The following is a 57671-nucleotide window of genomic DNA, read 5'->3' as shown; positions in this document are numbered from 1 at the left end:
GCAAATACTGAATAAAAATAATACTCCCCAAGAGTAAAGAAATTCGAAATACTTGGATACTTTTTTTAAGTGCGAGGCGTGAAATACTGCTATTCTAAATGTAATTGCAGAGTGATGAGACGCCTTTTTTTCAGAACCAACTAAAACTCCTTTTGGTAATAGATGTTCATTTATAAGTTCTGTTAATTCCTTTATGGTAATATTGCCATCGTGGTTCTCCTGTACCATTTTACATATATCTTCTATGGATGTAGTTCCATCCATATAATTAAATAAGTTCCTGAGTGATTCAGTGACTTTTAACTGTAATCCATTATTAAATTTTATTAAATAACGCGGTCCCTCCTCCCAAACATCCATATTATAAACTTTATATGGAATTAGCTTGGGGGAGGAATTTTGTGAGACTGTCAAATTAAACACATCCTTTAAGAGAAAGTAACCCCACAATGGCGAAGGTATTTGTGGAGTTAAATCTTTTTATTTAATTAGTTCTAAAAAGGCAGTTTCATTTTTCTTAATATAAGTCGATATGGTTTGATGTGAATAATTACAGTAAGGTTTATTAATGGCACCATTTCGCATTAAATTAGCATAAGCACATCCTCCACCACAAAATAGAGAGATACTACAACTACTACACTGTTCTGAATCAGTGATATCTTGATCCCAAATAGCATGCTTAGTAGCATCTAAATTGTATTTAGGAAAAAAGGAACCTACTGCAGTTTCTGGCTTACCTACGGCCTCTGGACAAGCGTATATTAATCCTTCTGCCCCAAATGCATAGAAACGATGTTCTCGCGCACTACATTCTTTAAAATAAGGTAAGCTATGCATGACAGGAGAGCAGGAATCAAGTTCGCTTACCTTCTCCCAGTCAAAAGTGCGTATGGCTTGACGGATTCTAGAAGTACGAATGTTAAGGTCTGTACCCAGTTTTGCGTTAAATTTATCCATGAATTCTTCTAAATCTCCAAAAATATTATAAATTTCAGCTAGTAATTCATGCTCTGGAAGATGATTTGGTAGATTATCTCCGTAATGATCGGTAACAGGAGATACCTGCCAGCCAAAATTAGGATAAGTATTCCAATGTTGATTTTCTATAAAGGTAGCTAATTCCTTTACATATGCAAGATTATCTTTATTCACATTTGTGCGTAATCCTACTGCGAAACCACGCTCTAATGCCAGTGAAATATTAGCGGCAATTCGATCGAATGTTCCTGTACCACCAGCTGTAATACGTCGTTGATCATGAATATGTTTCGGTCCATCAATGGAAATTTGGAAATAATCCCAATTCTCTTTGTAAGGCTCTAGAAAATCTAAAAATTCATGTAAGAATGTCCCATTTGTGATGGCGTACATACGAAATCCATATTCTTCTACTCCACGTTTAACAACCTGTTCGACTGTCTTACGAGTTGTTGGAAGTAATGGTTCACCACCATATAGCATCATGCGGTGGGTTGCATTCTTAAATCGACCGCGCTCATTCTCCATAGATAAAATGTTATTAACTGCTTGGAACATTTTATCTATTTCATCAGGCGTTAAAGCATGTGAAATTTTATGTATTTCATGACCTTGATAACAATAAGGACATCTAAGATTACACATATATGTTGTGCATACGTTGAATGTAACACCGGAATTACTATGGGCTAAAGATTGAGTCATCCGATCGCGAATAATAGTAAGTTTATTTAATTCTTCATCACGGTCCTTAAAAAGATAACCACGTTTTGTTAAAAACGAGAGAAGTTCTTCTAATTCAGGATAAAGAGTTAATTTTTTATTACGTTTAATATCATCTAACACTTTCTTTATGTCTGTGTTAATTATATCGAGTGCGCCACTTAGTGAATTGATTAGAACATAATTCCCATCAGATAATTTATATGTTGAATTATAGGTACTTGCTATCATAGCTTAGTTCCTCTCCTTATATCAAAATCTCTTTTTTTATGCTATTTAAATATTCGAAAACCTGTTTATCCGTTTGTGGACAGTTTGGTTGATTCAAATTCCCATGAACTATAAGGGCTTCAGCAGCACATCCTCCTCCACATATAGGAGATGAGGCACAGGATTTACATTGTGGAATGGTAAGAGAATTGAATTGTTTCCACTTTTCCCATTTCCAGTCTTGACGAGAAAATTTAGGGAAATAATCTCCAATTTTGAATTCAGATCGACCGACTAAATCAGGACAAGCATATATATGGTTGTCAGGTCCGAACACTACCCGTTTACCTTCAGCTGATTCACAATAGACTATATTAGGAACAACCATTTCAATTTTATTTTTTAATTCCGAATCTAACTGCATAATAGGTTTAAAGAAACGAAACATATCAGCCCCGACGTTAAGGGATTTCTGTTTTTCTAATTTTTCAAAGTTAGGAATATCTCTTTGTAGTTTTTTTACAATTTCATAACCTTTCATTAGGTCTTCTCCTAAGCCCTTACATGTATGATCTGTGACTGGTGAAAAAGAAATTGAAAAATTCTCATTTTCAAATAACTTGTTTTTTTGGTAATAGTCTACAAGGAGTGGGACATAATCAATATTCGTTTGGTCTATATTGACTCTTACAATGGTACGAATACCATGATTAAGTGAATCACAAATACCTTTTTGAATTTGATCAAATGTACCTTGACCTCCTGTCATTATACGTCGTTGATCATGAATATTCTTTGGTCCATCAACTGTAACCATAATATTCATTCGATCACGATAGTTTTGGAAAATCTCTACAAAAGAGGAAAGGTGATAGCCATTTGTATTGCAGCCAATTTTGAAGTTACGATTAACAGCCTCTTCACAAATTTGTTTGACTATATTTTTTGTAAATGGAAGAAGTGGTTCGCCCCCAAAAAGGTTAATCATCCCAATTTCGTAACCACTTTCTCTATGAAATATGTCTATAGCATGCATAATTGCTTGAAGTTGTTCTTCGGTTAAGGTTGTTATTTTTTCATGAAGGCTATGGCTTTCAAAACAATATGGGCAACGAAAATTACATGTATATGTAGGACAAATAACATACTGCATTTCATTTCCGGCATCTACAATGTTTTTTGCTTGCCATAATCTATGCTCTTGGTCTTTAGCATTCTTAAATATGTATCCTCTATCAATTAAGATGTTAGTAGCATGCTTCTCTTCTTCAGATAAACATTCATAATCCGTATATATTAATTTATCAATTAAATCAATTAAGTCATGAGAGAAAAAATCCACTGCACCAGTTAAAGTATTAATCATTAGAACTTCTTCTTTTAACGGATAGCGTAAATGATACTTGTTGATAATCATCAAATCACCCTTGTATACATATTTTCTGTTCTTGCTATGCAAGAACAGAAAATATTGAATTTAGTACCCAAAATTATTAAATAATATAAGTATTAAATACGTTTATTATTGTAAGTATAGATTAGACTTGGAAGCAGCAATTAAAGCAGCAATTATCACAACAAATTGAACAGTTAAAACATGCCATTTCATCTCGATTTTCAAGTGTTTCCATTTGGTCAGCTAATTTTGTCCAAAGCTGATCGTTTTCATTAACCGAACGAATTTTAAAAGACTTATTTTCCATTTTCAAATCCCCCTCTTTTATAATTTCTATGTTTTCATATAAAATAAAATGAAAATGAGTTCTGATATAAAATAAATTGATATCCATTGAAAATTATTTTGCTATACCAGAAGTTTTCCATTATTTGGAGCCGGCTCAATAATTATAATAAATGGAATCATATGTAAATATCAACTCTAAAAATTCGAATATTTCGTGACAGACTTTCTAAATATTTTAATATAGAAATGATGTTATAACCCTTATGTTAACAGTATTGAGGAACGACATTACATACGTTTTTGGGTATTAATTTATGTTGTAATTTAGGATTGTCTAATAGATACACTCTCATATTTTTTACATTTATACCAATTCATTGGTTGATATTATTCTCTTAAAGGCTTTTTGGCTCAGGAAATTGATATGGTGATTTTATAAATGAACAAATTTCTTTTCCTATTCATTCTTTTTTCTGTAGTTTATTAAAAAAAAGACATTGAACCAATTGGTTCAATGTCTTTTCGCCTCTTACATATTTGTACATTCAAAATACAATTTTTCCGGTTTTCCATACATGTTAATTTCATCTCGATATACAACAGCCAATTGTTGAGGCATCTCAATGTTTTCCATATAAGATAATGAATCAGCTGCCTCTATTTTTTCTTTAATTTCATTAGGAATAACTGTGTAAGATAAACTCCGCATCTTACTGCCTAACTTAGTATCGGTAGCAGTTTCATAATAAATTTCGGTAATTAAGACCTCATTATCATCTGGATTATACATATATCCTCGGTTAACTGTAATCATATTATAGTGCTCCTCTCATTTTTCGTTTTCTAATTCTTTGTGCTTTTAGCATTGCAACGAGTACCTTATTTCTATATAAATTCCCTAATTCACAATTTGGATATTCCTTTATTTGCATACTTTACCATAAAATATAATTAAATATCTTTTTTTGTTTTGAATTCAAAAAATCTTAAGAATACTAAAAAGTTAGGCTATGAATTCATTCTTTATTGTACTATTCCTACAAGAGTATAAGAACTGCCAGTAATTTTTATCTCATTACAGGTATCCTGTAGTAATTTTAATGTTTCATATCGATTATGAAGGACTTTAGTTTGTTCGGTTGAACTTAATTTTTGATAGTTTAGCTATTCCACACAATCGCAATCATGTACGTTTCCTTTAAATAAAACTTACTGCTTCATAAGAAATACGAGCACATATTACTCTCACATTCTTTTTCTTATGCCGTACTTTGTAAAGTTCCATATGATCCCTCCTCTAATTTAAACAAAAAAGCACAATATATGTGCTCTTCTCACTTAGCATATTATTAGCCCACAAGGTCTATTTACAAGTGATTCCTAACTTAAAGACAACATAAAAAGGGCTTCTTTAAGTCGATTGAAAATGTGCATAGCAAAATAAGCTATATACATTAATCGGCTCAAAGAAGCCCTTTCACAATTGAAACAAGAACATAACTTGCTTCTACAACTCAACCACAACTCGTAAGGTGTGGGAATAAACAGAATCAATTAAACAATAAATATACGTTTATATTAAACTATTTTTATATTGTATTCAATTGTTTTAATTGAACGAATATAAGAAGAGGTTTTATATGCAGTTGTTATATGTATTAAATAATAATGTCCCTATTTCCCCTGCTACAAATCCCCTCTTATTTTCGGTTCTTGGTATTACAGATTTTTCGAACGGGAAAGCCCACTATGGTACGATTTTCATAATAGACAAGTAAAAGCCTCTAAAACAATCTTGTTCTCTGTAAACAGAATACATATGAGGTTGGAGTAACAAATTCTTCTACTCCGTAAAATGTATTGAGTCGTCAAGCACAAGACGCTAAAACACATTTGAGAATTCACAATCTGACTCGTTTGGTAATAGAACGAGTGCCGTATCTGCTATATGCACTGGATACGGAGTGGTGATGGCACACCGCAATTTTGCACATCAGCGATACTAGAAATAGACTTCGCCTTTGGTAGCAAGAATCCCACTGACGTTAGTCAGCATATGGCTTTAGCCGTGGGAGTATCAATTCATGTACTGCATTTCAAAATATAGTTTTTCTGGTTTTTGATTTTGGTCTAAATAAAAAAGTATTTCTCTAATAGTTCCTTTTTCAACTTCAATATTTTCCATATAGGACTTACTTTCATTTTCTTTAACCTTTTGAAAAATAGAAGTAGGTAGCTTTACTGCACAAAATACCCCCATCTTACTTCCTAGCTTTTTATCTGAAGCCGCATCGTAGAAAATTTCATTTACAATTACTTCATTATCATCCGGATCGTACATGTACCCTCTTTGTATGCGTAGCAATGTATTACTCCTTTCTTGTATATTTTATTTCAATAATAACAACATTTATATATGTCGTTGTTATTAAAATCGGCATCAATTAATATTATTTCGTAAAACCCGTACTTTGTATAGAGGTAGACACAGGATAATTAGTTTCCTTAAATTATTTTTGAATATTTCGTGCTTTTTATATAACAAACAAGCCACCCTTTAAAAGAAAGCAATAGCTTGTAAGAGTGGCTTAGTTTATTGTGAATAGCTTTGTGTTTAATTGCTTAATCTTTCCCTCTGCAAGAGGCTGATAAAAAGCATGTTGTAATCCTTCTAAATGTAATGTTTCTCCTATACATAACAATACTTTACCAGGAATTAAATCGAGTAGTAGATTATTATTAATTTGTTTTGCTTGTTTTTCAGTAGAAACATAAATAACTAGGATTGTGGGGTTATTCCCTAAACCTTTCATGATGACATCCTTACCTGATTCTACGAAATCTTTCCATCTAGCGATAATTTGTCTTAAACGATCCTTTTTATCTGTTAATAAGGTGGAGTATATAACAAAATTAAATTCTTGATTTACTCCGCCCTGCGCAGCAAAACTTAAAGGAGGGGTAAAAACCCCTTTACTAATAGATGGATGCATAATATGCCCTATAAAGGAAGGAGCATAACGCAGGTGGCAAAGTAGGTCTATATCATGCCAATAGCGCAGATGAACATATTTCCCGTGATTATCAAGACGATCTGGAGCAAAGAAGAACATATTGCCTTTCCAGTATTTTAAGAGCTTATAACCATTATCGGATAACGTATATGTTTCTTCAAAGATCTCCATATCAAAACTCTCAACTTGCCATTTTTCAATTAGACGATAGTAAAGTAATCCTTGAAGTGCATCATTTATTTTCTTACGTGAATATTTGTTCTTGAATAAATATAATAAATGATTGAATCGAACAGATGTATGAACACCAATAAAAGTGAGTATGGCATACTGCTCTTCTGTCAAACGCTGCTTAAACTTAACTAATTCCTCATAAGAATGGAATACAAAGGATTTATCCAGGTCATGTATTCGATATATTTGAAGTCCCTGTACATCCTCATTTGACAAATGAGGAATAGATGGTACATACGTAGACAATTGTTTTTCTATTGTACGCATAGTCATCCATTAAAATTGGTAAATTGACGAATTAGATTTTTTACTTTGTCCTTGTGGGTAATTTAGGATACGCACAGTTCCTCTTCTATTTTTGGCATCAATATTAAGCAGCTCGCATGTAACAATGGTTTGGTTTATTGCATCTTCCGCAGTTGGATTGGCAAGATTACGACTCTTTAGTCCTTTAAATTGAATACCTGGCGCAACTTCTACGAAAATACCAGCAATTGCATCTATCCCTACTATTTTACCTACAAAGCGGTCATGACGTTTTTTTAGTTCTAATAGTTTGTCCATTGGATTTGTTTCTAATTTCTTTTTATTTCCTCTAAATTCATAACGACCATTCTTTTCTACTACTTTATCAATGATAAGTTCTATAACATCCCCAATCACAATATCCTCCGGACGTACAAATGAGTGTGACCATTGGGAGTACCTCACTCCTACTATTATACCTTGAACTTCAACTAGAACAGTTTGTGCAGATGGTATATGCCCAGAAACGGTTCCTGTGTACACCTTATTTCCTTCTTGCGCTGTTACTTCTTCATATAATCTTTTTTGAAGTGCTAATTCCCCTGCTGTGATAGATACAACAGCAAAGTTGCCTTCCTCCGTTTTCTGGAAGTGTTCAATGATTAAAGGCTTTGTTCTACCAACTAGCCATTGAGGATTTTTAGGAACATTTATACCTGCTTCTGTAATGGGGCAATATGCTGTTGTATGAGTACCAATTTGCATTGTTAGTACTTGTATACGCCCAGACTTTCCGTTTTTAGTCGGGAATAGCTTTTCGGATACGACTGTAATCAAGCCTTTTCCTACAGTACGCTCACGTTTCATACGGGCTAATTCCTCTAGTTCATAATCACGTACTCGCTCAAATTGATTAAAGTTTGTTTCTAACATTGTGTCACTTTGTGGGTTCTCTGTTTCAAAAGTCATTCCAAGTTCTTCTACAGTTTGAGTGGTTGTCTTATCTTCTGCCATTATATTTTCCTCCTAGAACGTAAAAAAGGACACACCTGTACCGTTGGGATGGTACGTAAGGTGTGTCCTTCACGTAAATTATGTTTTATTTATATAGTCGTTAATACAAATATAGCGGTATTTCTATTCAAATGCAAGAATAATTTTAAAATCATAAGTTTGCTATAGGTTAAATCAATATCTAGAATGCAGCCTTATTAGGGGTACCGCTAGTATTTTGGAAAAAAACACGCTAAGAGTATGCATAATTTTATACAATTTTTCGAGTAATTCAGTAACAAACGAGAACCCTAAAACCGCGACAAGATAGGAATGTATAAAAAATTGAATAGATCCATAGAACAAAAAAAGCGGACTCCCTGTGAGAATAAGGGTCCGTTATTTTTCTTTTTACCGATAATAGGACGTTATGTCAACTTCATATGTATACAATATACAATTTTTTCTCATAGGAATCACCATATCAAAAAAAGAAAAATATACGTTTAAACACATTTTAGATACAAAATAACCGATTCCTTATACACGCTAAGGAACCGATTATTTATTTCCCTACTTTTTTAGGGAGTTTTTTCTTGTAATGGTCTTAAATGATTAATTTAAGGTTATAAACTTAAATCATAAATAAAAGATAGAGTAAAAACTATATAAGAAATAAATGTAACAAAAACAAGACAACATAGAAACGGAGCATTAGATACATATTGTTCTATTCTTTTTTTTATTTTAATTCGTTTCATTTATCAAATGTGAAGTATCAATTTTAAATTGACCTTTCCAAGATCCATTTACTGTTCCAATTCTAGTTATATTTACATCTAAAGTAAGGGGCTGTTTAAACTCGTCTCTTCCTTCATTAACTATAACAAATGTAGAAACACCTTCTGGTCTATCGTTATCACGGATACCTATATCATTTAATTTTTTACCTGCTGCCATAAGTTCAAAAGGAAGATGATCATCTGAATCATGGATAAATGATAGTCTTCCGTAATTTATAATCTCAGGGTTTTCCTCTTGTTGCCCATTAATTTTACCATCACTTGCGAGCTTTAATCCTGATGTATCAAATTCAAATGGTACTAAACTTCCATCAGCTTTTTCCATTCTATAATGAACTGATATACGTAAATCTGATATATATAATTCTTTGAGATGTACAGTAATACCTTGATCTGTAATTTTTTCATCAATAGGAATATATTTACCATTCTTCATCATATCTTGTACGACACCATTTTCATCTGTTATTCCCTCATTGACAACTTCATCATTTGTAACTGCATTAGAAAAATATGAGGCAACATTTGTAGCCGCCACTTGTACTTGTGGAATCATTGCTGTTGTGAAAAGCGCTGCGCCAGCTACTGCTGTATAAATGAAACGTTTTGATTTTTTACTCATGTTTGTAAATAGTCCTTTCTTTTGTTGTTTTTTATGATTTATATGAGAAACATTGTCTAGCTTGGAACGACTTTCAAATGTTTTCCATGCTTGTTCTACATCAATTTTAATTTCTTGTGGTGAATTTGCAGATTCTTCATCTAGCATTATGTTTTCCCAGTTGTTTAATTTACTGATTTCTACTAATAAATTTTGGCATGCTTCACATGTATCTAGGTGCTTCGTGAATTCTTTTCTTGTATCATAAGAAAGTTCCCCATCAATATATGTTTGAATAAATCCGATATCATAACATTTCATTTGTTATGCCTCCTCTATTTGTTTATAAATCTTGCAAAATTTCATTTTGGCTCTGACTAATAATGTTCCAATAGAAGATATTTCTGTTTGAAGTATTTCTGCAATTTCTTTATATTGAAAACCAGAGAATTTCATGAGTAAAAGAGTTCGTTCTCGATTATTCATTTTATTTAGTATCGTTTGGACCTTTTTAATTTCTTCTTTTCTTATCCAATCATCGTCTAATGATGGAATATTTTGTACTTCATGGTATTGTATTTCTTTATCAATCTTCGCTTGATGCCTTTTTTCAGATCGCAAATGATTATAAGCTACATAAGTAGAAGATTTAATCAACCATCCAGGTATGTTTTCAATTACTTTCCAATCACTACGATATAATTGTAAAAAAACTTCTTGTGCTAACTCTTCAGCAATAGATTGATCTTTAACAATCCATATAATCTGTTTCACAGCATAAGCATAGTACTGCTTAAATAGATCTTCGAAGGTCATATCAGAAGCATAACTTTCCCCATTTCCTATAGTTAACATGTTAGTTTAAACCTCACTTTCAATTTGATGCCTGTATTATAGAGAAACCAGAAAAACGGATTTTGTGACAGTTTTTCTGATTTTTTTTTATTATTTACTAAAAAAGCATTCATCTAATTAAAAGATAAATGCCAAAAGGGATATGAAAACATAAAACTATAACTCTTGCAGTAGTTTTCTATTGATGTACAAGAAAACAGTTAACTTATTACTAAATTGTGTCTAAAACGTACAATTCTTTTTTATTTCCGATAACGAATTTTATGTAAATAAGCTGTCTAAATAGACAGCTTATTTTTTTGTTGCTTAGCTTTTTTTCCGAAATGCTGGCTAGACCAATACTAGGTTTAATTTAAGGTTTACAAACTATTAATAAAAGAAATTATTCAATTCCTTACTCATTACGTTTGATGTTTTGTGCTTTTGTTTCTCATTTTTATTAAGCAGCGACTGTGTAGTATTATTCTTATTTTTTTGCTGAGATTTTAACTGCTCTTGGCGTTCTTTGTAACTCATGGGGTTATATTCGGGTTGCTTCTCATCATTTTTCGAATGAGTTTCTCTATTTTTTTCTAAGTTTTCTTGAACCGTAATACTAATAGATTCGTAAACTTTTGCTACATCTTCATCTAGCTTGTTTTCTTCGGTATGATTAAGCATTTCTTCAACTGGAACCGTGTTGATTTCTACATGAGTTTCTTCTGCCGCTGTTATAGTAACGGGAGGTCCCTCAGATGGGAATTCTTCAAACAGTGTTTCGGTCTCATCAGGAATCATGGAATGAATAATGGTGTCTTCATTCCAATCTTGCTCTAACATAGTAATAGATAATTCTTTGTTTAGTTTTGCTACCTCCATGTTTATTTCATAGCATTCGTCCACAGGAGGTAATTCTATATCTATGGTTTCTTTAATATCTTCTTTCACGACCGGTTCTTTTATTTCAGAGCTTATACTTTCTAGATGTGTTTCTTCTGTTATAACAGGCAGTTCACCATTTCGTTGTAGGGCATCTATTAATCTTGATGCACGTGTATAACTAATTTTAAACGTATCTTGTAGTACAGAGATAGAGATACTTCCCGATTCCTTCACAAAACTTAAAACATCGTCGTATAGAATATCTTTAAAGGAGCTAGTTTCCTCTTGTTCGATTCCCTCGCCTTCAATTGGAATTGCTACTTCCGGTGAAATAGTATTGTCAGATGAATGAGTAGTATTAACACTTGTTTCTTTTGATGTACTGCTATTATTTGAAATTAATACTTTACGAGGACCATCCCCTGTGTAAGAACTTACAACTAGATTTTGTTCTAACTTCTCAATATATTGCATAGATTTCATATAGCTAATCTTGAATTTTCTTTGCAGAAAAGATGGCGAGACTTGTTGTGATTCGATAATAAATTCCTTAATATCTTCATACAACTTATTTTCAATTTCATTATCGACATTTCCCTGCTGGCTCATTGCTATGGAATCATTAGGTAAGGTTTCATTTTGAGACTTATGTTCCTTATAATCCTCTGATGATACAATGTATTGATGCTTCCCGTTTGTTTCTATGGAGCTATTATGTTCAATCTCAACTTCTCGGATAGGCGGTAACGGTTGTGTTTTCCTCTTATTTTCTGCATCTACATGCTTCATAGGATTTGCTTTTGCAATAGATTCATTAATAAGGCGCAGACGTTCATTTTCCCAATATTGGCCTGTTTCTATATCTACTTGAATGATTGCTTGGGCAAATTCTTCTTTTGGTACAAAGTTACTTGTAATTTGTTGTACAGGTTGCACATGATTGTCTTGTACAATACGGGCAGCACAGATGAATGCACCTTGTGCCATGATATCTCCTGGTGACATAATAACTTCTTTTGTTTTCTGATAGGTTGATCCTAATCGACTAACAGGATTCTCTTGCATAGGAGAAATACCTTGTTCGGATTCCGCCTCTTTAAATTCCTCTTTTTCACCAAACATGTCAGAGAAGATTTTTGCATCATATGGCGTTACGTCTCCAAATATCATTTTGTTACGGAATGAGCCCAGTAAGGTAAACATGTATTGCTCTGTGAAGTCGAGAGCTAATTGAGATAGTGTTTGGCTAGCAATTGTTAGAATTACTTTATATTTACGAGATTGTGCAGGGAATTCTTTAAATGGCCGCACCACATAATCCGGAAACTCATCGACAATAATGTGATGGTAAGGTGAGATATTTGGCGCTCTACGGAATACTGCATTCTGCATACTTAACAATATAAATTTTCCTAATACGTTTGAAAGGTCTGCTAACTCCCCTTTCGCTGTATTAACAAGTAAAATGCCCCCCTGCTCTAAATGAACATCGAAATCAAAATCGGATGTTCCAAATAAAACGCGTCGTATTAAAACGTTAGAAGCCAAATCTTTTAAGATATTACGTAAACCTTTAACATATTCTTCTTCTCTGTCATAATGCATTGGTTGTCCGCGATATTTCCCTGATTTATAAACTGCTGGTTCTCCTTGGAAGCCTGTTTTTTCACGAATGGTATTATCAAACCATTCATCAATACCTTTTATAATTTTATATTCATTTTTTTGGTCACGTGAAGCATCCCCGCTTTGAACAAAATCATATAACTTCTCTACTTGTACCTTTAAAAGTTTATGCATACGATGGACACGTTCTACATCATCATACATCTCAATTAAGTCGTCGAAGGTAACATCTTTTTGTGGGTTGTGTAGTTTTAGTAAATAGATATGTTGTTTAAGGTGGTTACGCTGGGCTTGTTCAAAGAACGCATTGTTAGATTCAGACAAACCTTGAATAACCATTGCGAAAACCTCTGCTACTTTATCAACTGGTCCTCGCAGAATGTTTATATTTTTGGTATCAGGATTAGTTGGATCGATATAGTAAACAGAACTTGCAGGGATCTTATGTGCTTGTACCAACTTAAATACTTTTTGACATAAATCATTACTAGGTTCAATAACAGTCACACCATTTAAATATGTTCCTTTTACTTCTTCTGTATCATAATCATTCTTTTTATACGCTGTTTCAAACTTATTTATGAAACGTACCATCCAGTGTAAATCTTGATTTATCATAGGAATAATTAAACTTGATGTTTTACCAGAACCAATCGGACCAATAATAATTCCATTTAGCGTTCTATCTTTTCCCTTAATACGAACCATCTCTTTATGCTCAATATGAGGCCCAATTTCTACATCAGGATATATTTGTTCTTCTTGGCTATTAAACCATTTTTGCAACTTGTGATTTTTATATTCGTATTGTTGTGCCCACTTTAATATCTCCCCTCGGTAACGAACAATATGGCCACTATACCAAAGTGTAAACAAAATCATAAATACTGTGGGTAAAAATACAAAAATCAAAGTGAGTGTGTGAAAATTCCCTGTTAAAACCTGGCCTATTGCCTCATATTCACCAAAATTAATATGTTTTGATTTATCCGTGAGATAAGGAATAACCTTTGCATGGATCGGAGCAGTTGCAAACCATAAAAATTGGATATCAATTGCAATGTGAGAGGTAATTAAAATTAACAAATTTCCATTTTTGACATGTAAAGCAGGAATGCGGCTATAAAACCTAAAGCTAAATTCTCCTAATAGTAAAGAGAAGAACATTAAAATAAGCGGTATATATGTAATTTCTATAGGATAAGAAGGTGGTTCAAATGCATAGTAAAGTAACTTTATGTAGTTTACTAGACCGAATCCAAATGAAAAAATAAATCCACTAATTAAGGTGAGTGTAGTAAATAACGGTAACCGTTGTTTAAGTGTCCCCATAGAAGATCACCTACATCTTACAGGTATATTTGAATTTTATGATGGAATGTGAAGCGATTATTGAATTCAGGTTTAAATTGCTCTTTTGATTTTTCTAAAAAGAATTTCGCCGCATCTTCGGTTTGTTTTAAATATAAATCAATACTACTTCTTTCACATAGTTGGTCATATTCTTCTTGAGAAAGTACTGCAATATTCACCTCTATTTTTTTATTTGTTACTGTTTCAATTATGACATCGTACCAAAAGTAATTTGGCTTTCCAGGAACTTGGATATCTTGTAAAGAAACATTAAACGTTGCACCCTCTTCTGTAATATGTTTAAGTACAAGTTCTGGGTTCTTAAATGCTTCTCTTGCAGAGAGCACTCCCCCATTCGTTGTTGTTGCAAATTGTAAATTCATTATCATTTTCCACCTTTCTCCATACAAAAAAAGACAAGCGACACCCACTGTAAAAACAGCGTGTGTCGCTTGCCTTAATTTCATATGTTCTGATTTGATTGTAGTTTTCATTATATGTTCAAACGTTATTCTAACACTTTAAATAATAAAAATCAATAAAATTATATAGGATTATATAGAAAATAATAGATTAATATAATTCTACAAGTTTACGTCTTTTCGGATGAATGTTATTTGCGGTACGTACCAGGATCGGTTCATCCGCTTCTATAGTGACACTTTCATTTTGTAAGGATAGCAGTAGAACGTTGTGATAAGCGTTCATTAAAAGAATATCTCTAGGTTTTTCACGTTTCGGATAAATAACAACAAGTGGAACGCCTTCGACTCCTTCTTTTCTTGAAAATATGACATCGTCTAGTCTAGCGATCATCCGGTAATCATTTTCATTTCCGAAAATAAAGAAGAAATCTTGGATAACATCTTTATCTCTCTTATACGTTCGTCGAAGGCCTCCATCTATTGGTTCTTTGAACGCTTGAACCCTTTCAACAAATGCGTAACGCCAATCGGCATCTCCTACTGAACGTTGAGATAAAGATAAAAGAATATCTTGTTCAAAGTTATGATTATCATCTTTTCCAAGGATGATATCTGAAATTACATCTCCAGCATTTTTAAGTGAGCAGACGTGTATATGTAGATTGGGTAGATTCATTAACATTTCATGATATTTCCGTATGGAAAATAATAGATTTTTCATACGCACGTATGGTGGTTCAGCATCTTCGGCAAGGAACATAGATTTGTCGTACATAACAAAAACAACGGTTATATTCTCATTCGTTTTTTGTGAAAATTCTATGTACTTACCTACTTTTTCAACTAAGGTAGCATTTGTCTCTTTACACATATCCATCTCGATATAGATATTTTTATCTAGATATGAAATATGTTCATCAGGAATCAAAGGCAACTGGTCATCCTCAATTGTCATATTTTGTTTCTGGTAAAAAGAACGAATATCCATTTTATATAATACTTCATTGGTTTGAGCTTTCTTTGTAGTCGCTAGAAGAGTACGGATAATGACTTCGCGTGAACATACTGTGTGAAAAGAAGTTGCTCGTGAGTACCTTCTTTTGGAACTTTTTTTAGGAATTCTCCCTATCTCCATTAAAAATTCAATTGTTTTTTCTTTTAAGGCAAATAAGGCGCGTTTCGTAATGCTGTCATCCCTTTTATCTATTTTTTTAGTTAGCAAAGCTCCGTATTGTGAGTATCGATCAAGCTTTGTAAATATGCTAGCTTCAGAACATTCTCTTCCCTCAAATGCACTATATAACATTGTGATTTGTCGTGTTGTAAGAGCTCTTTTGTAATATAAAACTGTCAACATAAAAACTTCTGCTTCTTTTAAGTGAAAATGTTTTTTGGTACCTGGACGTTTATATTTATACACTTCTCCGGACAAAGTATACACCTCTTATATTAAATTAGACTTAAAATAAATACCTATCATTTTTAATATACTATTACATCGATATGGTGGTTGTAAAATAAGAAAACATGAATAAGAGGTTTTGCTTTTCAGAGATACCTAATTTTGTACACCAGAGTTGGGATGGTAATTACACTTATAAATCTCTTATAGATTATGGGTGTATGTGGATCTATTAAACCTTTCGTATTGTTAGGCCGGTATACTACTAGACATCTAACAATAGTTATAATGAAATTTCGTTAATAAAATAATGTTATGGCGTCCTAACATTTATTAGATAGGAATAATAACATTTTAATTGATTACAATTATTCAAAAATTATAATGAGACTTTTAATAGCAAAAAGTAGCTTTCCCTATATTTTTTAGAAAGTAAGCTTTTTCTTGGAGTGCTCTCTCTTACGTTTGTTACAGATTCAGTGTGAAAATTTAACTTATTCTTTTATGTGTTCTATCTTATAAAATATTTAGATAAAAAATTAATGAGTATGTCTACATGTGCTTAACAAAAAGGTTCCATTCACATGAAATTAATTAGTTGTTAATTTTATGTGAAGTTCTAATTGCTATCATTATTTCTACTAAATTAATAATACTTTTAGTGTAATGTAAGTATCACTTTGATGTTAATAAGATAAGAACTTATTGTTAATAATTCAATTTACAGAAATGTTCCTTTTTCATAGCGATGATACAAATTTTTAGCATTATACTATTTGAATGTCTTAGTATAAGAGAGTATTTACAGGAATTTTAAGGACTATTGCATTAGTCAGCTTAACCGCTGGCTCTCTTTTTAACATGTTAATTATAATCTGAGATGATTTCTGTTGTTCATATGAAATTAACAGCCTCTTCTAATGGCTTTCTAAGAGTGACTGAAATTGACATGGAATTGTATTCAAATGAGGCACAGAACATATTTTTTCTGTCAACATATACATTCATGTGAACTAACAAGTACTAGGTAAAGAACAGCGCATTAACATAACATTAACAATTATCGTCCTTATAAGAGATAAATCCTTCAAACCAATTAAGTAATAAAAAAACTTAGTGTGAATTGTTATAAGATCTTCATGAAATCTCTTTAGTAAAATATATACACGCGTATGATAGTAGGTGCTTGGATATTGAATATTTTAGATGCGATTTATATAAGTTGTATAAATAAGATTTATATATAAAACCTATTTATACAGCTTATATAAGGTAATATTAATTAATTTTTATAAATAAAATTTGATTTATCGTTGTTATAACAGTGTCTATGTATACGACTTATATATAAAACTTATATATAAGTCGTATACATATTTTTGTAAGTCTCATGTTAATAAAAACGAGTGATTTTTCATGTATTTTTATCAGTTTTTTCTATAGTGATTTATTACAATTGATTAAAATGTAAATCACGTGAAATTTAAGATTGATATAATATGTATACGCATTATATATACGCTGTATATGAAAAGCCTTATAAAACATAGATTCTTTATAGGTTTATTGATACAAGTCTTATATATAAGACCTATATATAAGTTTTATTTATAATGACTTGATATACGACGTGTAATGATGTACTATGTTTCTAGGAATAATTAACCAATGCTTTAAGGGGGGGACAACTTGAACGAGGTTTTAAGTGAAAAATATCAAACAATCAAGTTTGCAGATGAAGTAGTAAACATGTTTGCTGATATACTTGAACAAGATGAAATACTCTACAGTGTATTTCTATACATAGGAAACGTAGTAAATAAACAATTTCAAGAGACAAAGTACATGAGGGGCATATCGATTAATGAAATAGTGGAAAATGTAGTTATTGATAGGAGAGTAAAGAAGAAAAAAGGTAAATCCTATTCATTAGAAGTTGAACGTACAAATATATCTAGACGTTCAGCTGAAATAAGTGTAAGTACACTATCATCAATGTCTTTAATCTATGAAAAGACTATGCACCCATATAAATTTTTAATCTCAACTTATAGAGGGCAACAAGTACTGATTGAGTTAGGGAAAAGAAAAAAGGTAAATAAGGAGAGATAAAATAATGGCAAAAAACTTCTTGAAAAATGAAGTAGCAGTTAAAATGACAATGGTTGGATTTGGTCAAGCTGGTACTAGAATGGTAGATAAATTTGCGGAATATACACATACAGATGGCACAGCAGTATATAATTGCTTAGCACTAAATAGTAATGATGGAGATCTAGCTGAATTAAAAAATGTACCAAAAAGTAATCAAGTTTCACTTAAATTAGGTGGTTTAGGTAAGAACCCTGAGCGTGCGGTAAAGGTTCTTGATTCAAATGAGGAAGCAAAAGAAAAATTAAAAGAATTTATTACTGAACGTGTAAGACCTTCTGATGAACTTGTTCTATTCTTTGCCGGTTTAGGTGGAGGAACAGGAACTTCTACAATCATTAAAGCTATTGAAGAATTTTCGGCTTTTCATAACAAACCAGTAATCAGACAAGAATTACAAAAAGTTGCGAAGCAATATCCAATGTCTGAAATCAAAGCAAATCAAGCAAAGTTTGCGAGAATTGCCTTTGAAAATGCTATTGAGCGCAAAGATTTTATTAAAATGGGGATTGTCGTAACACTTCCCGTTCGAGCAGATGGGCCCGATGTATTACGACAAGTAAATAAATTTTCACAGGAGATTTGGAAATTAGCAAATGATAAATCTAAAGGTGTAGCCTTTGTAGTATTTGCTGATAATCAGCACTTCTACGATGAATTTAAGGAATTAAATGAAAATGAGAAAAAAGGTATCGCCAATTCACGGGATTATGCAAATCAACGCATTAGTGAAATTATTCATGAGCTAAATACCGCTGCAAATGGATCTGGTACATCTGTAATACTCGATTCTCAAGACTTTAAGCGTATTTTACTTGAGAAAACAGGCTGTTTAGTAATTAATAAGGTTTCACGTAATATGAACCAGATAGAAAATAGCCATGCAATTATAGAGATGTTCCAAGAATCATTAAGAGGTAGCTCTTTCCATCCTCCAATTGATTTGATGAAGAAGAATAACGACGGTTCTGTAGAAGCATCAAAAGTACATCATTTTGGTATGCTTGCTATCTTAGATGAGCAAAAAAATATTAATGATTCCTTTATGGATGATGCTAAGGTAGAAGTTTCAAATAATCTACCAATAAACGGTACAGTTTTTAACGGATATTTGGTAAGTAAAAATGATTTCTTAGGAAGTGTATATACGTTCTATAAAACTGATGCATTACCATCAAGACTATCTAAAGGATTAGTTGAAGAATTTAATGAGTTTAAAGAAAGACAAAGCCAGATTCAGTTTACAAAGTCTCAAATTAGTACTATCGAGAGTATTGATGAGGATGAGGATTTAGGTTTTGCATTTGGAGATTTTATCGATATGGGTAGTGACGAAGAAAATGATGGTGGAGCAAATGAAGATGAAGATTTATCAGATTTTCTAGATCCAGATAAGATGTTTGGTACTACAAAATAATAAAAAAGTCTGGACTAAGTTCCAGACTTTTTTTGTTATTCCACAGAATTCATAAGAGATTTTATATAATCAATTATATTATCTTGTATATACTGTTCAATGAAAAGTTGTTTTTTACCCAAATCTTCCTCTTTTTTAAACCATCCTACCTTTCTGGTACGTTCATCTTCAGCTTTACTATTCCACAGGCCTTCTGCTTGTTTTCTTAATTCCTGTCGTGCTCTGTGTTCAATAATAAAGTTATCAAGTCTTTCTTGACGTTGACGTAATTTTAGAGTTTCAGCATCCTCTGGTTGCGGTAATTGTTTAAGTATACTGTCTACCCTCTCTTCATAACGAGACTCAATATGTTTTATTTTTTCCTCTAACTGTTTAGTTACCATTTTTTCAATGATTTCTGCAGTGGCCTGAAGGTTTAATTCAGTAGACACTTCATTTGATTGATTTTCTGGTGATACAGGTCTCAAATCGAATTGATGTGGTAATAGGTCAATAATTGCATCTAAAGACCATTTCTCATCCCTTTTTTGTTTAATAAATAGAGCAATTTCAAGATCTAATGCATTATAGAGTTTTTCATTTGTATTTTGGGTTCTTAACGTTTCGTGGAGCCCTTTTTCTTCTAAAATATTGAACCAATTATAAACGGTATTGTGATGACGTCCAACTAGTTTAGAGAATTCAGTTATTCGCCATGCTTTTTCAAAAATATTATCATCTAATATGTCATCATCGTTAATTTGATGGTCTTGTGATTCGTTTTTTTGTTCAATCATTGTAACAACCTCCTTAAAAATCACCTCATGAACACTCAATTTGGAATTAACATGTGAACTGAGATTAACATGTTAGGTATTACTTCGCTAATATGTATGTAAATCCCTATGTATTCAGTAACTCACATGAAATATAAAATTAACATGTAATTGAATGTTTGTTAACAGAACATTGACTATCGATATAAAATACGCTTGATTTGTTGATGCTATTGTTACCCCAAAGTATATAAATGGCAATGTTCTATCAATGGATACCCCTATTCTTTATGTTAGTAAGATCAATGATAGTTGCCATGAGATTAACAAAACACGTTACTTAATACTAATGATAAGGAAATATAGGTATTTTGTAAATAAGTTATGAGGAGATAATCAATGATAGTGCAGAAAAATAAGCCGACGTAAGCTAGGGAATTTAAATTGTAATGTATAATAGCTAGAAAAAAAGGTAATAATATTACCAAATTAGTAGTTTTTATGAGAGTAAATATAGCTAGGGATTTAAAATAAGAATTAATGTGAATGGACTTTGGGGTCTAATGTTTACTCTATGTCACGATCAATATGATATTTACGAGTATTTTTAATAGTATATGGAATATTTATGATAGATTTATGTCGATGTGTTAGCACCTATGATTTTCAAACAATACGAAGATGTGATTGGCTTAATTTCCAACAGGATAGCTTTTGTCAAAGTTGGAAATTATCCAATTTGAACAGAAATCTAACCCCTACTGACATTAACATGAGATATAAAATTGACATGGAAAGGGGTTTTGGTAGGTAACTATCAATGTCTTGTTAACCGAACTACCATTAGTTATCGCTGTATTAGTGGTATTCCTATTAAAGCGACTTATTTATATGAGGACAAATATAAGAAAAACTTACTCAAAATGACTGGATATGTTTTTTAACACCCTGTAATATCGCTTACTTTAGTGGAGAAACTAACATAAAGTTAATTATTTACTTGATTCCGTTATGGATATCTACACTCCTATTATTAACATGAAATTGATATTTAAATGCATCACTATAATTCATTGTCAATTTCATGTCAACCTAAAGAGGGAATGTTAATACAGTAGTTTTATATAGGTTATTGATAACTTGAACTTTGTACATGATTAGAAGTTTTATATTAATAATTTATTTATTATAAGTTCAAGTTACAGAATTAATAGCTATTAACAATATTCCTAATATAAACTGTTTTTTCAAGGTTGTTAATGAGTATTTATGCTTATTGCATTAAAGGTGTTAACATAAAATTGATATTTTACTCTATACTTTGTGATTACATGTCGATGTCGGTTGATATGTAAATGTCAGTTTAAATGAAAGTGGCGAGGATCTGAATGGATAATCCCTTAAATCTACACTATTATCATTAACATGAGGTTGATAGTAAAGCATCTTACTATATTCTACTGTCAATTTCATGTTAACTAAAAGAATGAAATATTAATACGATAGTTTTATATAGATTATTGATAGATTGAACTTTGTACATGATTAGAGGTTTTATCTCTTGTGGTAATTATATAATTTATTTATTTATTTATTATAATTTCAAGTTACAGAATTAAAAGCTATGAACAATGTTTCTATTAAAAAAGTGCTTTCCTATTGTATTTTATAAATATTTATACTTAATATAGCTGAGATGTTGATATGAAATTAACATTTACCACGGGTTTTGTTTTTACATGTAAATGTCGGTTGAGATATCAATGTGAGTGAGTTTTTCAAAGGAGGATTTTCTTATTCAAATGATATCAATAATAGGGATAATGTAGTTTTGAAAGTTCAAATGGTATATAAACATCCTGGTATTTCGTACAAAAGCTCCAGGTCTCTCGAAGTAATCATTTAAATAAGTGATACGTTAAAAGATTTGAATGACATGTAAAAGTTAGTTTGAATGAAAGTGACAAGGATCTGAATGTATAAGTGCTTGATTTCGTGTGTATAATTAACATGTAAACGATTATTGGTTGAATCTGTTGCAAATACCTGTACCACTATTATTAACATAAAATTGAATTTAAATACTTTACAATATTCTATTGTTAACTTCATGTTAATCAAAAGGATGAAATGTTAATGTGATAGTATATTAATAGATTGAGATTTGTATTTGATTAGAAGTTTTATATTTAGTTAATAAGTAATTAATTTATTAAATGTTTATATTACAGGATTAATAGCTATGAATAATATTACCCTTAAAACGTTTTTTTAATTATTTATGAGTATTTGTACCCATTGCATAAAAACTGTTGATATGAAATTAACATTTCTTTTCGGTTTTTAATTGACATATCAATGTCAGTTGATATGTCAATGTGAGTTCAAGGTGCGAAATTGATTTTTCTTGTTCATATGACATCAATAATAGAGATAATGGAGTTTCGAAAGTTGAATAATATATAAAGATTATAGCGTTGTTTATGAAAGCTCCAGATCTCTTGGAGTAATCTTTTGAATATAGTGGTCTGTTAAGAGAATTTATTGAAATGTAATAGTTTTTCTACATTAAGATGATAAAAATCTAAATGTATATTGCTATTAACAGATGGTTATTTATAATTTTTCTATTAAGAATTGTATCTTATAAGATGTTAAGGATATCTAATATATATACTTATTCTATTAAAATGTTGATATGAAATTAACAATTCTCCTTGGATTTTTCTTTACATATTAATGTCGGTTGATATATGACTGTGAGTGTAATTAAAAAGATGGGCTTTTATTGTTTACATAATATTAATATGAGGGTGATTGTATGTTAAGCAGTTTTAAAAATTTAATCGTAAATAATATTACGAGATTTTTTTATTATAAATGCAGATTTTAAGTAAATAATCTTCTGTACATGGTATTATTCTAAAAATTGTTTGATTAATATAGAAGTTTGTGTGATTAACTGTATTTTTGAGTTTAGATACATGGAAGTATAGAGAAAGAGGAATAGATATATATATATGCACAAGGATGTAATAAAGCTATTGACTTTTAAAAATTATAGCTTTATTCTTATGTGTGAATAACAATTATTCAAGATTAATATACAAATTGATAGATTTAATTTCTAGCTAAACGGACACACCGAAGGCACATAACCTGCCATTGGTGTGTCTTTTTTTGTATATATAACATTTGAGAGGGAGAATCCAGGCTATGAATGAAATTGTAAACTTGAGTAAAAAGAGATTTACAAAGTATTGTGAGGATAATACAACATTTGAGGAAAGTATTAATCGAATGATTAATCATTACTTTTTGCAGTTAGGTAATAGAACTAATATCTTACAAGCAAGAGAATTTAATAACGAAGTTGAAGAACAAAAATTTAAAAATAATGTAAAACGTTTTGAAACTTTATTCCCAGCAGCAGCTAAGAATGCGTTTTTAAAAGGGTATCAACTTTGCCTAGAGTTTATACATCATCCTGAAACACAAATTCCAGACAATTTATATACGGATCCGAACTTTATAAAAGATATTCCTTTTGCCTTAGCAAATGCATCTGAATTTGAATTATACGAAATCATTCGAACAGATGAAACACAGGAGTTTTGTGTGTTTGCCATACGAACATATGAGGGGATTCGTCCGTTACTAGAACAAGTATTTTGTGAAATTGCATTTGCTGGTGCTGAATGTGCTTTTGAACATGAGCGATTGGAAAAAGGTTTTGAATTAGAGAAAGGTGATATTACCTCGTTAACCAAAGCTCCTGTAAATCGTCTTTTTGCTATTACGCCTTCAATAAATGGACTTGTTGTACACGCAGAAGAACATTGTGAGATTTGGAATCTAAATTGGAATAGTAAAGTTACAATTGATGATCCTTTTATTGAGGTTGCAGAGGTTACATTTATTCATCAAACAAAGGACATGATTCAAAAAAATATTGAAGATGGTGTTTTATACTACAGCATTCTTTATCTTGATACACCTTTACATGAGATACAAGATCGATTAGAAATACGAGTAAAACTAAATTCTGATTTTGGGGCTCCACGTCCAATGGAACAAGTTGAAATAGAGTATATTCTGAATGAGATTATTGGGAGGGTTCATCTTCAGGCACAAATTCCAATTGAAAACATGATTTTAATCCAACGTTAGAGTTTGTAGGAGGTTAACTATGGTGAAAAAAATCGTTTTAGCTATTAGCGATACTGTATATACGGCATATTTACGTCAGGATTTTATTGGTGCGGGATTTGAAGTAGCTGATAGTGATGTGATGCATATCAAGTACCTAGATGAAATTCTAGATATGGAACAGCCCAATATTCTATGCATTAATGACAAACGATTAAATATTGATGCGGGACATGAAGAGAAACGTGAACTGATTATCTTACAGAAACTAAGAGATATTCGCTTTAATCGGGATATTCGTATTGTGGTATTTACAGAGCGTGAAAATGATGATGAGTTTTTGGCGAAACTGATTTATCTAGGTATCTATGACATTTTTAACTCTCGTAAAATTGATATTGATAATAAAGTTATCCCGCAACTGATACAGGAATCAGATATAAAAAATGTAGCAGAAATTGTAGGAGCAAGTCAGGCACCGCAACAAACAAAGTTGCCCGAGGTTCCTGTTGATAAGGAAGAAGAGGAAGTATTAAGTGAATTAGAGGAGGGTGACAACAGTGAACATGTCTCTAAATCCAACAAACTATTTAAAAACAAACAAAAGCGCAAGTCTGTCCCAGAGGAGAAGCCAAAAACAACCATTATAAAAAAACAGTATAAATTGGCTTTTGAGCCAGTATATGAAAAACAAATCGGTATTGCCATTCCAAGAAGAACATTGGTTGTGGCCAGTATGAACAGGAAAAGTGGTGCTACTTTTGTTTCACATCTTTTAGCTGCTTACTTAAATGAACTACAGATTGATGTGAATTATATAGAGAATCTATATGATGATGGCTATACCTATTCGTTACTAAAGGGATATACAGAAGCACCAGAAAACTATCGAAGTGAATTTATGTTGCAGCGATATAAGGAGATGCTGCAGAAGGAATCTGATATATTATCAATTCCAAAATGGAAGCAAGGAAGAATAAATTATATCGTAAAGAATCCTATTGTAGACCAAGAGTTAAAAAATGAAACGGAACAGGACTTTGACCATTTTATTAAGGTTTTATTGGGTAACCAAGAAGCACCCATATCTATTGTTGATGCGGGGTATGATTGGGATAAAGATTTATACCATGAAATATGCGAAATGACAGATTATATCTTCTTTGTAGCGGAACCAGATCTGCATCAATTGCTAAAGATAGCGCACCCTCTTACACAAAAAGAGAGAAAGCTCGTTTCTTACTTAGCTTTAGAGAAAACAAGAATCATTGGGAATAAGTTTTCTCCTGCACTTTTAAAGCATGAAGTAGTAGAAGAATGTTTTGGAGATAAGTTACTAACCGCTCTGCCACTATATAAGATTGAAGATGTGTTTGAATCTCAATTGAATAGCAGTACGTTACTATCTAGTCGGAACTATTATAAAGAGTTAGAAGGCATATTGAAGGAAATAGCTGAGTTACTGTTACCAAATGAATTATTGAAACAAAAGAAAAGCACAATATTAAGTGGATTTCGATTCCGGAGGACTGAAAGTTAAGAGGAGATGAAATAAGGTGCAAAAATTGATTATAGGTGCCGCCTCATTATTATTATTTGTTGGCTGTCTATTCATAATGACAGATATAAGTATTGGAGATATAACACACTCAGATAATAAGTCTGCATTAGCACGAGCGGGAAGTACAGCAATGGACAAAGCTGTAAAAGTTGGTGTTTTACGATCCCAAGAAGAAATTGTTATTGATCCAGAAATTGCAAAGAATGAATTTGAGAAATCTTATAAACAAAATTCAACGTTTAAGGACTCGGCATCAAAACGGAATTTTTCTGTATATTCTGTACAAGAGCGACCTGCAATGATTGCGGTTGAAGGGGAAGCAGAAGCTGCTAGTTATACTAAACAATTTGATGAAAAAAAAGGCAATATTAAGAGTAACGCAAGACACATATATATTTACGAAGCTGATTCTGATAACAAAAAAGCTGGAGGAAACGTGAAATAAATAAGAATAAGTAGGTGTGTAAGCAATGCAAAATACAGTAACAACAGCGCTTTTTCTAACGCTTTCTTTGTTGTTGATAACTCTCATACCAGAAGGTGTACTGTATGGTATGCAGTTAGTAAAGGCACATGATTTTGCTTCTAGTACAGTGGAAATAGCTGAACAAACAGGTGGTTTTCAATACACGTATGAGGGGAAAAACGTAAGTCTAATTCCTGATATAGAGAAAAAAATGAAAGAGCAGAATATGGATGGATGGAAATATGAATATACTAAAGGGCGCGTAGATTATAATCAGCCATTAAATTTTAAGATAAAAGCTGAACATCACTTCTTTATTTTTAAAATGATAGGGATTGATAGTGTGAAAGCACCAATATGGGCTAACAAAGATGGAATAGGACAAATCTATTTCCGTTAAAAATATTAATATGTATAAAAAGAGGTAAAAACTATACTGAAAAGTGTAGTTTTTTTACTAGAAATATATATTTATAAACAAATATATAAAAATACTTTACAAGTCTATTTCTATATGGTGATATTTTCCTTATAGAAAAGTAGTTATAAAAAAAGTTAATCTATAAATTTATATGTTAAATTATCTGGATTTTATATTTAAATTCGGTACAATAAAGGAATCTATGAAAAAAACTAATATATTTGGAGGAACAAACAATGGCAAATAAATTTTTAAAAACAGCAACAGCACTAACAATTATGGGAACATCTTTATTAGGAGCAGGAGCGTTTACAGCGAAAGCCGCTGATAACACAGATTCATTAAATTTCAATGATGTTCCAGCAAATCACTGGTCTACAAAAGCTATCTATGATCTAGCAAACCGTAAAGTAGTAGCAGGATACGGAAATAATATTTTTGGTTTTGGTGACAATGTAACTCGTGGACAAGTCGCTCGCATGATCTATGCATATGTAAAACCAGCAGATGCAGATGCTAGCTTCAAAAATCCATTTAAAGACATTAAAGGACATATGTTTGAAAAAGAAATCTTAGCACTTGCTAAAGCAGGGCTTGTAAATGGTTACGGTGAAGGTAAATTTGGTCCAGATGATGTCTTAACTCGTGAACAAATGGCACAAGTACTTACAAATGCTTTCAAGTTCAAAGCCACTAATACAACATCCTTTACTGACGTTGATAAAAACTCATGGGCATTAAAAGCAATTAGTGCATTAGAAGAAAATGGCGTTACTATCGGTACAGGAGGTAAGCTGTATTCACCATATGCAAATGTAACCCGTGAACAATATAGCCAGTTCTTATATAACTCTATTAATGCAGTTGAAAAAGAAACAAAACCAGAAGTGAAGCCAGAGACAAAACCAGAAACGAAACCAGAAGAAAAACCAGAAGTGAAGCCAGAGACAAAACCAGAAACGAAACCAGAAGAAAAACCAGAAGTGAAGCCAGAGACAAAGCCAGAAACGAAACCAGAGGAAAAACCAGAAGTGAAGCCAGAGACAAAGCCAGAAACGAAACCAGAGGAAAAACCAGAAGTGAAGCCAGAACAGCCTAAAGTTCCTGAAGGATTAGATGTGAATATGGTATCAGACGATTTTGAATATTTTCCTGAATCATTAGAAAATCCTGCTGTAAAAAAACAACTATCATCAGAAGCTCAAAATATTCTAAAAGGTATTAACAATAAATATAATACTAACCTAAAATATGACAATCTATTAGGTGGCGTATATATTTTAGATAAAAATATGTATTTACCAGAAGGTACAATTGGAGCGCAATTTGTTGTATTAGGTAATACAAATGATTTTAAAATTCTATTCCTTGATAACAATGAAGCTACTGTAGAATTAACAAAAAAATGGGTAACTTTCATGAACGGTTTAAATTTAGATAAAGAAATTCAAGAAACAGTTGAAGCACAAACAATTAATACTTATGAAAAAGGTAATTATAAAATTCGTATTGGACAGTCAACAGCTGAACATACAATGTATGTAGAAGTGGAACCTAAATAACGAGTTAGCATTTACAAGTTTCAGTCTATATTGTATAATTGTTTAAAATTAATATAACGATTATTAATGAATTACGTAAAGGACAAACCTTACGTACCTCCTAGGGTACAGGTTTGTCCTTTTTTGTATTTAAGGAGGGAAATTTATGAAGGTACGAAAAAGAGTATTGTTAACTTGCGCATCATTAATGTTGGCGTTGCCATCGGTTGCGAGTGCGGCGAATAATAACATACCATTTTTTAATGGTAGTGAAAATTCGTTGTTAAAATCAGACGAATTACAATTAAAAGGTAAATTGCTTAGACCAGGAAGTAGTTACAAATCAAAAGAGTTCGAATATAAAGCTGATTTACATTTCCCTGCTGTTTACAATGGCTCTTTCAATTGGGGGAATCCATGGGAAAATCTAGTCCAAAATGAAGATACATCGGACCCTTATGTTCGAATTTCAAATGATGGGTACATTAATAGTGCAGTTGTTGTTGGGGATCGAATGGTAACAGAAGTTGAACAAGTTACAAAGACTGTTATTAAAGATAAATACTGGGGTCAGCCAGATTTTGTTTTAACAAATATGGCAAAACATAAAATCATAAAACTAAAAGGATCAAATGATTCTTTAGGAAGTTTCTATTGGATTAGGGACATTGCCTATCTTTCTGGTGGATACGCAGGAGCTGGTGGTGTAAATGGTGTAAATAGGTATAACTTGTGGTATGTACGCACAAGTAAACCTCAAATAAAAGATTTTAAAGCTACGAGTGGGAAAAAAGATATACCAGTAAAATTTACATTTAACGGTTTTGAATATGTAAGTAAAAATAAAGGATACAATGACCGAGATTCTAATGGAACAACGGTAAACCCTTATCAAAAAGCTGCTGGAGAACGGAACCGAGTTAAATGGATGTTAGATATTACAAAAGATGGCGAAACCGTGTATCATCAAGAAAATTACCTGCGTTCAACTCCGCAAAATGATAATCAAAAACCAAATGAAGGTGATGCTGGACGGTTTTCAAAAGAAGATTTAAGCTGGCAACCACAATTGTGTGGACGATATACTGCGAAAATTAAAGTAACAGATGCTGTTCAAAGGGATTCAAATGAAAAGACTGTTAACTTTAATGTTGATGGCAACTGCGGTACAGAGGTAACACCTAACCCAGATCCAGGTGATGAAGATGATTTTAAATATAAAATTGATTTCTCTGCTGACCGAATTGAAGGAGAAACAGCAAGAGAAGGAAAGAATATAAAAACAAAAATAGATGTATCACGTGATAATTTTAAACCGGAACGTGACCAATATAGAGCAAAGGTAAATAACAATATTAATAAGTCCCAGCAAGAAGTAAATAGTTCTGAATCCGATAGAGATGGTGCGCAGTCTAGTCTAAGTTATTGCCGTCGTAATCCAATTCATGAGGTAGATGCAGAAGGGAACCATCACTATTACGATAGAGACTGCTCTTGGGAAGAAAATAGACTGGATAGTGCAGCAAGTAGGTTAGATACAGCTAGACAGAAGTTAGAAAAAGAGAAAAATAAAATTAAAAAGTTAGATGCGCTAGAAACGAAATATGAAAATCCTGAAACGGTAGTCGTGCTCAAGCATAACGGACAACAAGTAGCATCACAAAAGGTAAGGTTAACTGAGGGAGAAAAGAAAACCTTGAACCTTGGCTGGCAACATAAGGGGAAAGGAACAATTTTGGCGGAAATTAACCCTGCTGGTAATCGTTTAGATATAGAAGAAACCACATACAAAAATAACCCTATTAAAACAGCTATCTATGCACCATCTCATGAAAAAGGAATGTGTGGAGTAACTAGTGTAAAAGGTGTGGTAGAAACAGTAAGTGAACGTGTATCTAAAGGTGATACAGTTGGAGAAATGTTCTATGAGACATTAAGTGGAAATATTGATAATTTAGCACCATCTAAGCTTCATGCTGGGTATGGTTTTTCTTATGAAATAAACGGAAAATACAAAAATGATTGGAATGCTAATTATCCAGGTGTATTTACAAAAGCAATGGCACAATATCCTTTTGCTGATGAAGGATTAAAACCTACACAAGAATTAGACATTGTTTCTAATACCGGTTTAACATCAAAACTCTTACCTGAAAATATGTATTTGTCTGAAATAACGGGACATGTCTTTGATAGTAAAAAACCAACTAAGTCTTTATATTGGGATGGACAAGAGAAAATTATTGATGGTGGACAAAAATGGTATGCACCATTAAAGACGAAAGATGGAAAGTATTCTTTCAATGTTGAGACAAATCCAGCAGGTGTGAATGAAATGAGCTTGTGCCTGACAAATGACGTGGAAATTAAAGGTGTCGCGTATGATGACTTTAAGAAGAGAAGGGTACTTGCAGACCTTCCATTCCCTGTACAAACACCTGGATGGAACTGGGTTGGAAAAGAACACATAATTACAGACTTATCAAACTGGTACTACATGAAGAATAAAAATTAGTTAAATAGTATTATATAATTAGTGAAATTGATAAAGTATATAATCCTTCTTAAACTAGTAGCTAAATGGATAAACCAAAGGCATATCCCTTAATGGGGTGTGCCTTTTTTTACGTAGAAAGGGGAATTTTCGAATGGATAAAAAGAAAAAACAACGTATGAAACGAACTATTTTAATTGGAGTTATCGCAATGATTATCTCGCTATATATTGGAAGTGAATTTCAGGATCGGAATGGAAAAAGCTATGCTCCTGCAAAGTATTTTGAAACAGGAACGAAATTGATTTCGTATTAAAGATACTTTGTGTTATTTCACCAACTATAGTGGATGAATACACATGACATGTACGATAGTTGGTGTTATAATATGTGTAGAAGTATTATAAAGATAGTTTTCGCATAAACTAAAGAAGACGAGATGCTCCAACATCTCGCCTTATGTAACTGTTACCGCAAGGTGGCTAGTTGCTAAAAAAAGTTTATTTTTTCTTAGAACCGCCCTTCACACGCTTGCAGGCATTGTGGGTGGTTCTTTTCGTTTTTCGTCGCTTTTTTTGTGTTTTCTTCCAAGGCGTTGATAGGTATTTACCTACCCGTTTCGCAAAAAATACAGCGACATCTCTAGCAATTACTTTCAAAACTTCAATTGCTATCGTGAAAAGTATATCCATTTGATTACACCTCCTTTCTCCATAAAATGAAAGAGAAAGGATAGCAACCGACCACCCTGAAATATTCAGTTACGTTATATTAATTATACCATATTTACAGGTGGGTTAATAGCTTGAAAACCTTGATATGACAATGTTTTTAAGGGTTTTTGAGTTTTAAAATCAGAGCTTTGAAATGGTAAAATAAATATTTTTTTAGAAATGATTGACATAAAACTCTGTATATCTTAATATTGAAATTGTAATATTAAAGAAACTAAATCCAACATTTTCATATAGACTTTAGATTAGCTAAAAGGACACACCTAAGGCGCATTATGCCATAGGTGTGTCCTTTTTTTGCGTTTAAAGGCTACATAAGGAGGAATACAAACATTGAAGCCATCTAAGTTTCAAAAGAAGCAGATTGTTGCGGTAGGTCTAGCCGCTGCAACAGTAGCGGGTATCTATGGATACAATCATTTCGCAGTAGAAAATGCAGTGAAACCAACAAAAATCGTTGTAGCCGCAAAGGATATACCTGCACATACAGAGATTAAAGAAGACATGCTAGTGGAACGAACATTACCTGGTGATGCTATTCCACCAAATGCATTACGTGTAAATAAAAAAGAGGTTGTAGGTAAGTGGACAAATGATGGGCAGCCCATTACAGAAAATAGCTATCTCTTTAAAAACAAAGTAGTAAAGAAAGAAGAATTACCGGACTCTGCTATTTTAAATTTGAAAGATGGAGAAGTTGCTTTCCCGTTACTCGTTGATTTGGAAACAAGTTCAGGGAATAGTATTATCCCAAATACGTATGTGGACTTGTATTTCAAACAAGTTGTGAAAGAAGGAGACAATGAGAAGGTTGTCTTTGGTGGTCTGTTCCAACGTGTACGTGTGACGGCTGCAAAAGATAGCAATACAGAAGATGTATTTGTGCTAGAAAAGAAAGAATCAAAAGAGGAACAAGAAGGAAAACAGAAGCCAAAGGTAACGCGATTATATACACTAGCTGTCTCACCTGAACAACTTCAATACTTAAATCGTGCAAAAACACTTGGAGATGTCATTCCTGTTGCAGTTGGCCAAAAGGTAGAACAAACAGGGAAAGAATTAGAACCAGCTGAAGGATTCTCACAAATATCTGATCAAAAGAACATTTTAGACTATGTAGAGAAGCATTCCACTAATCCAATTTCTAAAAATGTGAAAGAGTATATAGCACAGTATCTGAACGAATCCAAGTAAGAAAGGGGTTATTAAGATGGAGCGGCAAGTAAGAATCATTGCCTTTTATGCGACAAACGAAAATGTAGGAAAAAGCACATTAAGTATTGCGATGGCGAATGAATTAGCTCATCTAGGGAAAAAGGTGCTTTATGTAGAAGCGGACCAAGTAAGACCAAGTTTTGCAGTTGGAACTGGTCTTAGCCATGATAGTAAAAACATATTAGAGCTTGTACGAAAAGAAAATGAATACAATCTCTCTCAGTATATTTGTACTAAGCAAGATTTATTAGAGAAAAAAGTGAATCCAAGGTTGATGCAAAAATTGCACGATAAAATGGATTTTCTGGTGTTTCCATCAGGCTATAGCTTAGCTCAATTCCCAGAGATTCAAAACAAAGAATTGTTTGTAACGACATTTATAGAATCACTTGTAGATACAGAATACGATTATATCGTTATATCAGTACCAACTGAATTATCCGAGGTACTGAGTTATCCAATCCTATATCAATCAGATTTTGTTGTTAATGTGTTAAATGGAAATCCTCGTGGTGCGTTAGCCATTAAACGAGAATTACAGTTGATAGAAGAAGCAAAGCTAACATTACCTCAAATGATTCATGTACTAAATATGGCAGATGAGGATTATGTAGAAGATATTGAAAAACTTTCTTCTCAAAAAATTACAGTAACAATTCCATATGACAGAGATCGTACAAGTTACGAATGGGGTATGCAATTTGGTTCCCCACAAATTAATACAAAGGTCCATCACATTATGGAAGCAGCTGGTCTTGATATTCCATCCCAGCATACATCCTCTATGAAAAAGGGTCTCTTTGGTTTACGAAATTAAAAGGGAGGCAAGTAGTATGTGGGGCTATTTACAGGAAAAACAAGTCGCCTTAAGGCGAAATCGAGTTGATTTATATCACTTTGGTTATATGATTCGTTCCAAATCAGCTCGAAAGTTAGGAACAACTACAGCTCAACAAATTAAAGATATAACTGATGAAATTCGTGCATTTTTAGTAAAAGACCATCGTGATATTTTAAGCGAATCCTTTATGAATAAAGAGAAGAGAGCAGCTGTAGAACAAATTATAAAAAGCTTTCTATTAAGCAATCAAGTCGTCATTTCAGATGTACCTTCTGAACAGTTACTGAATATGGTGTGTGACGATATTGTGGGATTTGGGATTATAGAACCTTTAAAAGAAGATAAGGATGTAACCGATATTTATATCAATGGCACAAAAGAAATTATTTACGAAAAAATTGGAGAGGGAGAATGTACCTTCCCTTATCGATTTGAGACGGAAGAAGAAGTGAAAGCTTTAGCCTATAAGATGGTAAACAGTACATCAGAGTCATTAAATACGGCAAAGCCATATGTGGATTGCGTGTTTCCATATATCCGTATCAATATTGCGCTAGATGAACTTGGGGGACTCGGAACAACTATAACGATTCGTAAGAATGCGGATCATCTCCGTGCTTCTGAAGAGCGTATGCTATCTACTAATCAAGCGTCAAAAGTGATGTTGGACTTTTTGGCTGCAGCCGTGAAAGCTAAAATGAATATTTTAGTTGCTGGAGCTACAGGTACTGGAAAATCAGAGTTTATGAAATATCTTGCCTCTCACATTCCGAAGGGAAAGAAAAAAGAACGTACTCTTGTAGTAGAAGATAACCCTGAATTATATTTGCATCGCATTTTTCCAGAACATCATTTTGTTCCGATGCAGTGTAGGGCATCGGAAGTAGAAGAAAATGCAATCGACTTTGATAGATTGTTAACAAATGCTTTACGTCAAGGACCAAAGCGATTAATTGTAGGGGAATCGAGGGGGAAAGAAGCTTTAAAAATGATTAACTTCTTCCAAACAGGACATCCTGGTTTCACCTCTATCCATGCAAGAAGTGCAAAAGAAGCAGTTGGACGTTTAATGCTTATGTGCCTGCAAAGTAGTGCGAATATCGATGCCCAGTATTTATATGAATTAATTTCACAGACATTTGATGTAATTGTCTTTTTGGAAAAGAAAGATGATGGAAATCGTTATATTACAGAGATGATTGAGTTATTGGATTATCAAGATGATATACAATTTAATCAACTTTCTCAGTTTATTCCGACATACGAGGAACATGATGAAATGAATGCAAGAGTAGGAAAGATTCATGGCAAGCATAAAATTACAGCAAAAATGTCAGATGAAATGGAGAAGAAATTCCGTTCATCTTCTGTAAACCCAGCTCTTTATGCACCATTCCTTTCACAACAGGAGGTGCAGTATGCATAGTTTGTTCGCCTATGGATCTATATTATTAATCTTTATTAGTGTAGTATTACTTGTTTTATTTTTTGCGAAATCTAAAGGTTCTGCCCTTTCGCAATTTGTACAAGAAAATGAGAAAGAAGAAAGGCGCTTGGAATTAAGAAATATTAAAGGTATACGAATGTATCTGCCACAATCCGTTATCCAAGAAGCCCAAAAGTACGAGTGGAAATTGACGAAAAGCATGTACTGGGTATATACGATTCTTTCAGGAATGAGTATAGCAGCAATATTATACTTCTCCTTTGGAAGAGATCCTTTTACACTGATTTCCGTTTTATGTGGATTTTTAGTTCCGAGATTTCTTCTCTATCGAAGAAAAAAATGTTACTACTTGGTTGTCATTGACCGTCTTTCTATTTATATGAAGGCAGTAGCAAATGCACTTCAAATTAGTAATAACGCTAAACGTGTGCTAGTACAAGTCAAGCCAATGATGCATGAAAGCATTCAAGAAGAAATAGAAAAAGTTTCTCTTCTATTAGAAGGTGGAACCACGATGCACCGTGCGTTTAGAGGATTTAATGAAACGTTTAACTTTAGAGAGTTGGTATTTTTCCATGAAATGTTGGAAGTGTGTAGCCGAGAAGGTGGAGCAAATTCGGTGCAAGTCTTACTAGATATTGCAGAAGATTTCGAAAAACAAAAGCTATACCTGGCAAGATTGCGTTCTAGTTTGTCGCAAGCACAACGTGCTTTTGCACAGAACTGCTTAATCGTCATCGCTATGCCAATTATTATTATGTTGATGTCAAAAGAAGCATATGGATTTTTAGCAGGTTCTATGATGGGGAAGATCGCGTTAGCGATAAATATGCTGATCGTATTTTTCCTAGCAACCCGCGTAGAAAAGATTGCAAATTATAACCCGACAGAAAGAGGGGAATAAGGTGGCTACGATTTTAGCTGTAGTGGTATTCGTTGTCATGTATTGGGTATTCTCTACCTTTCTACAAAGTAAAAAAGATAGTGGTAGCCTACTTACAAACTATGTAGAAAATGCAAAACGAATTGAAAAAAAGAATCTAAATCAAATGATGCTCGCTCCCTTTCAGTCGTTATCACAAAAGTATCTGATAGAAGAAAAGAAAGAGCAGATTCAGAAAAAATTAGAAGAAGCTGGTTTGGATACGAAACCAGAAGAATATTTGAAAATGAAAGTTGCGTATCCCATCATTTTCACCTCTGTTTTCTTGATATGTACGGTGTTTCATGATTACTACCTATTTAAAGTGGGAGTTTTGATTTCACCACTGCTTTATTTCTATCCTGATTATTTATTAAAGAAAAGAATCAAGCAGGCGATAGAAGCAAGGAAATTTGAATTACCAGAGTATCTAATTCCGATGCTGCAGTTGTTAAAAACACATACAACGTTAGAAGCAGTAAAAAAGGCGCAGATATATGCAGGGAGACATCTTCGACCATATGTATCTACACTTACAGCGGAATTAGAAATGTATGCGGGTTCGGATCAACCATTTCGTAACTTTGCAGCAGCTTTAAATAGTCCAGAAGTAAATACTTTTACCATTGCGCTACAACAAGCACAAAAAACGGACAAGGTACAAAGTCTTCGTATTATGGACGCACAGATTAAAATGATGCGTGAGCTAAAACATGAGAACTATAACCGTCTCATTCAAAATAAGCCAATGGAAATGAATAAATTTAATGTTGCTGTAATTGGATGTATTGTAATTTATCCAATGGTTATTGTTATTCAATCCTTAATGCAAGGATTTGCAAGTATATAAGAAGTTAGTATCCCAAATTGAATAAGAAGAGGAGCAATACAGATGTTAACAAAAATGAAGAATTGGTTGAAAAATGAGGACTCACAATTATCATCAGAAAACGGTATGTTAATCGCCTTGGCGGTAATTATCGTATTAGTAATTGGCCCGTTTGTATGGAAAGCAATTCAAGGTGGTTATGATACAATCCTGGCACGATTTACAAAAGCATCAAGCAATGCCGATGTAAATTCTTGGAACAAGAAATAGTAGTTTTAGATCAATGATGTTTATTACGTATAGCTCAAATAAATGGATAAGGGAGATTCAATCATGTTAGGGAAAATGAAGAATTGGTTAAAAAACGAAGATTCACAGTTATCATCAGAAAACGGTATGTTGATTGCCTTGGCGGTAATTATCGTATTAGTAATTGGTCCGTTTGTATGGAAAGCAATTCAAGGTGGTTATGATACGATCTTGGCACGATTCACAAAAGCATCAAGTAATGCAGACGTGAATTCTTGGAATAAGTAATAAAAGATTTAAATAGATAAGTTCTTGTTTTAGTAGATTCTTAAAATTTATACATAAAGGGGAAGAAATACAATGTTAGCAAAAATGAAGAATTGGTTAAAAAATGAAGACTCACAATTATCATCAGAAAACGGTATGTTAATCACCTTGGCGGTAATTATCGTATTAGTAATTGGCCCGTTCGTTTGGAAAGCAATCCAAGGTGGTTATGATACAATTCTAGGTCGATTCACAAAAGCATCAAGCAATGCCGATGTAGATTCTTGGAACAAAAAATAAATGTAAAAATCAAGGGGGCTACTCTAGAAGTGGTTCCCTTTTTTAGATAACAATTGTATATGGATTCAGAAAAGGAGAGAAGAGAATGTCTTTGTATGTTATAGGGTTATTACTAAGTTACATGTTCCTAAATGTATTCACTGATTTGAAATATAGAAAAACGAAAAATATATGGCATTTGCTATTCTTAATTGTAGGTATAGGAATCACGTATTTTGCTGGAATAAGAACAGGGAAAGAGATTTTTATTGTACTAGCCATGGCCTTAGCATGTGGTTTGTTGTTAGAGGCATTTAAATTTTCTTCACCCGGTGATACAAAAATGCTTGTGGTGGTAGCTGTATATGTTAGTAATATAGTAGAAGAATCAGCTATCCTTACTGCTATTACATTAACAGCTTTCCATTTGCTATTCTTTTGGATTGCAAGTGTGTATCGATTAATTAAAATTTTAGGGTTTGTAGGGGCATTTAAAGACCAATTGGAGCATGCTGCTTCTATATTTGGAGCAAAACTACCAAAAAAAGAAATACAGCTGATACAGAGCTTTCCAGGGGCCTGTTCTATTTTATTAGGAGCAATTGTGTATATTGCTTTCACTATGTATCAAAACGGAGGTATGTTAGTTTGAACAGTAGAATCATTCATCAAAGAGAAACGTATATTTATTTCACGATATTCGCACTAGTAGGGGTACTTATTACAAATATGTTTATTAATATGGTGTTTATACTAGCGTATCCGTTACTTATTGGGCTAATTGTACAGGTTGTCCTGCTTCAGAAGATAAAAAAACCGTTTTATCAGAGCGGAAAAGAATTAACGGAACAGTTAAAACTAAAAAATATATTCTTAGTAGAATCAAATATTTTAGGAGATGAAGAAGGAACTGTCTATGAGGTGCATCAAGTGCCTTTTACATTCTCGAATGGGCTAATTAATAAAGGGAAGAGTTATAAGGTAGTAAAACAAGATTATGAAAGAAAAGTAAAAGAAGATTTAACAAAAATTGCAAAATGGCAAGTTACAACAAAAGCTAGACTTGTTACGACAACCCATTTTCGTTTATATACAATTTGGCAGAAAAATAGTACAGGCTATCAATTAAAAAAAATAGAGGATTGTGTTGACCCATATGCCAAGATGAATCTCATTCAATGGATTGTCGCTTCATTCTGTACGACTGGTCGCATTAAGTACGATAAGAAACCAAAAGAGTGGGCAAGTTATGAATGGATTGCGTTAAGGTAAATAAAAAGATAGGGGAAAAAACCAAGTAGTTCAGTTACTGTAGGGAAACTTATTAGTATGCTGTTTGTATTTAGTCTATCTATTATTGATTTAAGGGGATTAATTATGCCGGATTTTTTGCTACAGAAGATAAAAAATCCATTTTATGAATTTAATAATATCGTGTTTATTGGCGATATTCTGCCTAAATAATGTAGGATGTTGTGCACTAAGCGATAAGTCTAAAATTTAACATCTATGCAGTTTAAACGTATTAAAAAAGCTTGTTACAAACCTATGTAATAGTTTAAAGAAATCTGAAATGGTTAGTGCTACAGGTCATAAATGACAATTAATTTGGCTGATAGCAGATGATGCAGATAAAGAGAAAAAATACAATGGAATTACATCTGAATTTGAATAATTAAAAGAAAAAATGGTCTAGATTTAGACCATTTTTTTGTAGATGATTTTCATGGGAACGATATCAAAAATTGCCTTCTTCCGACTAGGAATACTTTAATTTTAATAATATGTATTGGACTCCCATCCAAATATTATTTTTTCAATGTTATATTTTGTTATGTGTTTTAATTGCGGCTAACACCCAATTTTGATTCAATTTCATTTAAGCTAGCTAGAGCATTATTTAGTTTTTGATCGGAAAGCTTGATTGATTTTTGAGCTTCTTCCATTTTTCCATTCAACGGAGCTACTCTTTTTACTCCTTGAGTCACTTTTAAATTCTGTATTTTTCTTGGAAAGTGCATCATATCGATTTATAACTGACTCTATTTTTTCTTTTAAAGCGTTCTTGTCAAGAGATTCATGGTCCTTGCTTCCTTCTCCCCAAATAGCTTTCCAGTCCTGATTCCAAATCTCATCATAGTCCTTTAACATTTCATCAATAGTAGGCTTAATTTCGTTTTTGTATGTAACCTTATCCGCATTTTCAGCTGGTTCAGTTGTTTCTTGACTCGGCTGTGTAGTTTTTTGAAGTGACCTAGTTTGCTCTTTTTCATAGAAGTCTACTTTAGATTTCAACTCTTTGATTTGTGTTTTTAATTCTTGCTGTTCTTTAAAGTGTTTATCGATAATTTCATCCATATCTTTTTGTGAATACTTAGGTTTCATATCTTCTGATTTGGAATCTTTAAAAATAGATACAGCAGCAATGACAACAACTATTACTGCGATGACGACTAATACATTAAATTATAAAAATAATTTGTTATACTTCCATGCACCCTAGCTGATGTCATGTATAAGGCAATTATTGGTTAATTAATAGCGCACATATATTAGGGAGGTACATAAGTTATGGAGCTAATAATTTCTTCATTTGTATTAGTGGTAATATTCTTTATTCTTTCGATATCTTTAGGTGGTAAAGGTCAGCGAATAGCAAAAGAAGTTTTAAAAGAGCTTATTAATGGTCCTGAGGAAAAAATGTTGGTAGGTTTTTTTGGAACTGGAGCAGTTATGGGAGTAATTTTTGTCAATTGGCTTTTATTGAACTAAGCATTTCAGTTACTCAGGCTGATACAAGGTGCAAGAAAATTACTGGATAATTAAAGGTATATATATTAGGGGGTACATAAGTAATGATAGATATAATATTCTCATTCTTCTTAGTGGTTACTTATTTCATTATTTATCTCTTTTCAAGTGGAGAAAACAAACAACAAGCAAAAGAAAATCTAAAAGAAGTTATTACGGGTTTTGATGGTAAACTCCTATTAATTACTGTTATTGGAATTATAATCGTGGTAATCTATTTATATTTTTATGGTTTAGGTTTATGAATGTAAACTAAAATCATATCCAAGTATACGAGACAATGGTTCCCCTAGGATGTGCTCATTATGGTGGAGAATGGGACACTGGTGGCCTTTTTGGGGAAGCCAAATGTGTTTATAATAAAAATGATGAATCGGATAATAGATAATATACATAAAGAAAAGGCTCCCATATAAGGGTGCCTTTTCTAATAGTTTTTTAGCAGAAACAAGTACATCCGATAATGATTAATAAAATAAACAATACAACTAATAACGCAAATCCTCCAGCAAAACCGCAGCCTTCACCGCAAGTACCACCATATCCCATAACAATAGTTCCTCCTTTAGATCAGAGGGTAAAACTAGGGTTCATTCCATGCATTTAATGGGTTCACTTTACCTTATGTTTTTAGGAATGAATTGAGCAGGTCCTTGTGAAAATAAAGAAAATCCAAATTAAGGCGCCTTTTCTTTTGAAATTTCCTGTGTTATTAGCCCTTTTTACTACATATTTTATGTATAAATTGTTTTAGGGAGGGGGATAAGTCATGGCATTGACTGTAAATGATATTTGTATCGATGTGTGTCTTAAAGTTACAACTACTCCTGGGGGTGGGGTAGAATCAGTTGTAAGTGGTGGAGAAGAATGCGGATCTAGCCCAAGTATAGTAATTAATCCTGATGGATCAATTGCTATTATACTGCCATTAGTAGCTTGTTTCTCAATTACATTAAATGACGACTTAAGTGTTGTAACGTCTTTAACAAGCTTGTCCTTTAAAACTTCTTAAGCGAGGTACTAATTTTATAGTGTTACAGAGTAATGAAATTCTATTGAAAGGTCTCCTTAGGAACCTTTCTTTTTTTTGATGAACTTTTAGAGGGAGTGTGAGAAAGGAGATTAATCAAACAAGATAAAGACACCCTAAGGTGCCTTCTCTTGTTGTGGTAAATAAGAAGTAAGGTTTCCATTTTAACTGAAAAAATAGAACAGGTGCTTAGATTTTATCACGATTTTTTTCTGAATGAACATGCATTATTACATATCATTAAAAATTCCTCTATTTTCCATTTGATAAAATGAATTACCAATATTGATAAGATTCAAATAAATATTTCTACAAATTCAAAATATTTACAAAAATTACAAAAGTGATACATTTAAGGTGCAAGTTAAAAAAATATTTGAGGGGGAATTTTTATGTTCAAGAAATTAGTAGTTGGAACATTGGCAACTGGTATTATGTTATCTGGAGGAATTGGAGCTTCAGCAGCAAGTATGGACAATACGGAAAGTCCAGTAAAGTCTGTGCAAACGGTCGCATGTGAACTACCTTCTGGCGTCAAAAAGCTTTCTAATGGTAAGTATGAAAGATACACTCCACCTTATAATGGGAAATTTGCAAATTATTATACTGAAAAGATCTGTGGTGGTACAATGCACTGGTACTTTAAAGGTACTACTCCTGATAAATCATTGGGACGATATGAAGGACATCTTCTGTAAAATGGGCAACACCCACATTTTAATGAAAATATACTCTAAACAAAAAACTATAATAAGCTGTCCATATGGGCAGCTTATTTACATAAAAAAGATACCCTAAGGTGCCTTCCTCCGACTTGAACCACTTTAATTTTAATAATATATATTGGACGCTAATCCAAATAGCATTTTACTACGTTAAGTTGTTTTGTTACTTGCTACACATATTTACTTTTTCTTGATACTTAATAATATGCTCTTTTGTTGCTGGATTTTGTTCGCCATTCTTTAATTGTTCAAGAACATTTTTTGCTTCATCACAACTCATTTTTTCTCGTTCTTTATCCTCAAATGATTGAGCTCTCCTTTTTGCATACTCTAAACTTTCTTGTTCCTCACGTGCTTCTTTCTCTGTCTTCTTTTGAGTTGCTTCTCTTTGTTTTTGCACTTGTGCTTCTTGCTGTTTATGGACTTGTTCCTGCTTTTGACGTTGTTGTTCTTGCTTCGCTTTTTCTTCAGCTTGTCGGTGCGTCTCAGCTTCTTGACGTTGCTGCATCAGTAAGTGGGGCAGATGAAATATTGAAGTATAAAGAGTTGCTAGATCAAGGAATTATTACTGAGGAAGATTTCCAAGCGAAGAAAAAGCAATTATTAGGAATTTAAAAAAGCGCTCATATGAGCGCTTTTTTTATTTTAAACCAAATTGAGATTTATTTTGTAATTTTCCTTCTTGGAACATGAAGTTAGCATTAGCGCCAAATCCTTTTTCCCCATCCCATTTATACATAATTGTATGGAATTGTTCGCCAGCTTGACCGGACTCTGATAAAACTTCCCCGTCGCTACCGATAATAGCTTTAACTTCGTCATAACTCATTCCGTTTTGAATTTGATCGAATTCAGCTTTACTAATTCCAGGTTTATTTTTTGGAGCTTCCTCTTTTTTTGGTTCTTCTTTCTTCACTTCTTCTTTTTTAGGCTCTTCTTTAGTAGCCGGAGCTTGTGTCTCTTGTTTTGGTTCAGAAGAAGTTGTTTCTTTCTTGTCATCCCCTCCACCTAATGCCGCCGCAATAGCACCAAGCACGATTAAACCGATAAATCCTAAACACCCAAACTTAAAAATTTTACCCATTATGTAGTTCCTCCAGTGATAAATTGTAAGATTTCCGAAACTATCATATCAGATGACCCGCTTGCATTATGTCGTTTTTTGTCGAACAAAAAAAAAAAAAGAGAGCTGTAGCTCTCTTTTTCAATTAATAGCAACTAAGGATGCCTCAATGATGTATCGTTCCGGTGCATCCCCAATATAGTTAAATGGATAACATGTAGTTAGTGTTAATGTTGGTTTATCTTTTACGACAATTACAGTACGATCATTTGCATCTGTAATCCAGTGTTTTTGAATTTGATAAATGTATACTCTTTTATCATACTCAACTAAAATATAATCATTTTCTTGTAACTCTCCCAATTTAGTAAATACCGTATCACGATGTCCACTTAAAACAGTATGTCCATTACCAGAAGGAGTGGTTGTAATATCACTAACAAACATTCCTACCCCTTTTTTTAAAGTTTTGGCATCAGCACCCCAGTACACTTGATATTTCTGTTTAGTTTTCGGTATAACCATATAGGCGATTTGTTCTCCCATTTGATGCTGAACTTGAGAAGCTGGAATCTGTTTTTGTGATTCTGATATTGGTTCACTAGTGTTTGTAAAATTAGATTCTTGATTTGGTAGAGTGTGTTGAGATTGTTCTTTGTTTGACTCATTGTTGACATCTTTTTCATCTTTAGTGACAGGTTTAATATTTTGATATTGTTGAATTTCAGTACTAGTTAAGGCTTCAACAGTTTTTCTTGCATCATACCAATCTATAAAGTAATAAACAAAAGCAAAAGAACCTATAGTAATTAATAAAACTCCCAACCAATTAAGTTTTTTCAAGTTTATCACTCCACATTAAAAACGACAGGAACATTCCTGTCGTTTCTAGCTATTAGTTTAGGCATTTGTTTTTTTACGACGGAATACAAGAATTGAACCTGCTAATACTAAAGCAGCACTTGCAAGCATCATTGTAATACTGTTCGATGCTGTATTAGGTAATTTTTCACCTTGTTTTTTTGTTTCAGCCTTTACAGCTGTTTGTTTAGTTTGCTCTTGCTTATTGTTTGTTGCTTGGTTGTTTTGTTGTGTATTTTCTTGTTTTACAGGTTCTTGTTTAGTATTTTCCTGCTTAACTTGCTCTTGTGGTTTGTTTTCATCTTTTTTAGTAGGCTGTTTACTAGCTAAAAATTGATCGTAATCCCCTTTTTTTACTTCACAAGGTAAACCATCATTGTCACGATCTAAATCATGAGGATCGTTAGTCGCACTGTATCCATTGCTGTGCCAGAATTCCATAACCTCTTGTTTGTTTTTAAAGTGACCACAATTCTTGTCATTTGGATTTTTTTCTGCAAATGCAGCAGAACTGTATCCTACTGTTAATAGTGTGACCGCTGTTGCTGAAGCTAATAGTTTTTTCATGAATTTCTCCCTCTCCCTAAATGGTATGTATTTACATTGGAATATTTTACATTCTAAAAAATAAAAATACAATAATAATTTGTTGATAAATGTAAGATTTCCAAAAAATGATAGCGAATTATTAATTTTTATATTATTATATTTTGTCGAATGAAAATAAAAAAGAGAGCCGTGGTGGCAATACCAACCAATATAGCCAAAAAGTTAAATATGACTATGAATTCTGATGTTTGTGATACTGCGAAGCTGGGAATCGCAGTCCTGAAGAAGTGGATAGAAGATATCCTGACGTTATGGCGGAGTTAAGAGAAATTCATTAATTACAACTGGAAGGGAAATGGGATGCCACGAATTGGAACGGAATTGGAAAAGGAGAATTATACAATGGCGTTGCAACAGGGGGAGTACATGAAGAAATCGCTTCTAAATTTATATATCAATTTAGAAGAGTTGGACTTAGTGTTTGATGAGAGTGAAGTGATTCAATTACGAAAAATGTGGGATGAGGATAAAGATATTCTTGAAATAGCAAAAGAGTTAGGAAGACATCAACTAGAAAATGTCGCATTAATTATGTAGCAAGCAGATAAGAACAAAATTAAATCTCGTCCAATAGGGTTAGGGGCATGAAATAACTAACAATGGGGGATGTAATCGGAAGTTTTGATTATACCGCAACAAGTACCGTAGACAAATTCTTGAAGCGTAATAGTGTTATGACGTACTCAGTAGAGTTTTACGATAAAGATGAGAAGTGGAAGAGCTTCGTTGGTTTGAGACGAAGTTTGAAGGCGAAACGATAAAAGTGGCTAAGAAGAAATACGGAAATATACAGGTTCTCACCACGTATATTTCTGATAGAACCTTAGAAGAGATAATGAATTTAGATTAGGAGACATAGCGTTATGACGTGTGATCAAATCAGCTATATTTAGGAAATTATTTGATAATTCTGGGAATATCATAAAAGCGTTATCTGAAAAAAGGACCTCTTACAGAAAGATAGGAGGTCATCAAAAAATGTTGTATTGGAAACACGTGATGTTTCACAAAAGAATTATAATATAAATTTATATATTAAGTATATATGATTCTAAGGGTGGAATGAATAAAAATATACAAAATTCTTATTTAAATGAAGAAGCCCTAGGATTAGGGGGCTAGGGCTTCAAGTCATGGTATATCTCACACGATATTATAAAAAAGAACGTAATAAAGATAACACACGAATGTTTCATAAATGTATCAAAAAAGTTATTTTAATTGTTGTAGCCCCTTGGAGGGCGCTCCAAGGGGCTAAGAATCGAGAATATTAAACTCTTGTTAATTACATAATAACTCCCTAAGGAGTATATAGGGAATTTTAACACTTAACTAATATTTTTTACAACTATATATTCAAATTTTTATATAAAAAATGGTCCTTACTACTATGTAAGAGCCCCATGAACAAAAAAAGGTCTTATATGACTCTATATAAGAATCATAATAATAGTTTAACAATTTCATGTATAGTTGTCTATATATGAATGGCGTAGTAGAACTAACAAAATATTATTTTATTTAAAAGGGAAATGAGAAATGATTGAACAGGTTGAGATTGAAGGGCAGTTATCAATATTTGATATAGATGAAACAAAGATTAAGCTGTATGAAGTCTTGAAAGCTAATGGCTACCATTACGAGATTAGGAGTTATTACCTATACAATAATTACATGGAGAAAGTTAAGTACTTCTTTATTAGAACTACAGATAACACAATTATTGATATGTGTTTAAGCCAGTTCCCTGAAGTGTTTGCAGTATACGAGGGATTCACTCAAACGCAGATCAAGAAGATATATATATAGGGAGATTGTAATAGTGCTATTTTATAAAAAAAGAGAAGCCCTTAATTAGGTCGCTCCTCTTAATGCCAATATACAATAACTATTTCATTATAATCTATGGGCATAAAATATTTAATAATTATCTTCATGGTAAAAATTTCATTTTGTATGTATTTTTAATACGAAAAGAGCACCTAATAAAGTGCTCTTGTGACGAGATTATCCGCTTGTAAAGAAAAACTTATTTTATATAGAAAGGAACACAGAATGTTATATGTGTTTCTTGTCAATTCAGTGCCTTTTTACAAAAAAAGAGCAGCTAGCAAAAGCTAACTGCTCAATACAAGGAGATACAGAGAAAATTAAATGGATTTTGGCATACAGCCTATCAACATTATGGACATAATATTGGGTTTTATTCGAAGGAATTCATGTTTTATAAATCAGATTATGATAGTCGATATTCTCCATATTGACATTCTTTTACTAAATAGCCAACAGCACTAATTGCTAGGAGAATAAAAAGAATAAGTTCTAGTGTAACTGGCATTTGACCAACTCCTAATTCATTGATTAATTTAGTATATAACGATTATAAGATGTTTTTGTGTTTAATGGTGAAAAATTAAATAAAATTATCTCTAGATGAAAAAAGGCCCCGTTGTCTCCAACAGGACCTTTCCTAAAATGGCAAAGAGTAACTCTTACCTTACTCTTCTGCTATATAATACACCATATTTGACTATTTGTGTAGAAAAATGTCGAAATATGCAATGTTTCATATCGGCTATAAGCACATGAAGAAGTGAGACTGATAATTAAATAAAAACGCTATTTCATAGAAAAGGGGATTTGAATAGCGAATTTAAGCAGTATGTCGTTCATAAGCTACACGCTTAAAAAAATAAATATGCCCTAGCGTCGTGCATGGCTAGGGCATAAAAGTTAGTTAGTAAATATCTTCGTAATAACACTAACATATTATTTGTTTCTAATGTTAGGAATTAAGGATGTTTAAATTAAATTTCGAAAAATCTTAATAAAAATTTCATTTTGTAGAAAAGGGGGAATGGATATGGAGGATACTCTAGATCTTTTACAGGACTCAATTGATTTATTAATAAACCTTAGGGATTGGATGTATGTTGTACTAAAAATGGAAGCAAGAGGGTTTAGTGCTGACAAAGAATATTGGTTTAATTACGAAGACCTTAAGATGTTTAGAACAACAGATGAAGTCGGTATAGTTGTTAAAAATGATAAAGGGACTTTTGAACATTTTAGCTACAGTGAATTCTTATCATTTTTTGAGTGCAGATAAAAGGGCAGCTAGCAAAAGCTAACTGCTCTTATAAGGAAATCGGAGAAAGATAACCATTTGTCTACATTATTGACGGGATGTTGAGTTTTATTCACAAAGAATCACGTTTAACTTAATGCATAGCCAACGATCAAAGTTAGTGTTAAAAACACTGATAATAAAAGTGTTAGTAGAACTGTCGCTATGCTTCTAAGCATAGCAACCCAATTATCTATTTTAGAAAATCCTTTCATACCAGCAAAAAAAGTTCCTATTGTTAAAACTAGTAAAAAAAATAAAGGATGGATAGGTAGCGAATTTATAATAAACAATTTCGTTTCAGGTGAGGCTATCGAACCAATTTCAAGATATAAGAGGAATAAACCAATGCAAATAAAAGAAAAAATAAAGGACCATAGATTAATGTTATGTTTCATTGCTTTCTCCTATGTAATTAAAATATTTACATTTGATTTTACTGGAAAATTAAAGGGAAAGATAGCGATTATAATTCGAAATAAATTTTTTTAAAAATACTCCTTTTACGAAAAAAAGGTCCCGTTGTCTCCAACAGGACCTTTCCTAAAATGGCAAAGGGTAACTCTTACCTTACTCTTTGTTCATATATTACAAGGTTTTTAAAGGAAATCCAAGTCTCTTCATATTGAGAAATAAAGAAGAATCATTATAAAGAATTTTATATTTTTTCATAAATAAATGAGCAGCTAGCAAAAACTAACTGCTCGGCTGGTTCTCCAAGGGGGAAAGGAGAAAGGTTAGGGACTTCATTAAATGAGTTCTGGCCATCGCCTATCTATATTATTGACGGAATATTTAGTTTTATTCAGTCGATTACGTTAAATGTTTGACGATATAGTCTTTTATTAGTAAAAAAGCTGCAAGGAGAAACATTACGTCAATTGAGAACCAAAACATATCTTTTTGAGGTTTCTTAAACTCTGATATTATGGAAAACATTAAAAATAAGGCAATGGTTATTACAATACAGAGTTTAATCATATCAGACATTTATAGCACTCCTAACATTTAATCCTTTTTATTATATAGCTATTTCCAATGTTGAGGAATTTAAAAAGTGTTTTATGAGAATTCAAACAAAATAATCCTTTTAATAGAAAGCGAGGAATAACAGTGGGACAAGGTAACAGCGGAATGGCGTTTGAAAAGCTTATTAATCTATCGAATGAAATGTATCAAAGAGAGGGAGTGGCGCTTATAAACAAGCGTCCGACTCCTGTAAAGGTATTAAAAATGGTTTATGGCCGTGTGAAGGATGGTTATTACGAATCTAAAAGTAAAGTAGATTATGACGGCGTATATAAGGGACGAGCTATAGCGTTTGAAGCGAAGTCTACAAATGAGATAAATCGATTTAATCTGAAGAACATTGCGCAGCACCAATTAGATTACTTAGATAAAGCAGAGAAGATGGGAGCGATATGTTTCTTCCTTATCGAATTTAGTAAAGATTAGTCAGTATTCGCAGTACCGTTATCTGTTATTCAATCTTCCGTAAGGATGTCACAGTAGCCAAAAGGCAAGAAGTCGATATCAAGAGCAGACTTTGATATTTACGGATACTTAGTAGAACAGACAGAACGAGCGCCAGTGGATTACTTACAATACGTAATAGGTTAAATAGGGGGGAATTGATAAAACATATCTTTTGTATTATTTAATACGAATATATATAATTATATTGATGTTATTATATTAACTAGTTAAAAATGGGGAAAGAATAATGAAGATTAAATTTGCTGTGGTTAAAGATGAAAATTTTGACTTTACTTTATTAGAAACAAAATTGTTAAAAACTTTTAAAGAAGTGGATAATGTAGCAATAGTTGAAAAGATTGAAGATAAAATTTTTGAAAAAGGTGATGTACCAACCCATTTGGCGGAGATTACTATTAATGTTACAGGAAAGAATATCGGATATAGATCAGTTTCAGCTAGTGTATTTATTGTTCTTGAAAGTCTATCAATAAAACTATTCAATATTAATATTAGTATACATTAAGCATCCAATACGGGTGCTTTTTTCTTTGTTGTATAGAAATTACACATTAAACGTGAATTTGAAAAAAATGGACATTTAGATTAAAGGATATCTATATAAAAAGGTAGAATCTAATTATTTGGTTCACATTTTAATCCAAGGGGTACAAATTCGATGCGGCGTGAAAAGGATTTGTTAAAACAATGGAAGGTGGATTTACAAGCTATTCAAGAAGAGAAAAGACTGAAGAAGAAGGCTAAAAAAAAGAATAAGAAATTTAGCATTCCGTGTAATACAGCTGACTTCATGAACAGCAAGAATACTTATCATAAAGAGAACGGGGTATGGAAGCAAAGAAATAAATAATATGAGGATAAATAAGTTTGACTAAGTTTATAGCACTTATTGTAGGTGCTACCGTAATCTGGGCGGCGTCTTGTTTGTTGTTAAGGAAAGATAAGGGGGAAATAAAAAAAGAGAGCTAATGCTCTCTTTTTTGGATGTGGTAATTAATCGCAGATTGGTATTCCAAGCACTCTTAGAGCTAATGCTACTTGAAGAGAAATCTCTAATCTAGCAATTTCAATACCAGCTACTGAGAGAACTAAAAAAGGTTGTCCATTTACAAACACAACGCAACTATCCATGGTTACGCCTCCTTTCTAGCAATCTACTATAGTATATGAATTTAACGTTAATACGTAATGGTTAGATTAATTGATTTGATAAAATTGATAGATTAGCCCATTTAAACAAAAGAAACGAACACAACGATTGAAAATGGAGAAGTGAGATAGACTTGCAAATTAAAGAATTATTAATCTAAAATACAAAACATAGACTAGTAAACAAACTATTTCTACCTTTTAACCATAGAATATGATGAATTCTATTTTTAGAGGAGGGAATCATATCTATGGGATGGAATAATAATTTTGGACATTCTCGAGATTGTAATAGCTTTTGGGATGATTTAGTATTTTGCGGATGCGGTCGTAGACGTAGAAGAAACGATTTTAACGACTGTCATTGTAGACGCGACTGTGATTGTGATGAGTGTCGTCATAGACGCAATCATGACCGCGATCGTGAGCATAATCATGATGATCGTCGAGATTGATAAAGCCTTTTTAAAGAGTGCATATCTTAATCGCACTCTTTTTTTATTATGTTTTTATTTGGTGATAAGACGAACTTCACGTAGCCTATCAGCTGCTTTTTATTTAAAAAAAGAACCTGCGGGTTTGCAGGTTCTCTTGATAATGATTTATGAAGTAAGACCCAAAAATATAATACAATGATTCAAAAATGAGTTCAAGAGTGTTTGGTAATTCAAGCCGCCCTATAGTCTTTGTTTTTAAGTTTCTTTCTAATATCCATAAATCCGATAATCATTATCGCCATGCATATTAACTTGAGCCAACGAATCTCCTGATGGTACATTAGCCCAGAGAAGAATTCATAGGCATATAACAAACCGACAATTGGAAATAGCCAAGTCATAAATTTCAAATCTTTTAGATGAAACTTATAATTATTAATTTTTTCCACATTTGTATCAACTTCTATTGTTATGAGATTCTGTAGTTTTTCTTTTTGAAATCACGCATGTTTAGGATAAAGAATAGGAGGAAGATAACAGCTCCGATGCCATAAATCCAATAGTATGTACGCCCTGTTGTGTATCCGCTATAGATTTCATAAGTAGTCCAAATTATAAGGAGTACTGAACAAACAGTAGAGATCATTAATGAGCCAAAGCTTCTCATGATTTTCACCTCAATTCGAATTGTTAGAACTCACTTGTAATTTTATATTTAAATAAAAAGATTTGTAAGAAGAGAGATTAAAAGAAAGAACCCGCTGGAGTTCGGGTCCTTTTCAGAAGTGATGATGTATTCTCGGCTTGGGAACTGAGAAAATACAAAAATATAGTACAACGAGTTTTAGAGAATTTCAATACTAAATTAGAGTTATTTCGGAGGAGGATGAAGGAACCAAGGTAGTGATAAAATATATGCGTTTTTAAAAAATGAGTAGGATATCTTAAGGAAACATAAAATTATTGGAATTTTTGTATGAATTCATTAATATGGAATTATATTTATTGTTTAATTGATTCCGTTTATTCCCACACCTTTTTTTGTGTTGTTTTCAAGTCTGTTTGATTGGTAGTACCAATTATTACACTGGGCAAAAATTATTATCTAGGGGATTTATTTATGATGTGCGAGACGTTCTCGTGTAAGTAATACGCAAGTATAAGCGACAACGAGGACTGTTCTTAATTGTAGTAACACTCCAAACAATAAAGAACAGGATAACTGTTCAGACGAGCGGTAGGAATGATGGAGTAACGTTCTAAAACTACCCCAGTGATATTCCCGACTGCATACGTTAGGCATAGCGTGATGTTGGAAGCAGGGTAAAACATGCAGTCACTATCCGTAGTACCTAATTGGGTAACCGAAAGCCATACGGAGTAATAAACCAAATGGAACTGATAAAGTACTGTATGCTGTCAACCGACACGGTGAGAATGTGTAAACACTGACGAACTTGCGAATGTACGCCTCGAAAATAAAACGAGTTAGAAATGACTCGGAGCCTGAAAATATGGCTTGTCTAATGGATAAGAGTTTTGGCATAGATAACTATCCTAACGTTGTTACAGGCAACGGAGCTAGACACGGGGTAAAGCGAGCACCTAAATCGGAGATCGAAAGATCTTTAAAACAATGATAGTCTGAACGGAACGTCGAAAGCTGTTAACGTTGAGTCTATGACTCTATCGGCGGATAAAGTTGGATAGGAAACGCAAAAGCGAGGGAATTATCCTTAGTAGCAGTGAGAGTAGTGGCACGACCAGCAAAACAAGCAGGGGAAATCTATTTGTATCATGTTCATTTTAATGGATGTGTACGGGATTTCCTTTTTTTATTGGAAAGATGTTTTAGAGGGACGAGTTTTTGCTTTACTGCTATCCGTGGTTTTTTAGATGTAGAAGGTTATTCACTTAAGAAATGGAAACCAATTCTACGTACCTTCGTGTATCACATGAATTAACATGGAATGATTTACTTACGAAAAAGGTTACGACTCGTAAGAAATCGGCAGCCGCTTGAAGTAGGAAACTGCCAGATACTTTGCAAAGAAAAGGGCCAGAAGTAGAAATTGCTACCAAACCTGAAGACGTAGTTACTATGTTTGGGTTAAAAGGAATGCAATTTGGGCATTATTGCACCGAACAATATGCAAAAGAGCATATTGGGCATGTATCTGAAGCGTTATATGATTTGTCACGTATATTGGGGATTCCACCTGAGTATATAGGGTTAGGGGGACGCTTAGGACTTGCTATTGGCGCGAGAGGAAGTGGCCATGTATTAGCACATTATGAACCATCTACCAAAGTAATTAATTTAACTCGTGATAATGGAGTTGGTGCATTGTGTCATGAATGGGGCCATGCATTGGATTATTTCTTATATGATTGTAGTCATGATTTTCAAAATGGTAGCATTGCTTTCTTATCAACAGGCAAGAGTATCGGGAATATCTTGCCTGCTATTATCAAGGAAAAGATGCAAGCGGTTGTAGATGCTTGTAAACAAGGAAAAGTGGCCAGAGTAATCAACGTGGAAAATGCCTACAGTCGAAAGTGGTATTTCTATGGTGATTTTATTGATAGTTATGATGTGTTTAAAGGCAATGTTTCAAATGTTTTAGAATCTCATCATGCTAGTTTATGCAGGAAGCTTAATACTTTATCGGGAGCAACAAAGACGCGTATGGAACGTAAGATTGAAAAGGAATTTGAAAGAACTGCACAAATGTTGGCTGCTTATCATTATAAAAAAACAGGTGATAAACTTGATGAAATATCTTATCAAGCGAAAGGGTCTGTGTACTATGATACAGCAAATAAATTAGATAAGAAGCGAACCAAAAAGTATTGGTCTACAAATCACGAGATGTTTGCTAGAGCATTTGAAGCATATGTAGAATCGGCTTTGCTAGATCAAGAACATAGAAGCGATTATTTAGTTTGTGATACGCATTCATTTGTATATCCACTAGGTGAACAAAGGGAATATTTAAATAGAAGTATAAAGAGTTTAATGGAAATAATAGTTCCATATATAATAAACAGTATACAAGGAGTGGGAAAAGATGAACTATAACATACAAAAAGGACAGTTTCGTTTAACGACTGCACATCCAAGAGGAAGTTGGTGGGAATTTTATCGTGTGCCATGTCCAATTTGTAATAGGATTGGAAACTGTATGCTGTATGTTTCGCAGGAGAAAGTAGCATGTACCCGTGTGGAAAGTAAATGGGTATACGGTAAAAATTCAAGTAATCCAAGTTATATCCATTATCTAAATCGTAAGAAGCAATACCAATTACCAGATGTAGATGTGGTAAAGGGACATAGTAAGCGTAGTAACGAAGAATTAGATGTATTTAATCGTAATTTAATCGGATTTTTGCCGTTAGAGGAGAAGCATCATATACATTTACTGCAAGAGAGAAAAATGACTGAAGAAGAAGTACAGGTACGTCAATATCGTTCTTTTTTAAAGCAACAAATTGTATTAGAAGATGATAATACATACACAACTATTTGGGAGAAGTTATTTAAACAAATTGGTAAAAAAGACTGTTGGAAGGGAGTGCCTGGCTTTTATGAAATGCAGAAAGGACAACTTTCTCTTCGTTTAATGGCAGGTTTTCCAGGAATTATGATTCCGTTCCGAAACCAATATAATCAAATTGTTGGTTGGCAAGTACGTGTAGATGAAGTAAAGAACTCTGTTCATGTGAAATCTGGACCTACAGGTATACAAGCTGAACTAGTCCAACAGCCTAATGTTGCGAAAATAATGAAAAACGGTGATTGTATCTATGAAGGAAAACTAGAAATAGGGAAAAATAAAGAGTTATTAATCGGCGGGGAAAAAGTGGTTGTAAAGATACATAAAGGTCAAAAATATTTATGGATCTCTTCAGCAAACAAAAATGAAGGAACCGGTGCGGGAGGTAGTGAAAATCCACTCCCTGTACATGTAGCGGTACCAAGCTCACATTTGAAACATTGGAAGTCTGGTACGCTGCACAAAACAAAATCTGTGATGATCACAGAAGGCCCTATGAAAGCAGATTTGATTGCTGATTTACTTCCTCAAAGGTTGAATAAAGAGGGAATATCTAGTGTAGGGACAACAGTTCTTGCAATTCCGGGTGTAAATGCATGGAGAATCGTTATGCCTGTACTAAAAGATATGGATGTAGAAAATGTGTATTTAGCATTTGATGCAGATTTAGTTGAGAATCAAAAAGTAAGAGAGGCCTTAATCGCGTTTGCGACAGAGTTAAAGAAAGAAGGCTATAACGTAATTATTGCTGCATGGAACCCCGCACAAGGGAAAGGTCTGGATGATGCCATGCAAGCTTCTTTCAAGCCAGTTTTCCGCACAATATAATAAATCGTAACAATTTAACTAGGGGATTTTATATAAAAGAAAGGTGTGCATTCCGATATGGATCTTATGCAACAATTGATGGACGTAGATAAAAAAGTTAGGGAACAAGAAAGAATGGAACTCATTCAACGATTTTACAATGAAGGAGTTTCTATCATGACAATTGCAAATGCGACAAATATGTGTGAAGAGGATATTTCTTATATATTAAATAACTAGTAGCCATATTTGGTGAGGTGAATAGAGGAGAAAAAGATAGAATTGTAATTCTATCTTTTTTTATGCTCTTAAATACAATTTTAAAACGAGAAAGGTAGAGGGAGAACATGAGTGTATATGTAAAAAAGAATTTAGTAAATTTACGAGTTGATTATGCTTTTAAGCGTCTATTTGGAGTAGAAGGAAATGAAGATATATTAATTGGATTTCTTAATGCAGTACTACAATCATCTATTAATGAAGAAATCACTTCTTTGCACTTAGATGATCCGCATCTTCCAAGAGAACAAAAGGACGATAAATTGTCTATTTTAGATTTGCGAGCTACGCTAAATAATGGTATAAAAATTAATATAGAGATTCAAGTTCGAGACAAAAAAGATATGATAGAGCGTTCTTTGTTCTACTGGTCAGGCATGTATTATTCCCAAATGACTCAAGAATGAAGTACAAGGAATTAAGACCAACAATTTGTATTAATATAGTGGATTTCATTCTGTTTCCAGAAGAGAAAGATTTTCATAATGTTAATACAGTGATGAATAAGAAATCTAAGCGTATCATTACCGAAAATATGCAGTTGCATTTTCTTGAAATTCCGAAAGTGATTCAAGAATGGCAAGGAGAACGAATGAATCCGTGGGAAGATTCTTTAGCGCGTTGGTTGTTATTATTTCCTGCGCATGAGGACGAGAGATTAACAACAATCCTGGAGGCGATAGCAATGGAAAAAGATCCAGTTTTGAAAAAAGCAATAGAGGATTGGGAACGTTTAAGTAGCGATAAGGACTTTTTACGCTTATATGAGGCTAGAGAAAAAGCAATAAAAGATAGAATATCAGAAATAGAAACAGCAGAAGAAAAAGGTGCAAAAGAAACCAAAATACAATTAATTCAAAACATGATTAAAGTAGGTGTACCTATAGAGAAAGTTGCGGAAGCTGCTGAATTAAGTATGGAAGAGGTTAATAAGCTTTTACAAAATAAATAGTAGAGAACAGTGGTGAAAACAGGTAATTGCTTTATACATGCAATTACCTGTTTTTTTATTTTCACCCATGTAATTAATATTTCGAAGAGAATTTTAGTGTATAAACCTTTTTCATAATTTATTGTATTTAAAATTTTTAAATACAGTAAAAAGGAATATATTGCATGTTCTAATTTATAGAATTAAGATATAAAGATATGGATGTGCATTGAACTTCTGTAATGAGTCTAACTTATTAGTTTAGATGAAGTAGTTGAGTGTACTCAAGTATTATATTGAGGGGAAAAAATCATATAAACTTAATTTGAATGAAGGAGATAATTTATGAAACTTAAACAGAAGGTATTAGTGGGCGGTATTATGTTGGCGACAGCATTAACACCAATGATAAATGCGCAGGCAGAAGGTAAAAGGTTTAATGATGTTCCACAAGGCCATTGGTCTTTTAATGCTATTACAGATTTAGCAAATAAAAATATTATTGCAGGTTATGGAAATGGTATGTTTGGTTTTGGTGATAATATAACTCGTGGTCAAGTAGCTAGAATGATTTATGCTTACTTGAAGCCTGCAGATGAACCTAATATTAAAAATCCATTTACTGATGTCAAAGGGCATATGTTTGAAAAAGAAATCTTATCTCTTACTAAAGTTGGTATTATGAGTGGCTATGGTGATGGGAAATTTGGACCTGACAATATCTTAACACGTGAGCAGTTAGCTGCTGTGTTAACAAAAGCCTTTAATTTAAAAGCAACAGCAACTACCACTTTTAAAGATGTGGAAAAAAACTATTGGGCTACGAATGCTATCAGTGCATTACAAGAAAATAAAATTGCTGCTGGTTCAGGGAACAATATGTTTGAGCCAAAAATGGTTGTAACACGTGAGCAATATGCGCAATTTTTATACAGTGCAATTAATATGAAAGAGAAACCAACAACAGAACCAGAGAAACCAGAAAAAGATAAAAACGATGGTACGACAACAAATCCTGTAGATCTACTGCCCCCTACTC

At 32.8% G+C, this 57671-nt stretch carries 55 protein-coding genes and 8 pseudogenes (1 of these 63 running past the window's edge); 39 read left to right on the top strand and 24 right to left on the bottom strand.

Features of this window, described 5'->3' with window-relative positions; genetic code table 11:
• The 13 genes from ACZ76X_RS17775 to ACZ76X_RS17715 form a co-directional block, all read right to left on the bottom strand.
• Nucleotides 1-414, bottom strand: the 5' portion of a protein-coding gene (locus ACZ76X_RS17775; protein WP_479851225.1) for a zinc metalloprotease. It extends 828 nt beyond the left edge of the window; the window shows 414 of its 1242 coding nt (coding positions 1-414); its start codon is at nucleotides 412-414; its stop codon lies beyond the left edge, outside the window.
• A 66-nt stretch (nucleotides 415-480) separates the two neighbouring features.
• Nucleotides 481-1935, bottom strand: coding sequence for a radical SAM protein (locus ACZ76X_RS17770; RefSeq protein ID WP_479851224.1), 1455 nt, complete (start codon nucleotides 1933-1935; stop codon nucleotides 481-483).
• A gap of 16 nt (nucleotides 1936-1951) precedes the next feature.
• Entirely contained in the window at nucleotides 1952-3331 is a 1380-nt protein-coding gene (locus ACZ76X_RS17765; RefSeq protein WP_479851223.1) for a radical SAM protein, read from the bottom strand.
• A gap of 121 nt (nucleotides 3332-3452) precedes the next feature.
• Nucleotides 3453-3617, bottom strand: coding sequence for a hypothetical protein (locus ACZ76X_RS17760; protein WP_000428865.1), 165 nt, complete (start codon nucleotides 3615-3617; stop codon nucleotides 3453-3455).
• 510 nt (nucleotides 3618-4127) lie between these two features.
• On the bottom strand, nucleotides 4128-4412 hold the full coding sequence (locus ACZ76X_RS17755) for a hypothetical protein (protein WP_479851222.1): 285 nt from the start codon (nucleotides 4410-4412) through the stop codon (nucleotides 4128-4130).
• A gap of 1263 nt (nucleotides 4413-5675) precedes the next feature.
• Entirely contained in the window at nucleotides 5676-5963 is a 288-nt protein-coding gene (locus ACZ76X_RS17750; RefSeq protein ID WP_080545637.1) for a hypothetical protein, read from the bottom strand.
• Nucleotides 5964-6186: 223 nt separating this feature from the next.
• On the bottom strand, nucleotides 6187-7113 hold the full coding sequence (locus ACZ76X_RS17745; protein WP_479851221.1) for a hypothetical protein: 927 nt from the start codon (nucleotides 7111-7113) through the stop codon (nucleotides 6187-6189).
• 9 nt (nucleotides 7114-7122) lie between these two features.
• Nucleotides 7123-8106, bottom strand: coding sequence for an RNA-binding protein (locus ACZ76X_RS17740; RefSeq protein ID WP_479851220.1), 984 nt, complete (start codon nucleotides 8104-8106; stop codon nucleotides 7123-7125).
• A 726-nt stretch (nucleotides 8107-8832) separates the two neighbouring features.
• Nucleotides 8833-9810 carry a DUF4179 domain-containing protein gene (locus ACZ76X_RS17735; protein WP_479851219.1) on the bottom strand — a complete coding sequence of 326 codons (978 nt, stop codon included), beginning with the start codon at nucleotides 9808-9810 and terminating at the stop codon, nucleotides 8833-8835.
• Between the two features lie 3 nt (nucleotides 9811-9813).
• Entirely contained in the window at nucleotides 9814-10344 is a 531-nt protein-coding gene (locus tag ACZ76X_RS17730) for an RNA polymerase sigma factor SigX (protein ID WP_479851218.1), read from the bottom strand.
• 369 nt (nucleotides 10345-10713) lie between these two features.
• A complete protein-coding gene (locus ACZ76X_RS17725) occupies nucleotides 10714-14163 on the bottom strand; it encodes a DNA translocase FtsK (RefSeq protein ID WP_479851217.1) in 3450 nt (1149 codons plus the stop codon).
• Nucleotides 14164-14180: 17 nt separating this feature from the next.
• Nucleotides 14181-14567, bottom strand: a complete 387-nt coding sequence (locus ACZ76X_RS17720) for a hypothetical protein (RefSeq protein WP_479851216.1) — start codon at nucleotides 14565-14567, stop codon at nucleotides 14181-14183.
• 190 nt (nucleotides 14568-14757) lie between these two features.
• On the bottom strand, nucleotides 14758-16041 hold the full coding sequence (locus tag ACZ76X_RS17715) for a replication-relaxation family protein (RefSeq protein ID WP_479851215.1): 1284 nt from the start codon (nucleotides 16039-16041) through the stop codon (nucleotides 14758-14760).
• Between the two features lie 1659 nt (nucleotides 16042-17700).
• Between ACZ76X_RS17715 and ACZ76X_RS17710 the strand changes: the two genes are divergently transcribed.
• Nucleotides 17701-18123, top strand: a complete 423-nt coding sequence (locus ACZ76X_RS17710; RefSeq protein WP_016089810.1) for a hypothetical protein — start codon at nucleotides 17701-17703, stop codon at nucleotides 18121-18123.
• A gap of 4 nt (nucleotides 18124-18127) precedes the next feature.
• The gene (locus tag ACZ76X_RS17705; RefSeq protein WP_048530106.1) at nucleotides 18128-19579 is read left to right on the top strand and encodes an FtsZ/tubulin family protein; all 1452 of its coding nucleotides are present in this window, start codon (nucleotides 18128-18130) and stop codon (nucleotides 19577-19579) included.
• A gap of 35 nt (nucleotides 19580-19614) precedes the next feature.
• On the opposite strand, the gene ACZ76X_RS17700 is transcribed toward ACZ76X_RS17705, so the two are convergent.
• On the bottom strand, nucleotides 19615-20355 hold the full coding sequence (locus ACZ76X_RS17700; RefSeq protein WP_048530109.1) for a MerR family transcriptional regulator: 741 nt from the start codon (nucleotides 20353-20355) through the stop codon (nucleotides 19615-19617).
• Nucleotides 20356-23550: 3195 nt separating this feature from the next.
• Between ACZ76X_RS17700 and ACZ76X_RS17695 the strand changes: the two genes are divergently transcribed.
• The 7 genes from ACZ76X_RS17695 to ACZ76X_RS17665 all read left to right on the top strand — a co-directional run bounded on the left by ACZ76X_RS17695 (nucleotide 23551) and on the right by ACZ76X_RS17665 (nucleotide 31282).
• Complete coding sequence (locus ACZ76X_RS17695) at nucleotides 23551-24504, top strand: hypothetical protein (protein ID WP_479851214.1); 954 nt, start codon at nucleotides 23551-23553, stop codon at nucleotides 24502-24504.
• A gap of 19 nt (nucleotides 24505-24523) precedes the next feature.
• Complete coding sequence (locus ACZ76X_RS17690) at nucleotides 24524-26023, top strand: hypothetical protein (protein ID WP_479851213.1); 1500 nt, start codon at nucleotides 24524-24526, stop codon at nucleotides 26021-26023.
• 16 nt (nucleotides 26024-26039) lie between these two features.
• Nucleotides 26040-26489, top strand: a complete 450-nt coding sequence (locus ACZ76X_RS17685; protein ID WP_479851212.1) for a hypothetical protein — start codon at nucleotides 26040-26042, stop codon at nucleotides 26487-26489.
• A 25-nt stretch (nucleotides 26490-26514) separates the two neighbouring features.
• Nucleotides 26515-26910 (top strand): DUF4320 family protein, encoded by a 396-nt coding sequence (locus ACZ76X_RS17680; protein WP_479851211.1) that lies wholly within the window; start codon nucleotides 26515-26517, stop codon nucleotides 26908-26910.
• Nucleotides 26911-27167: 257 nt separating this feature from the next.
• Complete coding sequence (locus ACZ76X_RS17675) at nucleotides 27168-28493, top strand: S-layer homology domain-containing protein (protein WP_479851210.1); 1326 nt, start codon at nucleotides 27168-27170, stop codon at nucleotides 28491-28493.
• Nucleotides 28494-28638: 145 nt separating this feature from the next.
• Nucleotides 28639-30987 (top strand): hypothetical protein, encoded by a 2349-nt coding sequence (locus ACZ76X_RS17670; protein WP_479851209.1) that lies wholly within the window; start codon nucleotides 28639-28641, stop codon nucleotides 30985-30987.
• A 133-nt stretch (nucleotides 30988-31120) separates the two neighbouring features.
• The gene (locus ACZ76X_RS17665) at nucleotides 31121-31282 is read left to right on the top strand and encodes a hypothetical protein (RefSeq protein WP_479851208.1); all 162 of its coding nucleotides are present in this window, start codon (nucleotides 31121-31123) and stop codon (nucleotides 31280-31282) included.
• Between the two features lie 184 nt (nucleotides 31283-31466).
• Here the strand turns inward: ACZ76X_RS17665 and ACZ76X_RS17660 are convergent, their stop codons facing one another.
• Entirely contained in the window at nucleotides 31467-31658 is a 192-nt protein-coding gene (locus tag ACZ76X_RS17660) for a hypothetical protein (RefSeq protein WP_479851207.1), read from the bottom strand.
• A 375-nt stretch (nucleotides 31659-32033) separates the two neighbouring features.
• Between ACZ76X_RS17660 and cpaB the strand changes: the two genes are divergently transcribed.
• The 10 genes from cpaB to ACZ76X_RS17610 all read left to right on the top strand — a co-directional run bounded on the left by cpaB (nucleotide 32034) and on the right by ACZ76X_RS17610 (nucleotide 39021).
• Nucleotides 32034-32894, top strand: coding sequence for a Flp pilus assembly protein CpaB (gene cpaB / locus ACZ76X_RS17655; RefSeq protein WP_479851206.1), 861 nt, complete (start codon nucleotides 32034-32036; stop codon nucleotides 32892-32894).
• A gap of 16 nt (nucleotides 32895-32910) precedes the next feature.
• Nucleotides 32911-33732: a CpaE/TadZ family protein gene (locus tag ACZ76X_RS17650; RefSeq protein ID WP_479851205.1), complete on the top strand. Its 822-nt coding sequence runs from the start codon at nucleotides 32911-32913 to the stop codon at nucleotides 33730-33732.
• 16 nt (nucleotides 33733-33748) lie between these two features.
• A complete protein-coding gene (locus tag ACZ76X_RS17645) occupies nucleotides 33749-35182 on the top strand; it encodes a TadA family conjugal transfer-associated ATPase (protein WP_479851204.1) in 1434 nt (477 codons plus the stop codon).
• The gene (locus ACZ76X_RS17640; protein ID WP_479851203.1) at nucleotides 35175-36107 is read left to right on the top strand and encodes a type II secretion system F family protein; all 933 of its coding nucleotides are present in this window, start codon (nucleotides 35175-35177) and stop codon (nucleotides 36105-36107) included. Before ACZ76X_RS17645 ends, ACZ76X_RS17640 begins: the two co-directional genes overlap by 8 nt.
• Nucleotide 36108: 1 nt before the next feature.
• A complete protein-coding gene (locus ACZ76X_RS17635) occupies nucleotides 36109-36975 on the top strand; it encodes a hypothetical protein (protein WP_479851202.1) in 867 nt (288 codons plus the stop codon).
• 42 nt (nucleotides 36976-37017) lie between these two features.
• Nucleotides 37018-37224, top strand: a complete 207-nt coding sequence (locus ACZ76X_RS17630; protein WP_325803019.1) for a hypothetical protein — start codon at nucleotides 37018-37020, stop codon at nucleotides 37222-37224.
• A 63-nt stretch (nucleotides 37225-37287) separates the two neighbouring features.
• The gene (locus tag ACZ76X_RS17625; protein WP_000900859.1) at nucleotides 37288-37491 is read left to right on the top strand and encodes a hypothetical protein; all 204 of its coding nucleotides are present in this window, start codon (nucleotides 37288-37290) and stop codon (nucleotides 37489-37491) included.
• 72 nt (nucleotides 37492-37563) lie between these two features.
• A complete protein-coding gene (locus ACZ76X_RS17620) occupies nucleotides 37564-37770 on the top strand; it encodes a hypothetical protein (protein WP_479851201.1) in 207 nt (68 codons plus the stop codon).
• Nucleotides 37771-37855: 85 nt separating this feature from the next.
• A complete protein-coding gene (locus ACZ76X_RS17615) occupies nucleotides 37856-38401 on the top strand; it encodes a hypothetical protein (protein WP_479851200.1) in 546 nt (181 codons plus the stop codon).
• Complete coding sequence (locus ACZ76X_RS17610; protein ID WP_479851199.1) at nucleotides 38398-39021, top strand: hypothetical protein; 624 nt, start codon at nucleotides 38398-38400, stop codon at nucleotides 39019-39021. The genes ACZ76X_RS17615 and ACZ76X_RS17610 overlap by 4 nt, the downstream gene beginning before the upstream one ends.
• Nucleotides 39022-39590: 569 nt before the next feature.
• On the opposite strand, the pseudogene ACZ76X_RS17605 reads toward ACZ76X_RS17610, so the two are convergent.
• A pseudogene (locus ACZ76X_RS17605) lies at nucleotides 39591-40134 on the bottom strand (ribonuclease).
• Nucleotides 40135-40320: 186 nt separating this feature from the next.
• Between ACZ76X_RS17605 and ACZ76X_RS17600 the strand changes: the two are divergent.
• Both ACZ76X_RS17600 and ACZ76X_RS17595 read left to right on the top strand, forming a co-directional pair.
• Nucleotides 40321-40521: a hypothetical protein gene (locus tag ACZ76X_RS17600; RefSeq protein WP_479851198.1), complete on the top strand. Its 201-nt coding sequence runs from the start codon at nucleotides 40321-40323 to the stop codon at nucleotides 40519-40521.
• Between the two features lie 83 nt (nucleotides 40522-40604).
• Complete coding sequence (locus ACZ76X_RS17595; protein WP_479851197.1) at nucleotides 40605-40805, top strand: hypothetical protein; 201 nt, start codon at nucleotides 40605-40607, stop codon at nucleotides 40803-40805.
• Nucleotides 40806-40998: 193 nt separating this feature from the next.
• Here the strand turns inward: ACZ76X_RS17595 and ACZ76X_RS17590 are convergent, their stop codons facing one another.
• Nucleotides 40999-41109 (bottom strand): YjcZ family sporulation protein, encoded by a 111-nt coding sequence (locus tag ACZ76X_RS17590; protein ID WP_000540384.1) that lies wholly within the window; start codon nucleotides 41107-41109, stop codon nucleotides 40999-41001.
• 220 nt (nucleotides 41110-41329) lie between these two features.
• Between ACZ76X_RS17590 and ACZ76X_RS17585 the strand changes: the two genes are divergently transcribed.
• Nucleotides 41330-41572, top strand: a complete 243-nt coding sequence (locus tag ACZ76X_RS17585) for a hypothetical protein (protein WP_479851196.1) — start codon at nucleotides 41330-41332, stop codon at nucleotides 41570-41572.
• A 410-nt stretch (nucleotides 41573-41982) separates the two neighbouring features.
• Nucleotides 41983-42288, top strand: coding sequence for a hypothetical protein (locus ACZ76X_RS17580; RefSeq protein WP_479851195.1), 306 nt, complete (start codon nucleotides 41983-41985; stop codon nucleotides 42286-42288).
• A gap of 190 nt (nucleotides 42289-42478) precedes the next feature.
• Here ACZ76X_RS17580 and ACZ76X_RS17575 read toward each other — a convergent pair.
• A pseudogene (locus tag ACZ76X_RS17575) lies at nucleotides 42479-42820 on the bottom strand (hypothetical protein); the annotation flags it as partial.
• Here ACZ76X_RS17575 and ACZ76X_RS17570 point away from each other — a divergent pair.
• Nucleotides 42718-42930: an SHOCT domain-containing protein gene (locus ACZ76X_RS17570; protein ID WP_479851194.1), complete on the top strand. Its 213-nt coding sequence runs from the start codon at nucleotides 42718-42720 to the stop codon at nucleotides 42928-42930. The pseudogene ACZ76X_RS17575 and the gene ACZ76X_RS17570 sit on opposite strands and share 103 nt — an antisense overlap.
• Before the next feature lie 25 nt (nucleotides 42931-42955).
• Here ACZ76X_RS17570 and ACZ76X_RS17565 read toward each other — a convergent pair whose 3' ends face one another.
• The 3 genes from ACZ76X_RS17565 to ACZ76X_RS17555 form a co-directional block, all read right to left on the bottom strand.
• Entirely contained in the window at nucleotides 42956-43399 is a 444-nt protein-coding gene (locus tag ACZ76X_RS17565; protein ID WP_147808722.1) for a DUF3862 domain-containing protein, read from the bottom strand.
• 120 nt (nucleotides 43400-43519) lie between these two features.
• Nucleotides 43520-44221: a class D sortase gene (locus ACZ76X_RS17560; RefSeq protein WP_479851193.1), complete on the bottom strand. Its 702-nt coding sequence runs from the start codon at nucleotides 44219-44221 to the stop codon at nucleotides 43520-43522.
• A gap of 57 nt (nucleotides 44222-44278) precedes the next feature.
• The gene (locus ACZ76X_RS17555; protein ID WP_479851192.1) at nucleotides 44279-44806 is read right to left on the bottom strand and encodes an excalibur calcium-binding domain-containing protein; all 528 of its coding nucleotides are present in this window, start codon (nucleotides 44804-44806) and stop codon (nucleotides 44279-44281) included.
• A 269-nt stretch (nucleotides 44807-45075) separates the two neighbouring features.
• On the opposite strand from ACZ76X_RS17555, the pseudogene ACZ76X_RS17550 reads away from it, so the two are divergent.
• The 5 genes and pseudogenes from ACZ76X_RS17550 (at nucleotide 45076) to ACZ76X_RS17530 (ending at nucleotide 47957) form a co-directional block, all read left to right on the top strand.
• A pseudogene (locus ACZ76X_RS17550) lies at nucleotides 45076-45273 on the top strand (hypothetical protein).
• Nucleotides 45191-45385, top strand: coding sequence for a helix-turn-helix domain containing protein (locus tag ACZ76X_RS17545; protein WP_479851360.1), 195 nt, complete (start codon nucleotides 45191-45193; stop codon nucleotides 45383-45385). Before ACZ76X_RS17550 ends, ACZ76X_RS17545 begins: the two are co-directional and overlap by 83 nt.
• Nucleotides 45386-45447: 62 nt before the next feature.
• Nucleotides 45448-45698 (top strand): annotated as a pseudogene (locus ACZ76X_RS17540) (hypothetical protein).
• A 689-nt stretch (nucleotides 45699-46387) separates the two neighbouring features.
• Nucleotides 46388-46657, top strand: coding sequence for a hypothetical protein (locus tag ACZ76X_RS17535; protein ID WP_479851191.1), 270 nt, complete (start codon nucleotides 46388-46390; stop codon nucleotides 46655-46657).
• Between the two features lie 1054 nt (nucleotides 46658-47711).
• Entirely contained in the window at nucleotides 47712-47957 is a 246-nt protein-coding gene (locus ACZ76X_RS17530; protein ID WP_479851190.1) for a hypothetical protein, read from the top strand.
• A gap of 107 nt (nucleotides 47958-48064) precedes the next feature.
• On the opposite strand, the gene ACZ76X_RS17525 is transcribed toward ACZ76X_RS17530, so the two are convergent.
• A complete protein-coding gene (locus ACZ76X_RS17525) occupies nucleotides 48065-48373 on the bottom strand; it encodes a hypothetical protein (protein ID WP_479851189.1) in 309 nt (102 codons plus the stop codon).
• Between the two features lie 715 nt (nucleotides 48374-49088).
• Here ACZ76X_RS17525 and ACZ76X_RS17520 point away from each other — a divergent pair.
• From ACZ76X_RS17520 to ACZ76X_RS17510, 3 genes and pseudogenes are all read left to right on the top strand, one after another.
• Nucleotides 49089-49586, top strand: a pseudogene (locus ACZ76X_RS17520) (Holliday junction resolvase RecU); the annotation flags it as partial.
• A gap of 112 nt (nucleotides 49587-49698) precedes the next feature.
• Nucleotides 49699-49977 carry a hypothetical protein gene (locus ACZ76X_RS17515; protein ID WP_479851188.1) on the top strand — a complete coding sequence of 93 codons (279 nt, stop codon included), beginning with the start codon at nucleotides 49699-49701 and terminating at the stop codon, nucleotides 49975-49977.
• 153 nt (nucleotides 49978-50130) lie between these two features.
• Nucleotides 50131-50322, top strand: coding sequence for a hypothetical protein (locus ACZ76X_RS17510; RefSeq protein ID WP_479851187.1), 192 nt, complete (start codon nucleotides 50131-50133; stop codon nucleotides 50320-50322).
• Nucleotides 50323-50465: 143 nt separating this feature from the next.
• On the opposite strand, the gene ACZ76X_RS17505 is transcribed toward ACZ76X_RS17510, so the two are convergent.
• Entirely contained in the window at nucleotides 50466-50603 is a 138-nt protein-coding gene (locus ACZ76X_RS17505) for a DUF3956 domain-containing protein (protein WP_000376554.1), read from the bottom strand.
• A 269-nt stretch (nucleotides 50604-50872) separates the two neighbouring features.
• Here ACZ76X_RS17505 and ACZ76X_RS17500 point away from each other — a divergent pair, with 269 nt between their 5' ends.
• Nucleotides 50873-51076 (top strand): hypothetical protein, encoded by a 204-nt coding sequence (locus tag ACZ76X_RS17500; RefSeq protein WP_479851186.1) that lies wholly within the window; start codon nucleotides 50873-50875, stop codon nucleotides 51074-51076.
• A gap of 451 nt (nucleotides 51077-51527) precedes the next feature.
• On the opposite strand, the gene ACZ76X_RS17495 is transcribed toward ACZ76X_RS17500, so the two are convergent.
• Nucleotides 51528-51725, bottom strand: coding sequence for a hypothetical protein (locus ACZ76X_RS17495; protein WP_479851185.1), 198 nt, complete (start codon nucleotides 51723-51725; stop codon nucleotides 51528-51530).
• Nucleotides 51726-52818: 1093 nt separating this feature from the next.
• Here ACZ76X_RS17495 and ACZ76X_RS17490 point away from each other — a divergent pair.
• The 6 genes and pseudogenes from ACZ76X_RS17490 to ACZ76X_RS17465 all read left to right on the top strand — a co-directional run.
• Nucleotides 52819-53019: pseudogene (locus tag ACZ76X_RS17490) on the top strand (hypothetical protein); the annotation flags it as partial.
• Nucleotides 52989-54140, top strand: a pseudogene (locus ACZ76X_RS17485) (LPD1 domain-containing protein); the annotation flags it as partial. The pseudogenes ACZ76X_RS17490 and ACZ76X_RS17485, both read left to right, overlap by 31 nt.
• Nucleotides 54130-55443, top strand: coding sequence for a DUF3854 domain-containing protein (locus tag ACZ76X_RS17480; protein ID WP_479851184.1), 1314 nt, complete (start codon nucleotides 54130-54132; stop codon nucleotides 55441-55443). The pseudogene ACZ76X_RS17485 and the gene ACZ76X_RS17480, both read left to right, overlap by 11 nt.
• Nucleotides 55444-55500: 57 nt before the next feature.
• Nucleotides 55501-55662 carry a hypothetical protein gene (locus ACZ76X_RS17475; protein ID WP_479851183.1) on the top strand — a complete coding sequence of 54 codons (162 nt, stop codon included), beginning with the start codon at nucleotides 55501-55503 and terminating at the stop codon, nucleotides 55660-55662.
• A 107-nt stretch (nucleotides 55663-55769) separates the two neighbouring features.
• A pseudogene (locus tag ACZ76X_RS17470) lies at nucleotides 55770-56653 on the top strand (Rpn family recombination-promoting nuclease/putative transposase).
• Between the two features lie 324 nt (nucleotides 56654-56977).
• On the top strand, nucleotides 56978-57671 hold a 694-nt coding region (locus ACZ76X_RS17465; protein WP_479851182.1), incomplete at its 3' end, for an S-layer homology domain-containing protein.

The sequence above is a fragment of the Bacillus sp. BC05(2025) genome (genome assembly GCF_056725905.1).
The sequence above is the reverse complement of the archived record's forward strand: the minus strand, read 5'-3'. Positions and strand labels throughout refer to the sequence as shown.

What these genes read in the sequence shown, in the direction of transcription:
- ACZ76X_RS17770 (WP_479851224.1), bottom strand. Translation starts at nt 1,935, where the DNA reads ATGATAGCAAGTACCTATAATTCAACATATAAATTATCTGATGGGAAT.
- ACZ76X_RS17765 (WP_479851223.1), bottom strand. Translation starts at nt 3,331, where the DNA reads ATGATTATCAACAAGTATCATTTACGCTATCCGTTAAAAGAAGAAGTT.
- ACZ76X_RS17760 (WP_000428865.1), bottom strand. Translation starts at nt 3,617, where the DNA reads ATGGAAAATAAGTCTTTTAAAATTCGTTCGGTTAATGAAAACGATCAG.
- ACZ76X_RS17755 (WP_479851222.1), bottom strand. Translation starts at nt 4,412, where the DNA reads ATGATTACAGTTAACCGAGGATATATGTATAATCCAGATGATAATGAG.
- ACZ76X_RS17745 (WP_479851221.1), bottom strand. Translation starts at nt 7,113, where the DNA reads ATGCGTACAATAGAAAAACAATTGTCTACGTATGTACCATCTATTCCT.
- ACZ76X_RS17740 (WP_479851220.1), bottom strand. Translation starts at nt 8,106, where the DNA reads ATGGCAGAAGATAAGACAACCACTCAAACTGTAGAAGAACTTGGAATG.
- ACZ76X_RS17735 (WP_479851219.1), bottom strand. Translation starts at nt 9,810, where the DNA reads ATGAAATGTTATGATATCGGATTTATTCAAACATATATTGATGGGGAA.
- ACZ76X_RS17730 (WP_479851218.1), bottom strand. Translation starts at nt 10,344, where the DNA reads ATGTTAACTATAGGAAATGGGGAAAGTTATGCTTCTGATATGACCTTC.
- ACZ76X_RS17725 (WP_479851217.1), bottom strand. Translation starts at nt 14,163, where the DNA reads ATGGGGACACTTAAACAACGGTTACCGTTATTTACTACACTCACCTTA.
- ACZ76X_RS17720 (WP_479851216.1), bottom strand. Translation starts at nt 14,567, where the DNA reads ATGAATTTACAATTTGCAACAACAACGAATGGGGGAGTGCTCTCTGCA.
- ACZ76X_RS17705 (WP_048530106.1), top strand. Translation starts at nt 18,128, where the DNA reads ATGGCAAAAAACTTCTTGAAAAATGAAGTAGCAGTTAAAATGACAATG.
- ACZ76X_RS17700 (WP_048530109.1), bottom strand. Translation starts at nt 20,355, where the DNA reads ATGATTGAACAAAAAAACGAATCACAAGACCATCAAATTAACGATGAT.
- ACZ76X_RS17695 (WP_479851214.1), top strand. Translation starts at nt 23,551, where the DNA reads ATGAATGAAATTGTAAACTTGAGTAAAAAGAGATTTACAAAGTATTGT.
- ACZ76X_RS17690 (WP_479851213.1), top strand. Translation starts at nt 24,524, where the DNA reads ATGGTGAAAAAAATCGTTTTAGCTATTAGCGATACTGTATATACGGCA.
- ACZ76X_RS17680 (WP_479851211.1), top strand. Translation starts at nt 26,515, where the DNA reads ATGCAAAATACAGTAACAACAGCGCTTTTTCTAACGCTTTCTTTGTTG.
- ACZ76X_RS17675 (WP_479851210.1), top strand. Translation starts at nt 27,168, where the DNA reads ATGGCAAATAAATTTTTAAAAACAGCAACAGCACTAACAATTATGGGA.
- ACZ76X_RS17670 (WP_479851209.1), top strand. Translation starts at nt 28,639, where the DNA reads ATGAAGGTACGAAAAAGAGTATTGTTAACTTGCGCATCATTAATGTTG.
- ACZ76X_RS17665 (WP_479851208.1), top strand. Translation starts at nt 31,121, where the DNA reads ATGGATAAAAAGAAAAAACAACGTATGAAACGAACTATTTTAATTGGA.
- ACZ76X_RS17660 (WP_479851207.1), bottom strand. Translation starts at nt 31,658, where the DNA reads ATGGATATACTTTTCACGATAGCAATTGAAGTTTTGAAAGTAATTGCT.
- ACZ76X_RS17650 (WP_479851205.1), top strand. Translation starts at nt 32,911, where the DNA reads ATGGAGCGGCAAGTAAGAATCATTGCCTTTTATGCGACAAACGAAAAT.
- ACZ76X_RS17645 (WP_479851204.1), top strand. Translation starts at nt 33,749, where the DNA reads ATGTGGGGCTATTTACAGGAAAAACAAGTCGCCTTAAGGCGAAATCGA.
- ACZ76X_RS17640 (WP_479851203.1), top strand. Translation starts at nt 35,175, where the DNA reads ATGCATAGTTTGTTCGCCTATGGATCTATATTATTAATCTTTATTAGT.
- ACZ76X_RS17630 (WP_325803019.1), top strand. Translation starts at nt 37,018, where the DNA reads ATGTTAACAAAAATGAAGAATTGGTTGAAAAATGAGGACTCACAATTA.
- ACZ76X_RS17625 (WP_000900859.1), top strand. Translation starts at nt 37,288, where the DNA reads ATGTTAGGGAAAATGAAGAATTGGTTAAAAAACGAAGATTCACAGTTA.
- ACZ76X_RS17620 (WP_479851201.1), top strand. Translation starts at nt 37,564, where the DNA reads ATGTTAGCAAAAATGAAGAATTGGTTAAAAAATGAAGACTCACAATTA.
- ACZ76X_RS17615 (WP_479851200.1), top strand. Translation starts at nt 37,856, where the DNA reads ATGTCTTTGTATGTTATAGGGTTATTACTAAGTTACATGTTCCTAAAT.
- ACZ76X_RS17600 (WP_479851198.1), top strand. Translation starts at nt 40,321, where the DNA reads ATGGAGCTAATAATTTCTTCATTTGTATTAGTGGTAATATTCTTTATT.
- ACZ76X_RS17595 (WP_479851197.1), top strand. Translation starts at nt 40,605, where the DNA reads ATGATAGATATAATATTCTCATTCTTCTTAGTGGTTACTTATTTCATT.
- ACZ76X_RS17590 (WP_000540384.1), bottom strand. Translation starts at nt 41,109, where the DNA reads ATGGGATATGGTGGTACTTGCGGTGAAGGCTGCGGTTTTGCTGGAGGA.
- ACZ76X_RS17585 (WP_479851196.1), top strand. Translation starts at nt 41,330, where the DNA reads ATGGCATTGACTGTAAATGATATTTGTATCGATGTGTGTCTTAAAGTT.
- ACZ76X_RS17580 (WP_479851195.1), top strand. Translation starts at nt 41,983, where the DNA reads ATGTTCAAGAAATTAGTAGTTGGAACATTGGCAACTGGTATTATGTTA.
- ACZ76X_RS17565 (WP_147808722.1), bottom strand. Translation starts at nt 43,399, where the DNA reads ATGGGTAAAATTTTTAAGTTTGGGTGTTTAGGATTTATCGGTTTAATC.
- ACZ76X_RS17555 (WP_479851192.1), bottom strand. Translation starts at nt 44,806, where the DNA reads ATGAAAAAACTATTAGCTTCAGCAACAGCGGTCACACTATTAACAGTA.
- ACZ76X_RS17545 (WP_479851360.1), top strand. Translation starts at nt 45,191, where the DNA reads ATGGCGTTGCAACAGGGGGAGTACATGAAGAAATCGCTTCTAAATTTA.
- ACZ76X_RS17535 (WP_479851191.1), top strand. Translation starts at nt 46,388, where the DNA reads ATGATTGAACAGGTTGAGATTGAAGGGCAGTTATCAATATTTGATATA.
- ACZ76X_RS17530 (WP_479851190.1), top strand. Translation starts at nt 47,712, where the DNA reads ATGGAGGATACTCTAGATCTTTTACAGGACTCAATTGATTTATTAATA.
- ACZ76X_RS17525 (WP_479851189.1), bottom strand. Translation starts at nt 48,373, where the DNA reads ATGAAACATAACATTAATCTATGGTCCTTTATTTTTTCTTTTATTTGC.
- ACZ76X_RS17515 (WP_479851188.1), top strand. Translation starts at nt 49,699, where the DNA reads ATGAAGATTAAATTTGCTGTGGTTAAAGATGAAAATTTTGACTTTACT.
- ACZ76X_RS17510 (WP_479851187.1), top strand. Translation starts at nt 50,131, where the DNA reads ATGCGGCGTGAAAAGGATTTGTTAAAACAATGGAAGGTGGATTTACAA.
- ACZ76X_RS17505 (WP_000376554.1), bottom strand. Translation starts at nt 50,603, where the DNA reads ATGGATAGTTGCGTTGTGTTTGTAAATGGACAACCTTTTTTAGTTCTC.
- ACZ76X_RS17500 (WP_479851186.1), top strand. Translation starts at nt 50,873, where the DNA reads ATGGGATGGAATAATAATTTTGGACATTCTCGAGATTGTAATAGCTTT.
- ACZ76X_RS17495 (WP_479851185.1), bottom strand. Translation starts at nt 51,725, where the DNA reads ATGAGAAGCTTTGGCTCATTAATGATCTCTACTGTTTGTTCAGTACTC.
- ACZ76X_RS17480 (WP_479851184.1), top strand. Translation starts at nt 54,130, where the DNA reads ATGAACTATAACATACAAAAAGGACAGTTTCGTTTAACGACTGCACAT.
- ACZ76X_RS17475 (WP_479851183.1), top strand. Translation starts at nt 55,501, where the DNA reads ATGGATCTTATGCAACAATTGATGGACGTAGATAAAAAAGTTAGGGAA.